General features: G+C 53.2%; 45 protein-coding genes and 1 tRNA gene (2 of these 46 running past the window's edge). 22 read left to right on the forward strand and 24 right to left on the reverse strand.

Translation table 11 applies throughout. The features are described 5' to 3' along the window. The 7 genes from guaD to RT120_RS06260 all read right to left on the reverse strand — a co-directional run. A protein-coding gene (gene guaD / locus RT120_RS06230; RefSeq protein WP_312980776.1) for a guanine deaminase crosses the window boundary here: on the reverse strand, positions 1-289 show its 5' portion. It extends 1,028 nt beyond the left edge of the window; the window shows 289 of its 1,317 coding nt (coding positions 1-289); its start codon is at positions 287-289; its stop codon lies beyond the left edge, outside the window. A gap of 17 nt (positions 290-306) precedes the next feature. Next, positions 307-1,701 carry a nucleobase:cation symporter-2 family protein gene (locus RT120_RS06235; RefSeq protein ID WP_312980779.1) on the reverse strand — a complete coding sequence of 465 codons (1,395 nt, stop codon included), beginning with the start codon at positions 1,699-1,701 and terminating at the stop codon, positions 307-309. 173 nt (positions 1,702-1,874) lie between these two features. Beyond that, complete coding sequence (locus tag RT120_RS06240) at positions 1,875-4,745, reverse strand: molybdopterin-dependent oxidoreductase Mo/Fe-S-binding subunit (protein WP_312980782.1); 2,871 nt, start codon at positions 4,743-4,745, stop codon at positions 1,875-1,877. After that, positions 4,742-5,521, reverse strand: coding sequence for a molybdopterin-dependent oxidoreductase FAD-binding subunit (ygfM, locus tag RT120_RS06245; RefSeq protein WP_312980784.1), 780 nt, complete (start codon positions 5,519-5,521; stop codon positions 4,742-4,744). The genes RT120_RS06240 and ygfM overlap by 4 nt, the downstream gene beginning before the upstream one ends. A 47-nt stretch (positions 5,522-5,568) precedes the next feature. Further along, entirely contained in the window at positions 5,569-6,897 is a 1,329-nt protein-coding gene (gene ssnA / locus RT120_RS06250) for a putative aminohydrolase SsnA (RefSeq protein WP_312980787.1), read from the reverse strand. A gap of 2 nt (positions 6,898-6,899) precedes the next feature. Continuing rightward, positions 6,900-10,001, reverse strand: a complete 3,102-nt coding sequence (gene ygfK, locus RT120_RS06255; RefSeq protein WP_312980790.1) for a putative selenate reductase subunit YgfK — start codon at positions 9,999-10,001, stop codon at positions 6,900-6,902. A gap of 301 nt (positions 10,002-10,302) precedes the next feature. Then, entirely contained in the window at positions 10,303-10,905 is a 603-nt protein-coding gene (locus RT120_RS06260; RefSeq protein ID WP_312980792.1) for an NTP transferase domain-containing protein, read from the reverse strand. Between the two features lie 25 nt (positions 10,906-10,930). Here RT120_RS06260 and yqeC point away from each other — a divergent pair, with 25 nt between their 5' ends. Both yqeC and yqeB read left to right on the forward strand, forming a co-directional pair. Further along, positions 10,931-11,704: a selenium cofactor biosynthesis protein YqeC gene (gene yqeC, locus RT120_RS06265; RefSeq protein ID WP_312980794.1), complete on the forward strand. Its 774-nt coding sequence runs from the start codon at positions 10,931-10,933 to the stop codon at positions 11,702-11,704. Between the two features lie 49 nt (positions 11,705-11,753). Further along, positions 11,754-13,379 (forward strand): selenium-dependent molybdenum cofactor biosynthesis protein YqeB, encoded by a 1,626-nt coding sequence (yqeB, locus tag RT120_RS06270; protein WP_312980796.1) that lies wholly within the window; start codon positions 11,754-11,756, stop codon positions 13,377-13,379. A gap of 56 nt (positions 13,380-13,435) precedes the next feature. Here the strand turns inward: yqeB and arcC are convergent, their stop codons facing one another. From arcC to ygeW, 5 genes are all read right to left on the reverse strand, one after another. Continuing rightward, a complete protein-coding gene (gene arcC / locus RT120_RS06275) occupies positions 13,436-14,368 on the reverse strand; it encodes a carbamate kinase (protein ID WP_312980798.1) in 933 nt (310 codons plus the stop codon). Between the two features lie 53 nt (positions 14,369-14,421). Further along, positions 14,422-15,807: a dihydropyrimidinase gene (gene hydA, locus RT120_RS06280; protein ID WP_312980800.1), complete on the reverse strand. Its 1,386-nt coding sequence runs from the start codon at positions 15,805-15,807 to the stop codon at positions 14,422-14,424. Between the two features lie 50 nt (positions 15,808-15,857). Further along, the gene (locus tag RT120_RS06285) at positions 15,858-17,075 is read right to left on the reverse strand and encodes a YgeY family selenium metabolism-linked hydrolase (protein WP_312980802.1); all 1,218 of its coding nucleotides are present in this window, start codon (positions 17,073-17,075) and stop codon (positions 15,858-15,860) included. Positions 17,076-17,147: 72 nt separating this feature from the next. Beyond that, positions 17,148-18,344 (reverse strand): diaminopropionate ammonia-lyase, encoded by a 1,197-nt coding sequence (gene dpaL, locus RT120_RS06290; RefSeq protein ID WP_312980805.1) that lies wholly within the window; start codon positions 18,342-18,344, stop codon positions 17,148-17,150. A gap of 67 nt (positions 18,345-18,411) precedes the next feature. Then, the gene (gene ygeW, locus RT120_RS06295) at positions 18,412-19,599 is read right to left on the reverse strand and encodes a knotted carbamoyltransferase YgeW (protein ID WP_312980807.1); all 1,188 of its coding nucleotides are present in this window, start codon (positions 19,597-19,599) and stop codon (positions 18,412-18,414) included. Between the two features lie 497 nt (positions 19,600-20,096). On the opposite strand from ygeW, the gene RT120_RS06300 reads away from it, so the two are divergent. Beyond that, on the forward strand, positions 20,097-21,875 hold the full coding sequence (locus RT120_RS06300) for a sigma-54-dependent Fis family transcriptional regulator (RefSeq protein ID WP_312980809.1): 1,779 nt from the start codon (positions 20,097-20,099) through the stop codon (positions 21,873-21,875). A gap of 30 nt (positions 21,876-21,905) precedes the next feature. On the opposite strand, the gene xdhC is transcribed toward RT120_RS06300, so the two are convergent. The 3 genes from xdhC to xdhA are packed head-to-tail and all read right to left on the reverse strand — an operon-like array spanning position 21,906 to position 25,571. After that, a complete protein-coding gene (gene xdhC / locus RT120_RS06305) occupies positions 21,906-22,388 on the reverse strand; it encodes a xanthine dehydrogenase iron sulfur-binding subunit XdhC (protein WP_312980812.1) in 483 nt (160 codons plus the stop codon). Beyond that, entirely contained in the window at positions 22,385-23,263 is an 879-nt protein-coding gene (gene xdhB / locus RT120_RS06310; protein ID WP_312980814.1) for a xanthine dehydrogenase FAD-binding subunit XdhB, read from the reverse strand. The genes xdhC and xdhB overlap by 4 nt, the downstream gene beginning before the upstream one ends. A 10-nt stretch (positions 23,264-23,273) precedes the next feature. Further along, positions 23,274-25,571 carry a xanthine dehydrogenase molybdenum-binding subunit XdhA gene (gene xdhA / locus RT120_RS06315; RefSeq protein ID WP_312980816.1) on the reverse strand — a complete coding sequence of 766 codons (2,298 nt, stop codon included), beginning with the start codon at positions 25,569-25,571 and terminating at the stop codon, positions 23,274-23,276. 281 nt (positions 25,572-25,852) lie between these two features. Here xdhA and actS point away from each other — a divergent pair, with 281 nt between their 5' ends. The 9 genes from actS to RT120_RS06360 all read left to right on the forward strand — a co-directional run bounded on the left by actS (position 25,853) and on the right by RT120_RS06360 (position 35,441). Beyond that, a complete protein-coding gene (gene actS / locus RT120_RS06320; protein ID WP_409515028.1) occupies positions 25,853-26,599 on the forward strand; it encodes an amidase activator ActS in 747 nt (248 codons plus the stop codon). Between the two features lie 79 nt (positions 26,600-26,678). Next, a tRNA-Gly gene (locus tag RT120_RS06325) sits at positions 26,679-26,752 on the forward strand. Between the two features lie 600 nt (positions 26,753-27,352). Then, a complete protein-coding gene (locus tag RT120_RS06330) occupies positions 27,353-28,288 on the forward strand; it encodes a TRAP transporter substrate-binding protein (RefSeq protein WP_312980821.1) in 936 nt (311 codons plus the stop codon). An 88-nt stretch (positions 28,289-28,376) separates the two neighbouring features. Beyond that, complete coding sequence (locus RT120_RS06335) at positions 28,377-30,236, forward strand: TRAP transporter large permease subunit (RefSeq protein WP_312980824.1); 1,860 nt, start codon at positions 28,377-28,379, stop codon at positions 30,234-30,236. Positions 30,237-30,303: 67 nt separating this feature from the next. After that, on the forward strand, positions 30,304-31,365 hold the full coding sequence (locus RT120_RS06340; RefSeq protein WP_312980827.1) for a LacI family DNA-binding transcriptional regulator: 1,062 nt from the start codon (positions 30,304-30,306) through the stop codon (positions 31,363-31,365). Positions 31,366-31,520: 155 nt separating this feature from the next. Then, complete coding sequence (locus tag RT120_RS06345; protein ID WP_312980830.1) at positions 31,521-32,285, forward strand: SDR family NAD(P)-dependent oxidoreductase; 765 nt, start codon at positions 31,521-31,523, stop codon at positions 32,283-32,285. Between the two features lie 66 nt (positions 32,286-32,351). Further along, entirely contained in the window at positions 32,352-32,783 is a 432-nt protein-coding gene (locus tag RT120_RS06350; protein ID WP_312980833.1) for an RbsD/FucU family protein, read from the forward strand. Between the two features lie 506 nt (positions 32,784-33,289). Beyond that, entirely contained in the window at positions 33,290-34,342 is a 1,053-nt protein-coding gene (locus RT120_RS06355; protein ID WP_312980835.1) for a hypothetical protein, read from the forward strand. Positions 34,343-34,646: 304 nt separating this feature from the next. Continuing rightward, positions 34,647-35,441, forward strand: coding sequence for a helix-turn-helix transcriptional regulator (locus RT120_RS06360; RefSeq protein WP_312980836.1), 795 nt, complete (start codon positions 34,647-34,649; stop codon positions 35,439-35,441). Here the strand turns inward: RT120_RS06360 and leuA are convergent. The 3 genes from leuA to RT120_RS06375 form a co-directional block, all read right to left on the reverse strand. After that, positions 35,393-37,069, reverse strand: coding sequence for a 2-isopropylmalate synthase (leuA, locus tag RT120_RS06365; protein ID WP_312980838.1), 1,677 nt, complete (start codon positions 37,067-37,069; stop codon positions 35,393-35,395). The two genes, RT120_RS06360 and leuA, sit on opposite strands and share 49 nt — an antisense overlap. Positions 37,070-37,360: 291 nt before the next feature. Beyond that, positions 37,361-37,909: a cysteine hydrolase family protein gene (locus tag RT120_RS06370; RefSeq protein ID WP_312980841.1), complete on the reverse strand. Its 549-nt coding sequence runs from the start codon at positions 37,907-37,909 to the stop codon at positions 37,361-37,363. 105 nt (positions 37,910-38,014) lie between these two features. After that, positions 38,015-38,995, reverse strand: coding sequence for a GlxA family transcriptional regulator (locus tag RT120_RS06375; protein ID WP_312980843.1), 981 nt, complete (start codon positions 38,993-38,995; stop codon positions 38,015-38,017). Between the two features lie 413 nt (positions 38,996-39,408). Between RT120_RS06375 and RT120_RS06380 the strand changes: the two genes are divergently transcribed. From RT120_RS06380 to RT120_RS06395, 4 genes are all read left to right on the forward strand, one after another. Then, complete coding sequence (locus RT120_RS06380) at positions 39,409-40,488, forward strand: 4Fe-4S binding protein (protein ID WP_312980846.1); 1,080 nt, start codon at positions 39,409-39,411, stop codon at positions 40,486-40,488. Between the two features lie 80 nt (positions 40,489-40,568). Then, complete coding sequence (locus RT120_RS06385; RefSeq protein WP_312980848.1) at positions 40,569-40,904, forward strand: hypothetical protein; 336 nt, start codon at positions 40,569-40,571, stop codon at positions 40,902-40,904. 730 nt (positions 40,905-41,634) lie between these two features. Further along, entirely contained in the window at positions 41,635-44,424 is a 2,790-nt protein-coding gene (locus RT120_RS06390; RefSeq protein WP_312980851.1) for an autotransporter outer membrane beta-barrel domain-containing protein, read from the forward strand. Positions 44,425-44,534: 110 nt separating this feature from the next. Further along, positions 44,535-45,161 (forward strand): helix-turn-helix domain-containing protein, encoded by a 627-nt coding sequence (locus RT120_RS06395; RefSeq protein ID WP_312980854.1) that lies wholly within the window; start codon positions 44,535-44,537, stop codon positions 45,159-45,161. Between the two features lie 498 nt (positions 45,162-45,659). On the opposite strand, the gene pdxY is transcribed toward RT120_RS06395, so the two are convergent. The 3 genes from pdxY to RT120_RS06410 form a co-directional block, all read right to left on the reverse strand. Further along, a complete protein-coding gene (pdxY, locus tag RT120_RS06400) occupies positions 45,660-46,517 on the reverse strand; it encodes a pyridoxal kinase PdxY (RefSeq protein ID WP_312980856.1) in 858 nt (285 codons plus the stop codon). Between the two features lie 11 nt (positions 46,518-46,528). After that, positions 46,529-47,791: an aromatic amino acid transporter gene (locus RT120_RS06405; RefSeq protein ID WP_312980858.1), complete on the reverse strand. Its 1,263-nt coding sequence runs from the start codon at positions 47,789-47,791 to the stop codon at positions 46,529-46,531. Between the two features lie 111 nt (positions 47,792-47,902). Continuing rightward, positions 47,903-49,273 (reverse strand): tyrosine phenol-lyase, encoded by a 1,371-nt coding sequence (locus RT120_RS06410; protein WP_125295309.1) that lies wholly within the window; start codon positions 49,271-49,273, stop codon positions 47,903-47,905. 808 nt (positions 49,274-50,081) lie between these two features. Between RT120_RS06410 and RT120_RS06415 the strand changes: the two genes are divergently transcribed. The 3 genes from RT120_RS06415 (at position 50,082) to kduD (ending at position 53,475) form a co-directional block, all read left to right on the forward strand. Further along, positions 50,082-50,789, forward strand: coding sequence for a phage antirepressor KilAC domain-containing protein (locus tag RT120_RS06415; protein WP_312980861.1), 708 nt, complete (start codon positions 50,082-50,084; stop codon positions 50,787-50,789). Between the two features lie 230 nt (positions 50,790-51,019). Continuing rightward, positions 51,020-52,201, forward strand: a complete 1,182-nt coding sequence (locus RT120_RS06420) for an acetyl-CoA C-acetyltransferase (protein ID WP_312980864.1) — start codon at positions 51,020-51,022, stop codon at positions 52,199-52,201. Positions 52,202-52,713: 512 nt separating this feature from the next. Continuing rightward, positions 52,714-53,475: a 2-dehydro-3-deoxy-D-gluconate 5-dehydrogenase KduD gene (gene kduD / locus RT120_RS06425; protein ID WP_312980867.1), complete on the forward strand. Its 762-nt coding sequence runs from the start codon at positions 52,714-52,716 to the stop codon at positions 53,473-53,475. A gap of 102 nt (positions 53,476-53,577) precedes the next feature. On the opposite strand, the gene RT120_RS06430 is transcribed toward kduD, so the two are convergent. Next, positions 53,578-53,901 carry a cupin domain-containing protein gene (locus RT120_RS06430; protein ID WP_312980869.1) on the reverse strand — a complete coding sequence of 108 codons (324 nt, stop codon included), beginning with the start codon at positions 53,899-53,901 and terminating at the stop codon, positions 53,578-53,580. 160 nt (positions 53,902-54,061) lie between these two features. Between RT120_RS06430 and RT120_RS06435 the strand changes: the two genes are divergently transcribed. Further along, positions 54,062-54,760 (forward strand): aspartate/glutamate racemase, encoded by a 699-nt coding sequence (locus tag RT120_RS06435; protein WP_312980872.1) that lies wholly within the window; start codon positions 54,062-54,064, stop codon positions 54,758-54,760. Here RT120_RS06435 and RT120_RS06440 read toward each other — a convergent pair. Continuing rightward, entirely contained in the window at positions 54,747-55,673 is a 927-nt protein-coding gene (locus RT120_RS06440) for a LysR family transcriptional regulator (protein WP_312980874.1), read from the reverse strand. The genes RT120_RS06435 and RT120_RS06440 overlap by 14 nt on opposite strands. A gap of 125 nt (positions 55,674-55,798) precedes the next feature. Here RT120_RS06440 and lysA point away from each other — a divergent pair, with 125 nt between their 5' ends. Continuing rightward, positions 55,799-57,061, forward strand: coding sequence for a diaminopimelate decarboxylase (lysA, locus tag RT120_RS06445; RefSeq protein WP_312980876.1), 1,263 nt, complete (start codon positions 55,799-55,801; stop codon positions 57,059-57,061). 29 nt (positions 57,062-57,090) lie between these two features. Beyond that, positions 57,091-57,540, forward strand: coding sequence for a GNAT family N-acetyltransferase (locus RT120_RS06450; protein ID WP_312980879.1), 450 nt, complete (start codon positions 57,091-57,093; stop codon positions 57,538-57,540). On the opposite strand, the gene galR is transcribed toward RT120_RS06450, so the two are convergent. Next, positions 57,537-57,671, reverse strand: the 3' portion of a protein-coding gene (galR, locus tag RT120_RS06455) for an HTH-type transcriptional regulator GalR (RefSeq protein WP_312980881.1). 873 nt of this gene lie beyond the right edge of the window; 135 of the gene's 1,008 nt are visible here — the last part of the coding sequence; its start codon lies off the right edge, out of view; its stop codon occupies positions 57,537-57,539. The genes RT120_RS06450 and galR overlap by 4 nt on opposite strands.

Below are 57,671 nucleotides of genomic sequence, written 5' to 3' on the forward strand. Positions count from 1 at the left end.
GTTGCTCACCATAGGCACCGACCATTTCACTTTGCGGATAGTGAATATGGGTATCGACAAACCCCGGCACCACGATTTTGCCTCTGTAATCGCGCACGCGAATTGAGGAAGGAACTTGCGATTTTCCCTCTTCCCATTGCCCAAACCACGCCACTTTACCGTCGCGGATCAACAGCAGCCCGTCTTCCACAAAACGCAACGCGGACTCGATTTCCTCTGGATGCTCAACGGTGCGGGTAATATCGAGAAAGCTCCCGCGCACGGCTTTTAGCGTCTGTTCGCCTGACATGATCGACTCCTTAATGGTTAGTCCAGTTCTTCAACCGCATGGGGCACCGGCTCTTCTTGCTTCTGCCCGAGCGGAATCAACAAATTCAGCAGGATGGCGGTCAGGCCGCCTGCGCAAATGGGGTTTTCAACCAGCACGTAGATCGAGGCTGGCAGCACCTGGAAGATCGCCGGATCGTAGGAAACGCCCAGGCCCAGCCCTAACGAGGTGGCGACAATCAGGGTTTCCCGGCGTTTCAGGCCGTTGGTGATGATGATGCGGATCCCGGCGATGGCGATCATCGAGAACATTAGCGTCATTGCACCGCCGAGCACCGGTGCGGGGATGGTAGTAAAGAAGCGCCCGATGCTCGGGAACAGACCGAGGACAACTAACATTACGGCGATAAACCGCCCCACATAGCGGGAAGCCACGCCGGTCATCTGGATCACGCCGTTATTCTGGGCAAAGGTGGTGAGCGGCAACGAGCCAACGGCGGAGGCGATCACCGACACCAGCCCATCGGCCAGCACGCCGCCCCTCAGGCGCGACTGGTACTCTTCGCCTTTGATAGGGCGGTTCGAGACCATCGCGGTGGCGGTGATATCCCCGACGGCTTCCAGCACGCTCAGCAGATAAATGGTGCCGACCACCAGGAAGTGGTGAAAGTTGAATTCAAAACCGTATTTGAACGGGATCGGGACGGTGACCAGCGGCAGATTGCGCATACTGCTGAAGTCCACCATGCCCAGGCAGAACGACACGATGTAGCCGACAATCAGGCCAATCGCGATGCCGCCCATGCGTAAAAGCGGGCTGCGGCAGCAGTTAAAGCCGATGACCACCAGCAGTACCAACAGGCCGACGCCGATGTTTTCATAGTTACCGAAGGTGCCGCTGCTTTTCGCGGCAAATCCGCCGCCAAAATCGATTATGCCGACTTTGATCAGGCTCAGGCCGATCATCAGCACCACCACGCCGCTGACGGTAGGGGTGATCACCCGTCGCAGGTAGGGCAGAATAAAGGAGGAGCCGACCACTAAAAACGCGCCGACGAACGACACGCCCAGCAGCGCCGACATGATCAGTTCTTCATGCAGGCCGTCGCTTTTCATGCTGCTGCCCAGCGCAATCATCACCGTAACGAACGAGAAATTGACCGACTGAATAGACAGTAAACCTGAGCCGATATGCCCGTAGCGATTCACCTGGAGCCAGGTGCCGACGCCGGAGGCGATCATCGCCATGGAAACCAGGTAAGAGGTGGTTTCGGTTGAGAGTTGCAGCGCAGCGCCGACAATCAGCGCGGGGGTCACCATCGGCACAAAGATCGCCAGCAGGTGGGTTATGGCACCAATCAGGGTTTGGTGGAACGGTGGATTATCTTCTAACTCATAAATAAGATCCGAACCCTTGTTTGATATATCAGACATCCCTTCACCTCGATAAGTAAATTTGATCATCTGATTCAATTAATAAAAATCTGCCCTAAACCACCCGAATTTCAGGTACAGCAAGCCCTGAGCCGGTACACGCTCTTTATGCAGACGCTTATGTTGTGAGGCATTGAATCGTTGGAAACAGGCCGCCGAAGCGGCCTGCACAATTACAATTTTCCTAATGCGCTGAGGATCTTCTCTGGGGTGAAGTGCCATTCTCGCAGCCAGACCTGGCAGGCGTCATGAATGGCGGTAGCGATAGCGGGGGCAGCCCCGTTTACGCCAATCTCAGAGATGGACTTCGCGCCGAACGGCCCGACTTTGTCATCGCTTGGCACCAGCACTGCGCGGAAGTCGCGCGGGATGTCGCCAATTTTGGGCGCGCCGTAGCTGCGTAAATCACGGGTGATCGGATGGCCTTCGGCGTCGTAAATGATCTCTTCCATCAGGCTGTGACCGATGGCGCGCATCGTTGCGCCATAGATCTGCCCCAGGGCGAGATCCGGGTTAACCGGCGTACCGCAGTCGAGCAGGGCAAAGAATTTATCCAGCCGGATCTCCCCGGTGCGGGTGTTCACCGCCACTTCGGCAAAGTTGGCCCCGTACGGGAAAGCGAATTCCGGCGTGATGTAGCAGGCCGTTGCCACCAGCGTGCCGAACCCGGTGCCGGTTTCCGCTTTATGGGCGATCTGCCCGTAAGTCACTTCGCCTTTCTTACCGCGTACGATGCCAGGCGCAACAATGGTGACGTCGCTTTCCGGTTCGCCGAGCATTTGCGCACCGTGGAACTGGATTTTCTTCAGCAGGTTTTCGGCGGCCATACGCGCCGCGTTGCCGGAGAAGCAGGTGCCGGACGAGGCGTAAGCGCCTTTATCGAACAGCGCGTGGTCGGTGTCGCCGGAAATGACATGCACATCTTCCAGCGGGCAGCGCAGGACTTCCGCAGACAGTTTGCTGACCACCGTATCCAGCCCGGTGCCGATATCCGCGCCGCCGGAATGGACAATAAAGGTGCCGTCAGATTCCAGTTTGATCATGCAGTTGGCCTGATCGATATCCGGGATGCCGGATTTCTGCATGATGATCGCCACACCGCGACCGATCTTCCAGTCGCCTTCGCTGGGTTTCGGCGAATCCCACTGGATCATCTCCCTGCCCTGGCGCAGGATCTCTTCCAGCGCGCAGCTGGCGGCGGAGGGCACTGAGGTCGGCGCTTTACCTTCGCCAATCGCGCCGAGGATCTTCAGCTCCTGGCCTTCGTGAACGCGGTTGCGCTCGATAATCTCCAACTGGTCGATCTGCAACTGCTCCGCCAGCTCCGCCAGCGCCATAGTGATGGCGAAGTTGCCTTTCGGCGCGCCGTAGCCCTGATAGGCCCCGGTTGGACAGATGTTGCTGTAATAGGTCGTCACCTGGAAATCGACGTTATCGCACGGGTAGAGCGGCAGCGAGAGCGCCGGGCCGTTACAGGGCACCGTCAGCGAGTGGTTGCCGAACGGCCCGGTGTTGGCGCGGAAATCCATATTGATGGCCGTTAAGCGCCCGTCTTTTTTGGCCCCCAGCTTCACGGTGACTTTCGCCACGTGGCGCGAGGTATTGGCGATAAACTCTTCTTCACGGGTGTAACGAAACCAGACCGGGCGGCCCGTCACGCAGGTGGCCCAGGCGCACACTTCTTCCAGCAAAATGTCCTGCTTCGACCCGAAACCGCCGCCCACGCGCTCTTTAATCACGTGGACTTTGTTTTGCTTCAGGCCGACGATGCGCGCCACCTGGCGACGCACGTGCCACGGCACCTGGGTGGAGGCATGGATCACCAGCCGATCACCGTCCATGCGGGTAAAGCAAATGTGGGTTTCGGTCGGGCACTGCTGGGCCTGGGTTGACGAATAGGTGCGTTCGATAATCACGTCTGCTTCGGCAAAGCCGCGCTCAACGTCGCCGATGTGGCCATGAATGCTGGCGGCGATATTCTTCGCCGGACGCGAGCCAATCGGGAAGTTGATAATCATATGCTCATCGCGCTGGACGGCTTTTTTATTGTCTTCTTCCAGCGTATCCGGCGCGCCCGCGACATACACCACCGGCTCGTCGTGAACCACCGGCGCGTCTTCCGCCATGGCTTCATCAATCGACATCACCGGTTTAAGCACCTGGTATTGCACGTCGATCAGTTCCAGCGCCTGCAACGCAATCTCTTCGCTTTCGGCGACAACCGCCGCCACGCGGTCGCCCACGTGACGCAGTTTTTTACTGAACATGCGGCGGTCGAGCGGTGAGGGTTCCGGCGCGCTTTGCCCACCGGGGGTGTAGTAAATATCCGGGCAGTTGCGCCAGGTGATCACGTGTACCACGCCGGGCAGCGCTTCGGCTTTACTGACGTCAAGGTGGGTTATCAGCGCGTGCGCGTGGGGGCTGCGCAGCATTTTGATGGTGCAGGCATCCGACGTAATGCGATCTTCCACGTAACAGGGCTTGGCCTGAACCATTTTAGCGGCATCGGTTTTCGGGTGGATCTTACCGACCACGGCCAGATCGTCACGGAAGGTGGGTGCCACGGTGCAGGCGGCGTTGGGATCGGCTTTGCGCGCCACCGCCAGATCGATCACCTGGTAATATTGTTGCCAGCCGGCGTCGCGGCTGAACAGGCCAGATAGCGCATCGTCAATCTCATCGCGGGTCGGTATGGCGATGCGATCCAGTAATTCGGTAATAATCAGCGCAGCGGCAGGGTCGTTATAGCCTGACTGAACGACGCCGACGTCCACCATCGCCTGTTGCACCAGGCTGAGTTGATTCCATTTCCCTAACGATTCCGCCGTGGTGATTTTGGCGTTTTCCAACTGGGCGGCAATCAGCAGTGAGGCGTTAATCAGGCGGCCATTAAACAGGATCACGTCCGAACCGGCAAAGCCGAAGCCGTCGTCGCTGTTACGTACCGAGTGCATTCCCAGCCCAAACAGCAGTTTCTGGACGTTCGCGCCGGGATGGGCTTCAAGCTGATGCGCGCTGCCGTTGAGCGTAAATTGAATGATCATTGGATTTCCTCTCCCTTCTGCTGGCAGTCCGCGTACAGGTCAGCCACGACGACACCGGCGATATAACGCTTGTAAGCCACGCTGCCGCGCACATCGTCACGCGGGAAAATCGCCGCGCCGACGGCGGCTTCAAGCTGCTCGCCGTCCAGCCGCTGAGCCTCCACGTCCCGTAGCCGCATTGGGCGATCCGCGACGCCGTCCAGCGCGATGCGCACATTGTTGTCTTCATCGATAGCCACGGCGGCGGTGAGTACCGTGAGTCCCGCCTGGGAACGGCTAATTTTGCGAGTTGAACAGGCACGGTAAGGGTCTTTAATAATGATTTCGGTAATCAGATGGCCGACAGGCTGCGCGAGATAACTTTCCAGCGCCACGGTTTCGCCGTCGCCAAACACCAGTACCGCATCCAGCGCCAGCAGAACCGGAACTAACACCGACTCCTGTTCAATGGCGGCGATTTCTCCGCCTAAGGTGGACTGGTTGCGCAGGTGGCGGGAGTAAACAAAGCCCAGTGCCTCATACAGCGCCGGGGGCAGATGATGGCTGTCACGCAGGGTTTGCAGCGTGGTCATTGCGCCGATGCGCAGGCAGTCGTTATCCCAGTCGATCCAGTCGAGGGACAATCTCTGAAGCGAGATCGCCACGGTTTTTTCAGTGCGGCCCGGCGCGGAATTTAGCTTGCTGCCGCCGGCAAACCAGACGGCATCATTCTGATAACGCTGCTTAAGTTCCAGCGCCTGCTCGACGGAGCCTGGTGTAAGAAATTGCTCAATCATAATTCACCCTCATTTTTCGCCTCCCGCTAGCCGGGAGGCGCCAGGTTTTAATTCAGTGCATCCATGCGTTGCCACATCCGGGCGGCGACTTTTCGTGCTTGCGCATAGACAGGTTCACAATCAAAGGTGAACTGGCGGTCTTCGTAGACCATCACGCCATTCACCATCACGCTGTGCACGCTCGACGAACCGAGACCGAACGCGATATGCCCGGCGACGTTTTCCGCCAGCAGCGGCGTTGGCGAGGCGTAATCGCAAATGGTCAGATCCGCTTTGTACCCGGCTTCCAGGCGGCCAAATTTGGCGTGGAAGTTGCGGCTCAGTAGCGCGTTGCCGTTGGTAAGGGCGCGGGCGAAGCTGTCCGGCCACAGCGGGCCGCCGGCGTCACGGTGTTTGAAGAAGGCGAATTTCATCTCTTCAAACATGTCGGAACCAATGCCATCGGTACCGAGCGCCAGGTTACGAATACGGGTGAGCTGATGGTTGTAGCCCACGTGGTTGTTCATATTGGAACGGGCGTTATGCACCAGGAAACCGTCTTTGTCGTTCAGCAACGTGATATCGTCGGCGGAAAGGTACAGCCCGTGGGCGATCAGCGTTTTGCTGTCGATAAGGTCGTATTCCGCCAGTCGCGCCAGCAGGTCTTTGCCGTAGTGGTGATGGCTGTGGGAGACGTCATAGCTGTCTTCCGCCGCATGAATATGCAACCCGCGCCCGGTGACTTTGACGGCTTCGCTGAGCATCGCTAATCCGGCATCGGGTACGGTGAAGGGCGCATGCGCGCCGATATGGGCTTCCACCAGGTATGGCTGCTGGCCTTTCTCTTTCGCCGCATCAATATGCTTCGCGAAGCGAATATTCTCTTCGACGCCCGCCTGGAGCTCTTTTAACCCACCGTTGCGGTCGGTGGTTTCGAAGCAGGTCATCCCGCGCAAGCCCACTTTGATAAACGCGTTACGCAGCGTGTCCAGCGAACCCGCAATGTAAGCCGGCGAAGCGTGATGATCGATAACCGCGGTACAGCCGCTTTTGATGGCTTCAAGCGAGCAAATCAGACCGCTGTAATAGAGCGATTCCTCATCCAGCGCCCGATCCAGCCGCCACCAGAGGTTTTTCAGCGTGGAGATAAAATCCGGGCAGGGATCGATCTTCGCCTGAATACCGCGCGACAGCCCCGAGTAAAAATGGTTATGCGAGCAGACGATGCCGGGCATCACCACCCGGCCATGCATCTCTTTGTATGACGCATCCGGGTAGCGTTGGGTCAACGCTGGCCCGACCGCGAGGATTTCATCGCCGTCGATGGCGATATCAATGTTTTCCATCACCATCGCCGGATGCAACTGCACGGCGGTAACATTTTTTAAAATAAGCATGATTACGCCTCCACCCGGCCTAACAGATAGTGATGGTGCTGGTGTACATAGCTGATGATGCGGCACATGTCATCCAACCCGGCGGGCACATCCCGGAACTGACCATCGCTGCCGATGGTTAATTCCCAGGTTTGTTCGCCCTGGCGGATATGTACCCGGCTGTCATCCACCAGGAAGCCCGGATTGGCGCTGTTGCGGAAATCTTCCGGCAGGCTGAATACCGTGACCTTGTCCTGGTAAGGCTTGCCCTGCCACGGACAAAACTGGGCGCAGTTGCCACATTCGTTGCAGTAAGCGTCGAGATGCAGCGTCTGGTAGCGGTTCTGGAAGCCAGGCACGGCAATGGAGACGTTGGCGCGGTTGGGGCAGACATCGACGCACTTGCTACAGATGTAGTTACATTCCAGGCAGCGCTCAGCTTCCTGGGCGACAAAGGCGTCGCGATCGTCTTTATCCACCTGCGCCACGGAGATCGCGCCTTTACGACGGTAAACCTCCGCCGGGTTGACGTTATTCCAGTGCTTATCGCTCTGATGGGAGCGGATATTTTCCCGCGTCAGGATCACATCGCTGGCGCGACGGGCGTTGCCGATGGCGGAAACAATCGAGGACGGGCCACGCTGTACGTCGCCAATCAGGAACACGTCCGGGCGGCTGGTTTCGCCGAAGTGGTTGACTACCGGCCAGCCGTTGTCATCCAGCGGGACGCCCATGGCGCGCAGGGCGTCGCTATCCTGCTGCTCGCCAATGGCGGTGATCAGGCTATCTACCTGCATGGTGCGGACGTCATCGGTTTCTACCGGGCGGCGGCGGCCTTTGGCATCGGGTTCGCCCAGCGCCATCACGCGCACCGTCAGTGTGCCGTCGGCGTCAAACTGTTCCGGGTTGCTGAGGAACTGGAACTGTACGCCGTCATGCAGCGCTTCTTCGTACTCTTCACGCCAGGCGGGCATTTCCTGTAATGAACGGCGGTACACCACGGTGACTTTTTCAACGCCCGGTACGCGCAGCGCGGTGCGTGCGCAGTCCATCGCGGTGTTGCCTGCGCCGACCACCACCACATGCTTGCCGAGTTCCAGATTTGTGCCGAGGTTGTATTCGCGCAGGAACGGCAGTGATTTCCAGACGTTGCGGTTATCACCGCGCAGTTTGACGCCGCTGTTTTTCTCGGTGCCGGTGCCAATCAGCACATAATGGAAGCCCTGCTGTTGCAGTTTGTCTACCGTCAACTGTGGGTCGCAGCCGTATTCGATTTTCACGCCGTGGGCGGTGACAAAATCGATATCATGCTGGATCAGTTCGCCCGGAATACGGAACTGCGGAATGATATTTCTCACCACGCCGCCGGCGTTTTTCTCACGTTCGAACAGCGTCACCGGGTGGCCAGCGCGCGCCAGGAAATAACCCGCCGCCAGACCCGCCGGGCCTGCGCCAATCACCGCCACCGGATGGCGTGAACCGGAGCCCGCCGGTTTATGCCAGCGTTGTTTGTAGGTTTCCCAGCCTTTCTCCAGGGCGATTTTTTTCAGCTCGCGGATGTTGAGCGCGCTGTCATAGTCGAGACGGGTACAGTTGTACTGGCACTGGTGATCGCAGATGTGCCCGGTAATGGCGGGCAGGGCGTTGCGCTGATAAATAAGCTCCAGCGCGTCGGCGTAGCGCTGCTCGCCCATCAGACGGATGTACTCAGGAATATCCTGCTTGATTGCGCAGGCCGTGACGCACGGTGCAACATAACAGTCGGTGAGCGGCAGCCCTTCGGCCACTTCGATGCGCTCTTCCGGCTTCCAGTGTTTTTGGGTGTACTCCATGCTGACGGCACGTTTGGCGAGTTCATCAAGACGCGCCACGTCGACCTGCTGCATATGCCAGGCGTCGGATTTTTCTAGTTCACGCATGCATTCGCTCAGGCGCAGGTAGCCGCCTGGCTTCAGCAAATCGGTCGCCATGGTAATCGGGCGAATACCGGTGTCGAAAATATCGCGGATGGTAAGTTGGCTGGCACCGCCGGAGTAGGAAATCGGCAACGTGCCGTTAAAGGCCCGGGAGAGCACCGCCGCCACGTTAATCGACAGCGGGAACAACGCGCGCCCGGACATATACATCTCTTCGCCCGGTAATGCGCCTTTATGGTTGATGGTGCCGAGGGTGTTGGTGAGTTTCACCCCAAAGCCCAGGTGTTTCTCTTTCGCCAGCGTCATCAGGCGTTGCAGCATCGCCAGCGCCTGATCGAGCTTCAGGTCGTGGTCAAACGACTCTTCTTTCAGGCCGATATAGTCGAAACCGCAGGTATCGAGAATTTCGCGAACGCGCGGGTAGCCCAGCAGCGTCGGGTTAAGTTTCACAAAGGTATTGAGCCCTTTTTCTTCCAGCATATAGCGGCAGATGGCTTCAATTTCATTGGGCGGGCAGCCGTGCATAGTGGAAAGCGTGACGCCATGAACCAGGCTTGACGGGATCCGCGCATCCACCGTGGCGAGCTGTTCGCGTTTTGCTTCCGGCAGGCGGGCAATAAATGCCGGGTTAGCCAGCCAGCGCTTGAGGATCTGGCGATACTCGGCGAATTTCGGGTGATCCGCCGCGTTCATCATGTTGTCGATAAATTGCTGCATCGGCGGCTGTTTAATGCCGTCGAGGTTGTAGCCGACGCTCATATTGAAGATAAAGGATTTGGCGTCGTCCGGGCCGCGCGCGGTGAACATCTCATCCAGCAGGTGCAGAATAAACCAGGCTTTCAGGTACTCATCCCAGGCTTTCAGCAGGGTGAATTCGGTGGACCACTCGGTATTGAAGCATTCGTCTTCCGCGTCGATACAGGGTTTTTCCAGCTCCAGCCGATCGAGAATTTGCACCGTTTTCAGTTCGATAAAACGACCACCCGTCAGCCAGGAGGTAATGATGTTCTGTGCGAGTTGGGTATGCGGTCCGGCGGCTGGGCCAACGGGCGTGGCGCAGGTTTCGCCAAATACGGAAATCGGCTGGTGTTGCCCGGTCTGATAAAACTGTTGTTCAGGAATACCAAAAATAGTGTGGTGCTGGTGGTATTCATCAAACAGGCGCGTCAAAAGTTCCTCAAACGGGACGGGACGCATGATATCCCCCATAACCCTCTCCTTAACGTAACATTTTTAATCGGAATTACCGGCAGTGATATAACGTCCGGTGGATTACGTTAAAGGAGCAACAATCGCACCAGCTATTTATCCAGGGCCCAGCTAATAAACAGATTTGTGAGAAGCCTCGAAAGTTGGCCTGGGTTTGTGAAATATCTCACAGCTTACAAATGAGAATTAAAATCACTCTGTTTATATGCGCCGGACGGTGTGTCATCGGGATAATGCTTTTTCTCAAAACAACCGCGTTGTTATCATAATGATAAGGTGTAAGGATAATGAACAATAATTATCATTGGCGACGGTCCTTGCCGCTTAATTTATCTTGCCCCCGGCGTTGTAGTGCCAAGAAATCTTCAGGCGTATCAACATCGAAAATTATTTCCGGGTGGTTCATTTCACAACAGCGATATTCTCCGGCCATCAACGCTTCGCGCATGGAGCGAACATTGGCTAATCGAGCAGCCTGCATCAGACGCGTACGAGGCAGCAAAATCGGATGGCCTGGCTTACCGCGATAGTGCGGCATCAGCGCGTAGTCTCCGCGTAAGTGCCAGAGATTATTAAAGATAGCGTGTTTTAAACAGGGGAGGTCGCCGTGGGTGAGATAACAGTATTCTGTGTCCACATGGGCCGCGCCTGCCTGAACGGAAGAGAGCAGTCCCGATAAATAATCAGGGTTATAAACAATTAACAGTTGCGGATCATGGATATATCGTTGCGCAAGTTCTTCATGGCGAAATCCCGTGACCAGAATAATGCGTGAACAGAATTGAAGCGCGTTTTTGATACTTGCATCAAGCATTGTGCTATCCCGCCAGGGTAGTATCATTTTCCATTGCCCCATTCGGGATGAAAGACCCGCAGCGGTAATTATGCAGTCAATGTGTTCCACTTTATTTTTTTCATCCCGGAGCCTGATGACAATAGCGCAAAATATACCGGATCCTGACGCCCTGTTATGTGATGTGAACGCGTTTGCCAAACCGGTAATAATAAGTCTGGTGGGCGCTGGCGGTAAAACCAGCACGCTGTTTTGGTTAGCCAGATTATTTTGTCGTATCGGCAGGCGCGTGTTAATTACCACCACCACCCAGATGTATATGCCCGATCCCGCCTGTCCGGTAACGCTTTGCCGCGATCCCACGCAACTTCCTGCCCACCTTTTCCAGTCGTCGCTGATGGCCTGTTTCGCTGGCTGGAACGCTGCCCATAACAAAGTGCGTGGATTTTCGCCGGAAATCATAGACCGCCTGATTGCGCAACAGGATCTGGATGTCATTTTGATAGAAGCTGACGGCGCTCGCGGTTTTGCATTAAAAGCGCCCGCTGAGCATGAACCTTGCATACCTCAATCCAGTCGCTGCGTGATAGGGGTTACCGGCGGGGGCCTGTTCGATAAGCCGGTTGGACCGGATAACGTTCACCGTTGGGCGCAGTTTGCCGCGATTACCGGGCTTGGCGCCGGAGAGCGGCTGGATTTGACCGCCATGCGGCGGCTGATCCAACACCCGCTGGGGCTGTTTAAAGGCACGCCGCCGGGCTGTCGCCGGGTCTGGTTTATCAATCGTGGTTCTCAATATGAGAATCATCAGCAAACCCTGAGAGACATGCTGGAGGCCGACGAGGTGGACGCTATTTGGCAGGGGGCGGTGCAGGAAACCCCGCCTATTACGCGCAGAGTGGTGAGATAGCAGCCCAGGTTTACTGGGGCGCCGAATGGATATTTCTATTGAGGTAACAATGAATATTTTCACTGAAGCTGCAAAACTCGAAGAGACGAATTGCCCGTTCGCCATGGCGCAAATTATCGATAGCCGTGGCTCCACGCCGCGCCATTCGGCGCAAATGATTATTCATCAGGATGGCTCCATCGTCGGCACCGTTGGCGGCGGCATGGTTGAGCGCCGGGTGATCGACGAAGCGCTGGAGGCGATGCGTGAACGTAAACCCCGGCTGTTCCACGGCCGCATGGCGCGTAACGGCGACGATGCGGTTGGGTCTGACTGTGGCGGCGCGATGTCGGTGTATATCAGCGTTCACGGGCTACGGCCCCGGCTGGTGTTAATTGGCGCAGGCCATGTTAACCGGGCGATTGCCCTGGCGGCACAGCCGCTCGGATTCGAAATTTCAGTGGCGGATATTTACCCGGAAAGCCTTAACCCAGATTTCTTCCCACCTGCAACCCAGTTGCTGCACGCCGCGTCGTTTTCCGCCGCCGTGGATGCCCTTGATATCAAACCCGATAACTTTGTGCTGATCGCCACCAATAACCAGGACCGTGAAGCGCTGGATAAACTGATTGGCCGCCCGGTTACCTGGCTTGGGCTGCTGGCCAGTCGCCGTAAAGCTCAGGTATTTATTCGCCAGATGCGTGAAAGCGGGCTCACCGAAGAACAGCTTTCCCGGTTCCATGCCCCGGTGGGATATAACATCGGCGCGGAAACCCCGCAGGAAATCGCCATTAGCGTGTTAGCGGAAATATTGCAGATTAAAAACCACGCGGCGGGCGGGTTGATGAGCCAGGCGGCGCATCCCTCTCACCATCAGCGGATTGTGATCCGCGGTGCAGGGGATATTGCCACCGGCGTGGCGCTGCGTCTGTTCCATGCCGGGTTTAAAGTGATCATGCTGGAGGTCGATAAACCCACGGTGATTCGCCGTACTGTGGCGTTCGCCCAGGCGGTTTTTGACGGCGAAATGGTGGTGGAAGGGGTAAGGGCGAAACGTACCACCTCTGCCAGAGAGGCGCTTGCCCTGGCGGACAGCGGCGTAGTGCCGGTGCTGATCGACCCAAATTGCACCACGCTGAACGTGCTGGAGCCGGGCTGCGTGGTGGATGCCATCCTCGCCAAAGAAAATACCGGCACCCACTGCGGTATGGCACCGATTACCCTGGCGCTGGGGCCGGGCTTTACCGCCGGAAAAGATTGCCATGCGGTGATCGAAACCAATCGCGGACACTGGCTGGGGCAGGTTATCTACCAGGGGACAGCGCAGGAAAATACCGGCATTCCAGGCAATATTATGGGCCATACCTCTCGCCGGGTGATCCGTGCGCCGGTAGCCGGGATTATGCACGCCCGGGTAGCGTTGGGCGACATCGTCAACGAGGGCGATGTGATTGCCCATATCGGCGACACGCCTATCGAAGCGCCGCTAACGGGAATGGTGCGCGGCTTACTGAATGACGGGCTGGCAGTCAGCGGCGGATTTAAAATCGGTGATATCGATCCGCGCGGCGCGGCGGCAGACTATACCAGCGTCTCCGATAAGGCCCGCGCCATTGGCGGCGGGGTACTGGAAGCGGTGATGACGTTGATGCACCAGGGCGTGAAATCCACGCAGGAAGTGCTGACGGTGGCGTAAGGCATTAAAAAAACCAAGGGCGCTGCGGCGCCCTTGGTCGTTTCTTGCGTAAACAGCTACTGGCTGATAATGGTGCCGGTTTTGCCTTCAATCCCTTCTTTGGCTTTACTCAGCACGGTGATCAGCGCTTCGCGGCCCGGACGGGAGCGGGCGAACGCGGCGGCGGCTTCCACCTTCGGCAGCATTGAGCCTTTGGCGAAATGCCCTTCGTCGATAAAGCGCTGGGCGTCGTTCAGCGACAGGCGATCCAGCCACTGTTCGTTGGGCTTGCCAAAGTTGATCGCTACTTTTTCTACTGCGGTGAGGATAATCAGCATATCGGCATCGATCATCTCCGCCAGCCGGGCGCTGGCCCAGTCTTTGTCGATCACCGCGCTGGCACCGCGCAGATGCAGGCCTTCACGGATCACCGGAATACCGCCGCCGCCTGCGGTGATCACCACGTGGCCCGCTTCCATCATCACTTTAACGGTCTCTTTTTCGATGATATCCACCGGCTTCGGCGACGCCACGACGCGACGATAGCCGCGCCCGGCATCTTCTTTCATGGTGTAGCCCTGCCGGGTCAAATGCGCCGCTTCCTGTTCGCTGAAGAATGAACCGATAGGTTTGGTGGGGTTGAGAAACGCCGGATCGTTGGCGTCCACTTCGACCTGGGTGATTAGCGTGGCCACCGGTATCTGCATCTGGCGGGAAAGTAGCTCTTCACGCAGCGCGTTTTGCAGATCGTAGCCGATGTAGCCCTGGCTCAGCGCCACGCAGACCGACATTGGCAGCATCGGGGTATGCGCCTCAGTTTTGGCGGCGGCTTCAAATGCCAGGTTGATCATGCCTACCTGAGGGCCGTTGCCGTGCGTCACCACCACCTGATGGCCCTGGGCGATTAAATCGACTATCGCCTGGGAGGTGGTTTTTACCGCTGCCATCTGTCCGGCCAGATCGTCGCCAAGGGCATTCCCGCCCAGGGCGAGAACAATTTTCTTACTCATCCTTTCCTCACTTCGTAGGGGTTCGGGGTCATCCGTTTACGCCACTTTGCCGGTCAGGGAACCGGGTGTTTAAACGGTTTACGTCGCAGGTAGCGCCCTTGTCCGGGGCTACCGGTAAATTTGCCGTCGCGGAAAACGGTATTGCCGCGCGACAGAGTCTGGCGAATTTCGCCCTGGCACACCATGCCTTCCCAGGGGGAGTAATCGGCGTTGTCGTGCAGGTTTTCATGGCGAATGGGGGTGGTACGGCGCGGGTCGATAATGACGATATCGCCGTCTGCGCCGGGGGCGATCTGGCCTTTATGCGGCCACAGGCCGAACAGTTTGGCCGGCGTGGCGCTGGTTAAGGCGACAAAACGTTCGGGAGAAATGCGCCCGCTCATCACACCGTGGGAAAACAGCAGCAGCAGGCGGTTTTCCACGCCGGGCAGGCCGTTCGGGCAGCGGCTGAAATCGCCGCCGGACAGACGCTGGCGTTGCTCCAGTGAGAAGGTGCAATGGTCGGTCGCCACCACGTCCACTGCGCCGTCGGCGATGCCGCACCACAGCTTGTCCTGCTCGCGCACGTTGCGCAGCGGCGGGCTGAGAATAAACTTCAGCGCGTCTTCCGCCTGGTAGCTGCGCTCGTCCAGCAGCAGATATTGCGGGCAGGTTTCCACCCACACTGGCTGATGCTGCGCCCGCGCCAGCCGTAAATAATCCAATCCCAGACCGTTTGACAGATGCACGATGTACAGCGGGGCATCGCCCGATAGATGCGCCAGGTTGATCATCCGGGCGATGGCTTCGGCTTCGCATTCCAGCGGGCGGCTGAGCGGGTGGTACATCGGCGCGGTTTTACCAGAGGCGATAAATTCGGCCCGCTTGCGGGCGATAGCCGCATCGTTTTCCGGGTGAACCGTGGTTAGCGCGCCGGCGTCGTTCAGGCGGCGCAAAGCCTGCAACACTTCGTCGTCATTGAGTTTGAACTGATAGGTGAGATAGAGCTTAAAGCTGCTGATCCCTTCCTCTACCATCATGGGGATTTCGTCGAGAATGGCGTGGTTGATATGCTGGATCACGCCGTGGAAGCTATAGTCGATCACCGCTTTATGGGCGGCGTAACCGTGGTATACCTCCAGTTGGTGGCGCAGTTTGCAGCCTGCCGGGCCAAATCCCATATGGTCGATAATGGTTGTTGTACCGCCACACGCGGCGGCGCGGGTACCGGTAAAAAAATCATCACAGCTACGGGCGATGCCGACATCAATATTAAAATGGGTATGCACGTCGATGCCGCCGGGCATCACGTAACAGCCTTCGGCGTCGAGGGTTTCACAGGGCAGTTCGGGGTGAATGGCGGGGGCCACCTGACGGATATGACCGCTCTCGATCAGCACGTCCTGGCGGGCCTGGCCGTCGGCGTTGACGACGGTGCCGTTTTTAATCAGTACACGCATAGTTACTCCAGAACCCCTCCGGCTATGAAGCCGGAGGGATAGCACGAGGGTTATTGTTTTTCTGTGGCAAGCCAGGCCAGCGGGATCGCGGCATACATGGCGGCGCAGGTGACCAGGTGTGCTTTCCAGGTTTTCTCGTTCGGCGCGTGGGCTTCCGGTTCTTTACCCGGACCAAAGCCGACCACCGGAATGCCGTGACGGCCCATGATCGAAACGCCGTTAGTGGAGAAGGTCCACTTATCAACGACCGGCTGCTGGTGGAACAGGCCTTCATAGGCCGCTGCCAGCGCGCGAACCGTGAAGTGGTCTTCTTCCACTTTCCAGGTCGGGAAATAACACTCGGTGGGGTAAACCAGGCCGGTCCACGACGGACGGTCATAGTTGTACATCGAGACCACCGCGTTAGCCTCCTGTACCGCCGGCAGGGCGCGGATTTCATCCAGCGCGCCTTCCCAGGTTTCACCCCAGGTGAGACGACGGTCAATGGAGACCGCGCAGCTATCCGCCACGGCGCAGCGGCTTGGCGAGGTAAAGAAGATTTCTGATACGGTCAGCGTGCCTTTGCCGAGGAAGTCGTCATGGCCTAAGCGCTGGGACAGCCCCTGCAATTCGTTGAGGATCGGGCCCATTTTGAAGATGGCGTTGTCGCCGCGCTCCGGGGCGGAGCCGTGACAGCTAACGCCCTGCACGTCGACGCGAATTTCCATACGCCCGCGCTGGCCGCGATAAATCTGGCAGTCGGTAGGTTCGGTGCTGACCACAAATTCAGGGCGAATGCCGGACTGCTCGATGATGTACTGCCAGCACAGGCCATCGCAGTCTTCTTCCTGCACAGTGCCAGTGACCAGCAGTGTGTATTCGTCTTCAAGGCCCAGGTCTTTGATGATCTTACCGGCGTAAACCATTGACGCCATGCCGCCTTCCTGGTCAGACGCGCCGCGCCCACCGATCAGTTCATCGGTTTCCATGCCGGTATACGGGTCGAAGTTCCAGTTTTTGATGTTGCCGATGCCGACGGTATCGATGTGCGCATCCATAGCCACCAGGCGCGGGCCGTGGCCAACGTAGCCGAGAATGTTGCCCATCGGGTCGATTTCTACTTTATCGAAACCGACTTTTTCCATTTCCTGCTTGATGCGGTGAATAACGCGCTTTTCGTCGCAGCTCTCGCTGGGAATGGCGATCATGTCGCGTAGAAAACGGGTCATATCGTCTTTGTAGTGATTCGCTTTTTCCAGAATAAGCGCGAACGGAATATGCTTAGCCATCTCAGATTCTCCAGTCTTTATGCCCCCCGTTCGACGGGGAGCGTCAATTCGTCAGTGTGAAAGTGCGCGGTGTTAACCCGGAATGCCGTGTTTGCCTTCCCAGACCACTTCGCGGTAATGCTTCACGTCGGTATCGCCTTCAGTGCTGATCGCCAGCACCACAGAATCTTTATCCAGTCCCAGCTTTTTCATGAAGGCGTCGCGCTGTGGATGGTGATGCACGGCAGCAAGCACCCCAAGGCCCACCGCGCCGGATTCGCCGGAAATCACGCGATGATCGTTGCCGAGCGGGTTGCCCAGCACACGCATACCCAGCGCGGCAACGGCGTCCTGGCAGGAAATGAACTGGGTGGCGCAGTTGCGTAAAATTTCCCAGCCCAGCGGGTTTGGCTCGCCACAGGCCAGACCGGCCATGATGGTGGCCATATCGCCGCCGACGTTGACGATTTCGCCTTTCACGCCGGAGCGGTAAACGCAGTCGGCCAGTTCCGGTTCAACCACCACCGAGTGCAGATTGCGCGGCCCGTAGACATCCACCAGGTAGCCCAGCACGCCGCCCGCCATGGCACCGACCCCCGCCTGTAACAGGACGTGGGTGGGTTTCACGCCCATCGCGTTCATCTGTTCGACGGCTTCGTCCGCCAGGGTGGCGTAACCCTGCATGATCCACGTTGGGATGGTGGTGTAGCCTTCCCATGCGGTGTCCTGCACCACTTCCCAGCCGTTTTGCTGGGCGTTTTTCATGGTCAGGCGCACGGTGTCGTCATAGTTCATGTCGGTGACGATGCACTCCGCGCCCAATTTAAGGATCGCGTCCACCCGCTCCTGAGCGGAGCCCTTCGGCATATACACCACGGCGTTCTGGCCGAGCTGCTTCGCCGCCCACGCCACGCCGCGACCGTGGTTGCCATCGGTGGTGGTGGCAAAGGTCATTTTTTCGCTGATGGTGGTTTTGATGGTCTCGAACGAGAAATCAGCAATGTTGATGTGATACTTCTCGCACAGCAGTTGGGCGATGGCGTAAGCGCCGCCCAGCATTTTGAAAGCGTTGAGCCCGAAACGCTGGGACTCATCTTTGACCAGGATTTTTTTGACGCCGAACAGACCGGCTAATTCATCCAGTGCATACAGCGGTGTCGGCTGATATCCCGCGATCTTCTGATGAAACTGGCGGGCCTGCTGCGCCTGTTTTTGCGAGAACAGCGGCGAGGTTTCACCATTAAAAAATCGGTTGTCGGCGATATCCATTTTCAATGAGAAAACTGACATATCCCATCCTTATCCTTCATAACATCATGGGGAGTGAAGAGGCCGGCCCGCAGGCCGGCTGAGTGAATTACTTGATGCGTTTTTGCGCTTCCTGCAACAGCTGATCCAGCAGAACACCGGGTTTGGCATATTTACGCGCAAGGATCATGGCGGCGATGATGTACGGCTTCCAGCTGGCTTCTTTGTAAGTGGCGATGCGGTATTTTTCGAATACGCCTTCGGTGACTTCGCCTTCTTTACAGGACACACCGCTGATGTCCGCCGGCAGGCAGTGCATATACAGCGCCTCGCCTTGCTTAGTGAGCTTCATCATCTCTTCGGTGCAGTGCCAGTCTTTGTGGTTGGCGTTCTGCGCCAGGCAGGCTTGTTCCAGCGCTTTCAGGCCGTCATGATCGTTGGCGCGCAGCAGGTCGGTACGCTGTTCCATGACTTTGTACGGTGCCCAGGACTTCGGATACACGATGTCGGCGTCTTTGAACGCTTCTTCCATGCTGGTGACCTGGCGGAAGCTGCCGCCGGAGGATTTGGCGTTATTTTTCGCCACTTCGATCACGTCAGGGATCAGGTCATAGCCTTCCGGATGCGCCAGCGTCACGTCCATACCAAAACGGGTCATCAGGCCGATGATGCCCTGCGGCACGGACAGCGGTTTGCCGTAGCTGGGAGAGTAGGCCCAGGTCATGGCGATTTTCTTGCCCTTGAGGTTTTCCAGTGAACCAAAATGCTCGCGCAGCCAGGCCAGATCGGCCATCGACTGGGTTGGGTGGTCAATATCGCATTGCAGGTTGATCAGCGCCGGGCGCTGGGGCAGCACACCCTGTTTGTGACCATCATCCAGCGCAGCGCCCACTTCACGCATATAGGCGTTGCCGGCACCCAGATACATGTCGTCGCGGATACCAATGGCATCGGCGCAGAAAGAGATCATGTTGGCGGTTTCACGTACGGTTTCGCCGTGGGCAATTTGCGATTTGCCTTCGTCGAGATCCTGTTGCGCCAGGCCGAGTAAATTCAGCGCGGAAGCGTAGGAGAAGCGGGTGCGCGTGGAGTTATCGCGGAATACGGAGATACCAAGACCGCTGTTGAAAACCTTCGTCGCAATATTTTCCGCACGCAGCGTTTTCAGCGCGGCCGCGACGTCCAGCACTTGTTTCAGTTCATCTGTGGTTTGCTCCCACGTCAACAGAAAGTCTTTCTCGTGGAGGTGAGAGTTCAGCGCATTGATATCCTTTATCAACTCATTAACAGTTTTCATTTTTAGATCCTGGTAGTGGAATGACAGGCAAGGTGGCATTTTGCTGTGTCTGGCATCAAATTAGCCGGGCATCGAGAAACGCGATTCACAGCGATATCTCTGTCTTAACAATAACTGTGCCAGAATCATTGCCGGTCCGTTTAATAAGCCGTAATGGCCCGGATTATGAGAAATGAATCACAAATTAACGCCGTTTATTAACCGTTATTTAATACGTAATCGTTTGGCTTTATTTATGCAGTGTTGCCGATGAGGGAATAAGAAAGCCGTTATTCATGGAATAAGAGGGGCGCGCCGTCAAATTGATAAATTAGACGCTGTTATTCTCATATTGATATAGAAATGTGATGTTTCTTCCATATTTCCACCTGAGAATGATAAAGGAAAAGTGTTTTTATCAATGTTAATGGCAGACAGGTTAGTATCATAGGGTTCAGATTATTCTGTAAGCGACTTTATAAATATCAACCAATTACGTGATATTCGAAGGTTAAGCTATGATACCCGCCAATACGCAATCCGTTTTGATGCAGATTCAACCGACAATTCAACGGTTTGCCAGAATGCTCGCCAGCGTGTTGCAGCTTGAGGTCGAGATTGTTGATGAAACCCTGTGCCGGGTGGCTGGTACGGGATCTTATGGCAAATTTCTTGGTCAGAAACTCAATACTAATTCACGCTTATTGCGCTATGTCCTGGAAACCAAAAAAGAAAAGGTCGTGACCCATTCCCGTTACGATCCCTTATGCGATGGATGTACCAGTAAAGATAATTGTAAGGAGAAAGCGTTTCTCGGTACGCCGGTTATTTTTCAGGATTCCTGCGTCGGCGTGATTAGCCTTATCGCCGTAACCCATGAGCAGCAGGAACATATTAATGATAACCTGCATGAGTTCTCTGATTATGTTCGACATATTTCGACAATCTTTGTTTCCAAATTACTGGAAGATCAAAACGGCAGCGGCAGTATTCGCAAAATATTCTCCACCATGATCGAAAATATGGATCAGGGCGTGCTGGTGGTCGGTGAAGATAATCGCGTGCAGTTTGCCAATCTTACGGCATTGAAAATATTGGGCATCACCCAGGGAAATATGATCGGCCAGACCGTTAGTTTCCGCCCGCTGACCTTTGAAAGCAATTTCACCCAGGGGCATATGCAGCACATTGTGACGTTCGATGACAAAAGCGAACTGATCATCGGGCAGCTTCACCATGTGCAGGACCACCAGCTTTTTCTGATGGCGTTTCATCAGTCGCATACGTCATCCGGCGTGGCGATTGCCCAGGATGAACCGCATATTGAGCATCTGGTGGGGGAATGCCGCCCGATGCGCCAGCTAAAACGCCTGATTAGCCGTATCGCCCCCAGCCCGTCGAGCATTCTGATTGTTGGCGAAAGCGGAACCGGCAAGGAAGTGGTGGCGAGGGCGATCCATCAACTCAGCGATCGTAAAAACAAACCTTTTATCGCGATTAACTGCGCGGCCATCCCGGAACAACTGCTGGAAAGCGAACTGTTCGGCTATGTAAAGGGGGCGTTTACCGGCGCATCCGCCAACGGCAAAACCGGGCTTATTCAGGCAGCAAACCACGGCACGCTGTTTCTCGATGAAATCGGCGATATGCCGCTCACTCTCCAGGCCAAACTGCTGCGCGCCATTGAAGCGCGGGAGATCCAGCCCATCGGTGCCAGCCATCCGGTGCAGGTAGATATCCGCATTCTTTCTGCAACCAACCAGAACCTTGAGCAATTCATTGCAGACGGGAAATTCCGCGAGGATTTGTACTATCGCCTGAATGTGATCCCGGTGAGTTTGCCGCCGCTGCGCGAGCGCCAGGATGACATGGAACTGTTAATCCACTATTTCCTTCATCTTCATACCCGGCGCATCGGGCTGGTTTATCCGGGCGTGGCCCCGGAGGTGATGTTGATGCTTAAGCGCTATCGCTGGCCGGGTAATTTGCGTGAGCTGAGTAATCTTATCGAATACCTGGTGAACGTGGTGCCGTCGGGCGAGGTGATAGACGCCTCACTGCTGCCGCCCAATCTGACTAACGGCGTCAAACTGGCAGATACCGATATGGATGCCGTGTTTGCGATGGCACCACGGGTGGATGAGGCGGGCGTGACGGCGCTGGAAGAGATGGAAAAACAGATGATCCGCGAGGCTCTGTCGCGCCATAGCAATAAAAAACAGGCGGCAGATGAACTGGGGATCGGCATTGCCACGCTGTACCGCAAAATCAAAAAGTATGAGTTGCAGGTGGGCTAAAAAGCGGGCACCGCGCGTGCCCGCTCTGTTTTATTCCTGTGAGCGATCGCAGGCTTGTACGGTGTCGACAATCATTTGATACCCGGTGCAGCGGCAAAGATTCCCTGCCAGACCCTGGCGGATTTCCAGTACCGTAAAGGGTTTAGCGTGCGGTTTTGCCAGTAACGCGGTGGTCGCCATAATCAACCCTGGCGTACAGAAGCCGCACTGCACCGCGCCGGAACGGGTATAAGCATGTTGAACGGCAGAAAGCTGCCCGCTGGTAGATTCACCTTCCACGGTGCGAATCGCTTTTCCCTGCACCCATGCTGCAAGATACAGACAACTGTCGATAGCGATGCCATCTACCAGCACGGTACAGGCACCGCACTCACCCACGCTGCAACCCTGCTTTACGCTCAGTAAACCCTGCGCGCGCAACAATTCCGCCAGCGGCATCGCCGGCGAGGCGGTAAAACGAAAAGGCGCGCCGTTAATTGAACAGTCCACGGTTATCCAGGCTTCATTTCTCATAGCAGTTTCCCTCCCGCGTTTTCTACGGCTTCGGTAACGACTTTTCGGGTCATGGTTTGAATCAGATGTAAGCGGAACTCTTTGGCCGCGCGCCATGATGAACGTGGGGAAACGTCCTGCAACACGGCCTCGCTGATAGCGGCCAGGGTTTGCTGCGTTAATGGCGCGCCCTGCGCCGCCTGTTCAGCATGTTGACAGCGAATCGGCGTGGGCGCGGCAACGCCAAATGCCAGCCGCAATTCAACAAACTTACCGTCTTTAATCAGGCAGCGCGCAGCGCTGCCGATGGTGGCGATATCCATCGCATCACGCATCGCATATTTAAAGTGCGCACTGCCCACGCCAGTCGTCGGTTGCGCAGGGAAATGAAATGCGACCAGCATGTCGCCCGCTTCCAGCGCGACGCTGCCCGGGCCGGTATGGAAGCCGTTGATAGAGGTAAACCGGGTGCCGGAAGCGGACACGATCTCCAGCGTGGCATCGTAAATCAACGACGGCGTGGCGGAATCGGCACTGGTTGCGCCGTTGCAGATATTACCGCCGTAGGTGGCAACGTTACGGATTTGCGGCCCGGCAATCGACGCGGCGGCAGCGCTTAATGCCGGAAGATGCTGCCTGACCAGCGAGTTTTCAATCAGTTCGGTGAAGGTGGTACCGGAACCGATGCGCAATCCGCCCTTGTCATCCATTTCAATACCGCGCAGCTCCGGCAGGCCGTGAATATCCACCACATGACGATAGCGGGCATTATGATGATGCAATTGGATCAGCACGTCGGTGCCGCCCGCCAGCAGCCGCGCTTGCGGGTGCTGCGCCAGCAGTGCCGCCGCGTCGGCAACGCCGGTTGCGCGATGATAGCTTTCAAAATCAAACATAGCGTTATCCTTAAATCAGACCCGCCTCGCGGAATTCACTGAACAGACGTTTTGGCGTCAGCGGCAGGGTATTGATTGCCACGCCTGTCGCCATCCGTACCGCATTGCGTATGGCTGCGGCGACCGGAATAATCGGCGGTTCTCCCAGCGATTTATGCCCATAGGCCGACTGCGGTTCGTGGGTATCCACAAACGCGCATTCCAGATGGGGGAGATCCAGCATGGTGGGCATTTTGTAATCCAACAAATTAGGGTTACGCACCACACCGGTTTTTTCATCGATGATCATCTCTTCGAAAATCGACCAGCCGATGCCCATTCCCATTCCGCCGTGAACCTGGCCTTCTGCCAGCACCGGGTTCAGGATGTGCCCGGAGTCATGCATATTCAGGATGCGGTTAATGGTGATTTTGCACAGATCCACATCCACGGTGAGATCGACGAAGGTGCAGCCGAAGGCGGGCGGGTTGGTGGTGGTTTTCACAGAGGCTTCTGCAGAGAGCTGTCCGCCGCGCTCAGGATGGTAAAACGCATCCATGGCGATGTCGGCAACCGACAGCAGCGGCGCGTTCGGGCGTTCGGTCAGCACCACATCGCCGCGATGTAGCGTCAGATTCATCACGGACTGGTGAAGCATCAGCGCGGCGTGTTGCAGGATTTTTTCACGCAGTTGCAGCGCCGCCTGGCGCAGAGCGGGGGCCGCCACGTAGCTTTGCCGCGAGGCAAACGCGCCGGGGTCGAACGGCGTGACGTCGGTATCCTGGGTGGAAATCACCCGCACCGAACTCACCAGCACACCAACGGTTTCTGCCACCATCTGAGAAAACACGGTGTCAGCACCCTGACCGATTTCCGTCGCGCCGCTTTGCACGTTGATGGTGCCATCCTGGTTAAGCAGCAGGCGCGCACCGGAAATCTCCACGCCTACCGGCCAGGTATTCGAGGTATAGCTGAAACAGGCCACGCCGACGCCGCGGCGTAAATTCCCTTGTTGGCCCTGGCAGGCTTCTTTGCGTTTATCCCATTCGAAAATTTCACGGCCTTTTATCAGGCACTCCGGTAGTCCGGCGCTGTGGATGACTTTTTGGTTGACCGGGTTGGTATCTCCTTCACGCGCCGCATTGCGCAAACGGATCTCCACCGGGTCGATGCCCAGTTCGGCGGCGGCGTCGTCCAGCATCGCTTCCAGGGCAAAAACCACCTGCGGCGCGCCGTAGCCGCGCATCGCACCCGCAGCGGGAAGGTTGGTGTAGCAGGTGGTCGCGCGATAGCCAAAGGCGATACGTGGGTAGAGATAGGGGATTTTATTACCGCCCGCCGCGGCAATCGAGTGGCCGTGAGACGCGTACGCGCCGGTATTCGACAGCACATCCAGAATATAGCCTTTGAGGATGCCGTCGCGGGAAACCCCCAGTTGCCCGTCAATGGTAAAGGCGTGGCGGGTGCGGGTCGCGGTGAAGCACTCTTCACGGCTGAGCATCACTTTCACCGGGATACCGCCCAGTTTCAGGGTCAAAAACGCCGCCATCGGCTCTTCGAGAACGTCCTGTTTATTGCCAAAGCCGCCGCCCACGTATGGTTTGATAACCCGAATGCGCGACCAGGCGATATCCAGCGCCTGGGCGACAATCCGGCGAACAATGTGTGGGATCTGCGTACTGGAGACGATGGTGATGCGCGCGTCCTCTTCCATCCAGGCGAAGCTGGTCACGCCTTCCATATGGCAATGTTGAATTACCGGCGTCTGATAGTGGCCGCGTATTTGATGGTCCGATCCGGCGATAACCCCGAGCGGGTCGCCTGCCATGATTTCACTCTGTTTCAGCGTATTGCCCGATTCATGTATCGCGACGGCATCGGGGGCGAGCGCCGCTTCCGGCGTGGTGATAACCGGGAGGGCTTCCCAGTCTACCTTCACTAACAGGGCCGCCTTTTCTGCGGTGAGTTCGTCACGGGCGACCACAATGGCCACGGCATCACCATGGTGGCGGACATGGCGCGTTAAAAGCAGACGGTCGGCGATATCACGCTTAGCCGGATCTAAGGTCCATGCGTGCCCCGCCGTTGCGAAGGGGATATCCGGCACATCCTCCCAGGTGAATACGGCGAGTACGCCGTTTAGCGCTTTGGCTTCTGTGCAGTCAATCTTAGTGGCATAACCATGGGCGATGGGGCTTCGAACGTATCTGGCGTAACACATTCCCGCCATCACATAATCGTCAGTGTACCGTGCGCGGCCCGTTGCTTTGGCAACGGCATCCACACGCATACAGGGCTCGCCAGTTGCGGCAGCTTCCCGTTGTTCCATTTTTATCTCTCCTGATGTGACAGACGCTGTTCTTCAGTCAATAGAACGATCAGGCAAAATTTACGCCAGAAGAGAAAATGCCTGTTGGACAAGAAGTAAACTGTGATGACCTTAAAAAATGTCCGGGAATAAATGAAAAGCGCGAGCTGTGATAAGTTGTCTCGTTATCATAATGACCAGAAAACTCTCATTCTGATACGCCGCGAGCGATGCGCGGGAATTGGGCATCTGGCGTTGGGCTGCTATGATAAACCGTCATTTGTCTTTTAAGAGGATCTGTTTTGAGTGCGGGATGCCTGTCAGGAAAACCCTTTAGAATGGCCATTTGTCTGGCGATAGCGCTGCTGATCGCGGGCTGTTCAGGCAACAAATCATCGGACCCAGGGAGCTATTCCGGCACCGTTTATACGGTGAAGCGGGGCGATACGCTGTATCGGATCTCGCGCATGACAGGAACCAGCGTTAAAGAGCTGGCCCGGCTGAATAACATTTCTGCGCCCTATACCATTGAGGTGGGGCAACGCCTGAAGGTGAACGGTTCAACTAAGACCGCGTCGTCTTCACGTAAATCATCGGGCAAAACCGCAGCGGTAACGCCGTCTTCCGCGGTGCCGCAATCTTCGTGGCCGCCCGTGGGGCAACGCTGCTGGCGCTGGCCGACCAGCGGTAAAGTGATCCTGCCGTATTCCACGGCGGATGGCGGCAATAAAGGTATTGATATCGCCGGTTCGCGTGGGCAGCCCGTTGTGGCATCCGGCGCGGGAACCGTGGTTTACGTGGGTAATCAGCTACGCGGTTACGGCAACCTGGTGATGATTAAGCACGGCGAAGATTACATCACCGCGTATGCCCATAATGAAACGTTGCTGGTTAATAATGGCCAGAAGGTGAAAGCGGGGGAGAAAATCGCCACTATGGGCAGCAGCGGCGCGGACGGGGTGCAGCTTCATTTCCAGATTCGCTATCGCGCGACGGCTATTGATCCGCAACGCTACCTGCCACCGCCGGGAAAAGCGCCTTCGTGCTAACTGCTTAAAAGAGCATCATTTAATCTGCAAGGTATTGCCTGATGACTGCGAAGGTCTATAATGCCTTGCACACCTTAAAGCGGGTGTAGTTCAATGGTAGAACGAGAGCTTCCCAAGCTCTATACGAGGGTTCGATTCCCTTCACCCGCTCCAGATCTCAAGTCTCCTGAACGCCATCGAATTCAATTTTCTGCTGATTCACCACCCGTTGTCGCATTTTATTACTCTAATGAACTTCATAGAACTCACCCTGGCTCACCTTAATATGGGAATGTGGATGGGGGAAAACAAAATAAAAATAAAGTAGAAGCATTTTTATAAATCTATAAAAAACAGGTTTCGATAGTTCCTGTTATTTCCCTTTCGTTGAATCTATATAACTCATACACCCTCTGCATTACCTTTCCCGCCCGAATGCTTTGTAACGTCGTTCAGGCATTTCTCCTTCAGTTTTGCTGTTTTTTGCATCCATTTTCTATTACCGGTCACAGAATTCGCTTCTGATCGGCCTCCCGTGTTGCCAATTTTTTTTTCCCGCTATAGGTTTGACTGTAACGGTTTAGTGTAACGTTACAGAAAGAGGGGGCTGAGCTAAGTTTTGCGCAGAAAAACGTGAGTTTAATTTTAAAAAAATATTATAAATCAACAAATTAATAGGAATATTTTATGAATTTTCAACGATCCGATTTACGCAAAATCCTCATTGGTACACTCGTCACTTCAACGCTGCTTATTGCGGGTAATATCACCAGCGTGGCGCAGGCGGCGGTCAATCTGCGGGTTTATTCGTCGCTAACGGCAGATGACAATTCCGCACATTACATTTGGTTTAAGCGTTTACAGGCTAATATCGAACAGAACCCACATTTAAAAGATGAAATCAAACTCAACTATTTTCCGAACGCAATGTTGGGTAAAGAAGCGGATGCCGCACAACAGGTGCGCATTGGCGCCATCAATATGATGATTTCCGGCACGTCTATTTGGTCAACAATGGTGCCTGAAATCGGCGTTCTGGATTTAGGGTATCTTTTTAAGGACTGGAATCAGGTTGGTCTGGCGCTGGATGGTAATGCAGGCAAAACATTGTCTGACCTGATGCTGAAAAAAGCGAATGTGGTCGTCATTGGCTATCCCTACAATCTGGGGGCGCGCAATGTCTACACCAAAAAAGTCGTCGAAAAACCGGAAGATCTAAAAAGCCTGAAGATTCGGGTTTTACCTGTGCCCAATTTTATCGCCACTATTAATCACATGGGGGCCGTCGCTATTCCAATGCCTGGAGGTGAAGTCTATTCCAGTCTGCAAATGGGCGTGATTGATGGGTTGGAGCATGATTCCACCACCGTGCTGGCGAACAAATTCTATGAAATTGCCAAAAACGCCAGCCTCACCCGGCACAGTTATAACCCCATCATGATCGCTATGAATAAAAATAGCTTCCAGCAAATCCCGGAGAAATTACGCCCTGAGTTTCTGGCCGCCGCGAAAGAAGCAACCGACTATGAGCGCCAGCAAGCTTCAGTTATTGAAGCACAGGCCATCAAAAAACTTGAATCGCTCGGGATGGTCTTCCACGACATCGATCGCGATACGCTACGTAATGACGTTAAACCGGTATGGGAAGCGTTCCTGGCTAAATATCCGCAGATGAAAAGCGTGGTTGATGACGTGACTGCGTCAAAATGAGTTCCGGATTAGCCCACCCTTGTCAGCGGCAGTAAAGCACGTGAATGGCGGGGAAGTGATAACGAGGTTTAAAATGGCAGAAAGATCCATGTTGATAAAACAACAATCCGGGTTACTTGTTTATCTTTCCCGGCTGAATAAAGGGCTAACAACGCTGACCGCCTGGGCAGGCGGCCTCGTTTTGCTGGTAAACGTACTGGTTGTTTCCGCCTCGGTCATCTGGCGTTACGCGCTTCACTCCCCCATTGAATGGGCTGAAGAGGCGGCACGCGCCATGATGATTGCACTGGTTTTCTTTGGTGTCGCCACTTCCACCGGACGAGGTGGGCATATTGGCGTGGATTTGTTCCTGCGCTTTATTCCGGTGACTATCCGCCCCTATGTTGTCCATGCCAGCCGCTGGGTTCTGTTCCTGGTGGCCGTTGGTTTAACGCTGTCCAGCTACAGTCTATTGCAGGTCTCGCGCTTTCAGACGACGGAAACGGGGCTGCCGCTGATCATTTCCGTTACGCCGGTCCTTATCGGCTCGGTCGTGATGATGCTGGGGGCGCTGGAGCATGCGCTTAATGAGCGGATGAAAGTGGTGCTATTAAGCGGCGCAGGTATTGCGCTGTTATTTCTGCTGGGCTGGCTCAAACTTTCGTTAATGGCTGACCCAGCCACCGCCGCGGCCGGGTTAATGTTGATCTGCTTCCTGCTGGGAATCATTGCTGGCGTACCGATTGCCTTCACACTCGGTATGTCCGCAATGGTGTTTTTCATTTGTGATCCTTCATTACCATTCGTGTTTTTTTCACAGCAGGTGGTTGCTGGCGTAGACCACTTTGTCCTGCTGGCAATCCCGTTTTTCCTGCTGGCCGGGGCGGCTATGGAACACAACGGTATGTCCACGCGGCTGGTTGAACTTGTGGTGAGAGGCATGGGACGCTTTCGCGGCGGCCTGAATATGACCACCGTACTCTCTATGGCATTCTTCTCAGGCATTTCTGGTTCAAAGCTGGCGGATATTGCGGCGGTCGGCGGTGTGTTGATGCCTGCCGTGCGCCGGGCCAAAGAGGACAGTAACGAGGCTGCGGCTGTTTTCGCCGCGTCGGCGGTGGTATCAGAAACTATCCCACCCTGTGTTAATCTGATTGTGCTGGGATTTGTGGCCAATTTATCCATTGGCGCTCTGTTTATCGCCGGGCTGGTGCCAGCCGCCTGTCTGCTGGTGTTGATGCTCATCGCGGCTAATCGTTTCGGCGGCAAAATCAACATCAAAGATGCTTATCCGCAAATGCGCCCACGGCTACAGCTCTGGTTAGGCGCACTGGTGGGCCTGGCGATGATTTTTATGATTGGCCGTGGCGTAATAATGGGTATCGCGACATCCACGGAAATTTCTGCTTTCGCTGTGGTTTATGCAATTGTTGTAGGACGGCTGGCGTTTCGTGAACTGACATTGCGAACAACGGTGAAAATGTTTATCGACATCGCCGCCATGTCGGGTGTGCTGTTATTCATTGTTGCCTGCGCGACCAGCCTTTCTTATGTGCTGACTATTCAAATGATCCCTCAGCAAATCGCTGAACTGCTGGTCAGTATCGGCCAGTCACAAGGAAGCTGGATATTCCTGTTACTGACCATCGTCATTCTGGTGGTATTTGGTGCAGTACTGGAAGGTGCGCCAGCGTTGATTATCTTTGCCCCGATTTTGGTGCCGATTGCCGTACAGCTGGGCTTCAACCCTTTACATTTCGGTATAGTGATGATTCTGGCGATGGGATTTGGTTTGTTTTCACCGCCGATTGGGCTGGGACTGTATACCACGTGTGCCATCTGTGGCGTTGAAATGAAAAATGTTATTCGCCCCATGGTAAAATATCTGTTGGTTTCGATGGCCGGGATCATTCTGATTGCGCTGTTCCCTTTCTTGTCGACATGGTTACCCGGTTTGGCAGGTTATTAATTCCATAAAGTACGCAGAACAGGGACGGTTGATACTCTGCCTGTGGCTAATAATTGACGAGGAGCATATGGCTAATATACGTGATGTCGCTCACCACGCGGAGGTTTCAGTCAGCAGCGTTTCAAATGTGCTGAACAATCGCACCGACCAGATGCGTCCGGAGACGCTCGCGCGTATTCGCCAGTCTATGATTGCGCTTAACTACCAGCCTAACCGCATTGCGCAACAGCTTAAAACGGGTCAGACCAGAATGATCGGCCTGTTAGTGCCCTCTATTGTTAATCCGAGCTTTGCTGTGTTGACGAGGGAAGTCGATCGGGCGGCGAAAGCCAACCAGTATCGGGTGTTATTGGGTAACACTTATCGTCAGGAAGATGAAGAGCGTGCTTTTCTGGAAGATATGTTAGCGCATGGCGTAAAAGGGGTTATCGTGGTCGCCACCGCGATGGATCGTCCCCATTTTGCTGAAGCTGTCCGTCAGGGGATGGTCATGGTGAATTACGACAGCCTGATGTCCTGCGATACATCGGATAGCAAACCATCTTATGACAGTGTCTCAATGGATAACGTCGAGGCGGGCCGCCTGGCGACGGAACATTTAATACAGCGTGGGTGCCGGCAGTTGGCATTTGTTACTGAAAGCTCGTTGACGAACAGTCGCTCTCAAAAAATTGAGGGTTTCTTTATCGCCGCGAAAGCACACGGGCTTGAGAAAAGTGCACGCGTCATTGAGGGCACCGCAGAGTTTGCCTACGGTGATGCCGAAATGACGGAACTGGGTCGAGCGCTGGCGGCGAAAATCCTGCAAGCATCGCCGATGCCTGATGGCGTCGTCGCTATTAATGATGCACTGGGGATTGGCTTAATGGCAGGATTACGCGATGCCCGGATACGTATACCTGAAGATATTTCGGTTATAGGTATCGATAATATTCCGCTGGCTGATTTAGTTCAGCCACCATTAAGTTCGGTTATTCCACCGCTGACGGAGATGGTCAATAAGATGATGGAGCGTTTGTTAATGCGTATTGAAAATCCGGAGTTGGCATCAGGAGAGTTTTTGTTTACACCAACATTAATTAGCCGCCACTCTGTAATCGGTGACAATAACAGTCACAATCTTAAATAAATTAACAGGGCAGGAAATATCCTGCCATTGCTTTGAAAAGTAAAATATTTGCCAACAGGCAGGGATATCTATTGCATAGATTCATATCAGGTGAAAATCGAAATGAATCAAAAAATGAGTTTCTTATTAAAGCACGAACTATTCAGGAGTAATATATGGGTGATCTTACCGGCAAGCGTGTATTTATTACTGCGGCAGGACAGGGCATTGGCTATGCCACTGCAAAAGCACTGATAGAAGCGGGTTGCGATATTTATTTGCATTATTTTAGTGATGACTCGGGTGTCAAGAATCTGACCTTATTGGCGGGCTCTTTGGGGCAAAAAGCCGCGTATGGGCAGGCCGATCTCACCAAAGGCGAAGAAGCTGCAGCCTGTACGGGCGCCGCAGCGGCATTCCTGGGAGGAATTGATATTCTGGTCAATAACGCCGGTGGGCTGGTAGGCAGAAAATGGCTGGGTGAAATCGAACAGCCGTTCTGGCAGAAGGTGATTGACGTCAATATGACAACCACCTTTAACGTCACACAAAGTGCGCTGCCTTATCTAAAACAAGCCAGCGAGGGTGCCAGCATCATCAATCTTGCTTCGTTGGCGGGTCGGTCAGGTGGGCATTCTGGCTCACTGGTTTATTCCACCACCAAAGGTGCAATCCTGACCTGGACGCGCTCCCTGGCCGCTGAACTTGGACAGTTTGGCATACGTGTCAATGCCATCGCACCAGGGCTGATTCTCGGAACGAAATTCCATAATACACATACTACACAAGCCTCCGCCGAGGAGACGGTACGCGCAATCCCGCTAGGCCGGGCAGGAAATGCAGAAGATGTCGCACGTGTAATCAAATTTCTGGCATCTGAATACGATGGCTTTATTTCTGGTGCCACGATAGATATTAATGGTGGCATTTACCGTATGTAATGTTAAATGGATTTGTCCTTATTTTTTTTGTGAAAATAAGGGCGCCCTATTTTTTATGGAGTCGAAATGATTAAGTCCGCCATTCTTCATCCGCATTTATTAAGCGCGCTGGCAAAATGCGGTCATAAAACGCAAATTTTAATTGCTGACAGCAACTATTCATTTGTCACCAATTCATCACCGGGGGCCATAATTGTTTATCTGAATTTCGCGCCGGGCATGATAGAAAGCACGTTTATACTGGAAAAACTACTCAGCTATATTAACGTGGAAGAGGCCGTGCTCATGTCGTCACCCGATGATTTTAATAATACCATCGAGCAGGAGTATCAGAATATTTTACCTCCGGGCACGGTATTCTCCTGGTCTGAAAGGGAGGATTTTTATGCGCAAGCGAAATCATCGGATACCTTGCTCGTTATTGCCACCGGTGAAACGCGGCGTTATGCCAATATTCTGCTTACGGTGGGCGTAGTGCGTGCAGGCTCAGGATTATAAGGCTCTTTTCGTTTTCGAAATAGGGTTGATTATAAAATCGAATAATGAACATTCAAAATACTGGAACTGTCCAACGAATTTGAACGAAAACTGAGGTAACGTTGTCTGGACCCTGGTGAGGCGGGGAACTGATATTACCGCTGCGTCCGAAAAAACAAGCGAAAGCGGCAAAGGTTTGGGTTATCACTTTTGCCGTTCTGTTTATGCCTGTTATGAGACGGCGCGGCAGGAAATTATCCCTGGCGTCCGGGTCCGTTGTCAGCGTAAATGCCACAATACCTGAAGAGTTTAACTTATTCATTTTTTAACATAGCTATTTTCTTGAAAGTCATCACTAAAAAGATATAAATCAAGCAATCACTCCGCTATTTTCTCTGATCTCAACAGGAATTACGCGCTAAATAGCGCTTATCATTTCATTTATACTATTATTAAACAGAGACTTTTAATACTTAACGAATCGCGAATAAATTCCCTCACCGTTCCTGAAAAAGCGGAGTGTTCCTATGGTCGATAAACATACACGCCTCGGTAATGAAAATGTGCCAGATGGCGACTATCGGGTCGATATTCAGGGTGTTCCGTTAAAAAGGATTTCATGGAGCGCAGTTTTTGCCGGAGTGATCGTTTCTATAGTCCTTTATTTATTACTCACTATTCTTGGAACCGCTGTGGGTACCAGTACCATTGATCCTTTACGTGAAGAAAATCCGGTTGAAGGCATCGGCATGGGGGCTGCGATTTGGAGTGGAATAAGTATGTTACTGGCCATAGCCGCAGGGGGTTATGTAAGCGGCAGGTTGGCGCAGCGTGAAGGCGCATTGCACGGGCTTTTAATGTTTGGTGTTAACACACTGTTTTTTACCTGGCTCCTGATAACCATTGCCAGTAACGCGGTGACAGGCACCCTGAATATCCTTGGCTCGGGGTTACAGGCTGTCGGCAGTGGCGCTAAAGCGTTGGCTCCGCCCGTTACAGAAATGGTGAAAAATAAACTTGCTGAAAATAATATCGATCTCAGCACTATTCAGAATGAGCTTGAAACTACCTTACGACAAACAGGTAAACCTGAACTGCAACCTGAAACTTTGCAGAATCAGGCGCAGAGCGAAGCCGGGCGAATTCAGAACCAAACGTCTGGCGCGGCTAACCAGACGCCAGCACAGCCCCCTGAGCCAGGGGCAAGTGCTAATGATGATCTTGCGAGCTTCTTTAAAGGCTTAACCGACAGAAACGAAGCCACTTTCCAGGCTGCTGACAGGGAAGCGCTGAAAAATATTATTCAGGCCCGCACAGGTAAAAGTGACGCTGAGGCGGAGCAAATTGTTAATCAGACTCAGCAGAATTATCAGGCTGCGCGTGCCAAATACGAAGAGCTGAAACAGCAGGCAGAGCAGAAAAGCCGTGAGGTAGCAGAGAAAGCAGCCGCAGCGACAGCAAAAGCCGCCTGGTTTGCCTTCTTTATGATGATTGTGGAAGCGATTCTTGCGGGTGTCATGGGAATGATGGGGCGACGTACGCAACCCCGAATGCTTACCCGTGAGCAACGGCGAGGGTAATAAGACATATCGATGTCCACGCCAGGCGCACACGGGCGTGGACAATGCCTTTTCATACAGGGTAATACGTTCTGATACAGGATCTTCAACGAAAACCAACCCTGTTTTTTATCCAGGCAGAAGAGGGAAGGGGCGCATTCTCGTCATCAAACATCGATCAGTTGGGATAATGTATTTCACTCATAAAATGGCGATCTTTGTGGGCTTGAGCGCCTGAAGCAGTTGGTGATGCGGGAAGCTCGCCAGGGCTCCTGTTATGCGCCGAACCTGTGCTATCTTTCTCTTTTTAAATAAATTACAACCTATGTCAACCCATCAGCAATTCAGCTTTGCCACGCGCCCGCTGGTGCCTTTCGCGCATGATTATACCCATGGTGAAACGGAGCCGTGGCACAGCCACACCTGCGCGCAACTCCTGCATACCCTGAGCGGGGTGGTGCGAGTGGAAACCGCGCAGGGGTTCTGGATTGTGCCGCCGGGCAGGGGCGTCTGGCTACCAGCCGGAACGCAGCATCGTTTGCTGATTACTGGCAATGTGGCGGCACGGACACTTTTTATCGATCCCTTTGCCCGCGCGGATTTGCCATCGATCTGCCAGGTGGTGCAAATCTCCACGTTGCTGCGCGAGTTGATCATCGCCTCGTTTCAACTGCCGGAAAACTATGCGGCGGGCAGTCGGCCGGAGCGCATTTATGAGCTGATCCTTGATGAAATCCGGGGGATTAGCGTGCTGCCATTCAATCTTCCGGAACCCCAGTCTCCCGCGCTCCTGGCGCTGTGCCGGCAGATCCAGGCGGATCCCGGGACAAAATGGACGACGCTGCGGGCGGCCAGACAGCTCAATATCAGCGATCGCACTCTGCTGCGACATTTTCGTCAGCAGACCGGGCTTGCGTTCAGCGAATGGTTGCGCAGGGCGCGGCTAATGGAGGCGCTGAACCGCCTGGCACAGGGCCAGTCTGTGCTCAGGGTGGCGCTGGATCTCGGCTATGAGAGTCACAGCGCCTTTAGCGCCATGTTTCGCCGCACGCTCGGCGTGGCACCGAGCGACTACTTCCAGCCCGACTCGCTCTCCGGTAATGCGTTCAGAAGCGCCTGAAGCGACGCCCGGGAAACATCGTTGTCAATGCCGGTTCCCCAGCGGCTTACACCCTGTTTAGCGCTGCAGCGGATATACGCTGCCGACCGGCTTTCGCTGCACCTGCCGAGCGTATGCTCATGATAATCCTCAATAGCGAAAGCCAGATTAAAGCAGGATTTTATCGCACTGGCGGCGGCAGAGAGCAGACCGTTGCCTTTCCCCTCGAGGGTCATGATGCCTTCGGCGGTCTGAATGCGGGCCCACAATGCCAGCCCGCCGTCCGCCTGGCTCTCCGTCCGGTAATCCAGCAGTTGCCGCCGGGCAAGCTGATGCGGGCCGTACAGTTCGCGGTAAAGTTGCCACAGCGCACTCAGCGTCATCTCGTTCCCTTCACGATCAGTGTGGGTCTGGACGTGGCGGCTGAAGTCTTGTTGCAGTGCGCGGGGCAGCTTCAGGCCATGATTTTGCTCAAGCATCCATGCCGCGCCGCTTTTACCGGACTGACTGTTCACGCGGATCACCGCCTCGTAGCTACAGCCGATGTCGTTCGGATCGACCGGAAGATAGGGCATTTCCCACCGTGGCGAAGTTGATTGTTCGCGTGCGGCAAAGCCTTTTTTGATGGCGTCCTGGTGCGAGCCGGAAAACGCGGTAAACGCCAGCTTACCGGCATAAGGATGACGCGGATGCACCGGCAACTGATTGCATTGCTCAACCAACTCAACCACCTGCTTCATATTGCTGAAGTTGAGCTGCGGCGCGATACCCTGGCTATAGAGATTCATTGCCAGTGTCACAAGACAGACGTTCCCGGTGCGCTCCCCGTTGCCGAACAGGCACCCTTCAACCCGCTCGGCTCCGGCAAGCAGGGCCAGCTCGGCACTGGCGACGCCGCTGCCGCGATCGTTATGGGGATGTACGCTGATGCAAACCTCGCTCCGGCGGGAAAAGTGTCGGCAGAAGTACTCGATCTGATCGGCATACACATTGGGCGTGTTGACCTCAACCGTGGCGGGGAGGTTGATAATTAAGGGCCGTTCGGCTGAGGGCTCCCAGACATCAGCCACCGCCTCACAGATTTGCAGGGCAAACTCCGGCTCGGTGAAGCAAAAAGTTTCCGGGGAGTATTCATAACTCCAGCGCGTCTGCGGATTCGCCTCGCACAAGACCCGTATCTGGCGAGTGGCTGTGACGGCAAGCTGAACAATTTCTTCTTTGCTCTGGCGAAACACCAGGCGGCGAAACAGCGGTGCAGTAGCGTTGTAAAGATGTACCGTGGCGCGTTTTACTCCTTCCAGCGAGGCAAAAGTACGATCAATCAGATCGCTACGCGCCTGGGTGAGAACCTGAATGGTGACGTCATCCGGGATCCGCTGCTCCTCAATGAGCTGGCGAACAAATTGAAAGTCCGTTTCTGAGGCGGCGGGGAATGCGACCTCAATCTCTTTGAACCCGCATTTCAGCAGCTGTTGCCAGAAGCGCAGCTTACGGGAAATATCCATCGGTTCGGCCAGCGCCTGGTTGCCATCGCGCAGGTCGGTAGAGAGCCAGCGTGGCGCATGGGACAGTGTCTTATCCGGCCACTGGCGGTCAGGTAAGGCAATCGGGACACAGGCAGCGTACTTTTGTGAGGGGTTGAGTAACATACGGATCCTCCAGGTGTTGTTGTGCTTTTATCCTGGCGAATGATGGATGAGGGGACTGGCGTAAAACTGACAACCTGTGGCGAGGATCCGACACATACGTCCCCCAGTGCAGCGGCAGTGGCTGATTCTGCGCCAGAAGCATCTTATTGCCATGCATGAGTAGCGTTATGTCAACATCACATTGCTGATGCCGGGACTGAAGAGCGGGCCGGTCGTCTTCGTATGCAAAGCCAACAAACTGGCGGCAGCCGATGAAAAAGCGTCCCCGGGAAGGGACGCTGGTGGAGCCGGTTATGCAGAAAGATAGTCTGCCGTTGACTGGACTTTCCCGTAGCCAAATTCAAACGCAGCCATCATGGCAGCATGAACCTGTGCTGCCGGTACGGTGACGTCACCAAATGTCAGGTCAAGCGTGGCGCAGGCATCATGCAGAACGGTGACCAGATAGCCCATATCCGCTGCCGCTCTCACGCAGGCATCCACACACATGTGGCTCATCGCCCCCACGATAATGACTTCTTCGACACCCTTTGCATCCAGTTGCGCTTTCAGGTCGGTTTCGCGAAACGAGTTGATGAAGTTCTTCACAATTACCGCTTCGCCCCCCGCCGGGGTGACAGTATCCTGAATTTCCACGCCGTCAGAGCCGGCAACAAAAACCGGAGCTTCGTTATTCGCAAACTCATGGCGAATATGAAAAACGGGGATGTCTTTTGAGCGCGCGTCAGCGATGGCAAGCGCTGCATTATGGGCAGCAGCCTTTATGCCGGTAAGAGGTAATTTACCGGTAGGCAGATATTCGTTTTGCAGATCGATTACGATCAAACCGCGTTGTTTCATCATGTCATTCCTGTTGGTTTGCTCAATGAAACATAATTTTGACAGGGAATATCTGGAGGCTGAAGTGGCGTAAACGACATTATAAGTGTCAATTCCGCCACTTTGTCAGGCGTTTTCCGTTGCGTGGCTTGCGCTGAAGCGACGGCGGTACTCGCCAGGTGTCAGGCCCACAATGCGGGTGAAAATTTTACGCAGCGCACCCGGATCGCTGTAACCCACTTCCCAGGCAATGCGATCAAATGAGGCATGACTAAACTGCAAAAGCTCCTGCGCCCGTCCTACCCGAAGATGCTGACAATATGCCGTAGGGGTCATGCCGGTGGCTTTTTGAAAGCGGCGCAGGAACGTGCGTTCTTCCAGGCCCGAGTGTGCTGCCAGAGCCGAAAGCGTGAAATCTTTGGCCTGTGTTGCCTGAAGCCAGTGCTGCACTTTCAGGACGAATGCATCGCCGTGCGTAAGACGCGGTGAAAATACGCTGTAATAGCGCTGTTCACGGCCTGGTGGGTCGACAAGCAACATTCGCGCAGTATCGATCATGACAGTCGGACCCAACAGACGATGAACTAACCGCAGACCGAGATCGGTCCAGGACATCAGTCCCCCGGCGGTGATGATATCTCCGTCATCAATAATCAGTTGATTTACATCGACCTGTATTTCAGGGAAACGCTGGCGTAGTAAATCAGCGTAGGCCCAGTGTGTGGTCATTTTACGGCCATTCATTAAACCCGTTGAGGCCAGCACGAACGCCCCGGCGCACACTGAACCCAGCACGACTCCCTGAGCGCGTAGCCCGGTTAACCATTGCGTCAGTTGTGGCGTTGCATCTACCTCTGCAGGTTCTCTGAGCGAGGGTGGAACAATCAATGCTGATAAAGGCGCCGGGCTGGCATCCGGTACGGTATCAAAAATGCGTATCGGGTCTTCCAGGAGAGAGCCTTGCTGCCAGTGCGACACTCTTATCAATCTATCTTTATTGCTCTGATATTTCTGAGAAAATGTATTCGCAACACAGAATAAATCGTTCAGTCCAAGCACTGCGGCTTGTTGAACACCTGGGTAAATAACAATACCTATTTCCAGCATAGCTGCAGACCCTTATGTCGATATTGCCCCGAAGAATATTGTTTTTTGACGCTTGTCACCCTAACGCTGACAAGTCATGCACGATGGGGAATCGGCTTAAAGAAACGGGGATGGAGATTACGATTGATGGTAACGGTAAACAATACGGCAGCCCTGCACTGATACAAGGGAAAAGCTGTTAATGCAGGTTACGACGGCTTTTTACGTCCTTAAGAACTGCGGCCCCATTTACAGGTAAAACCTGACCCCGGTTTTTAAAAGGGCCTTTTTTTTCGGACTTTATTATTTACCTATAGCTTCAATGCCATGCAAGTTGCCCTTTTATCAGGCAATGACATACATCAACGCTTACGCAGAGCGATAACCTTAGGATAATGGTATATTAAATACCACTTTAGGAAAATCAGCAGGCGATGAGTGATAAAAGAAGGACTCGCTGGCAACGGCGTCCGGGAACGACGGGCGGCAAACTTCCATGGAATGACTGGCGCAATGCCTCAAGCTGGCGAAAAGCGACGCAATTTTTGCTGCTGCTTATCAATAGTTATATTGGTGTGACTTTCTACTATTGGGTGCGTTATTACGAGTCCGGTGGAACGACCCTGTATCTGCCCCGCCCTGGCGGGATTGAAGGCTGGTTGCCCATTGCTGGCCTGATGAACCTTCGCTACACCCTGGAAACCGGCTTTCTTCCTCCGATACACGCCGGTGCCATGTTGTTGCTGTTGGCCTTTATGCTGATCAGCCTGCTGCTGAAAAAAACCTTTTGTTCCTGGTTGTGTCCAGTCGGCACGGCATCTGAACTTATCGCGGATCTCGGAAAAAAACTCTGCGGTCGCAATTTTTTTCTCCCCCGTTTCATGGATATACCCTTACGTGGTCTCAAATATCTGTTACTGCTTTTCTTTCTTTATATTTCATTATCAATGCCCGCACAGGGGATACAGTATTTTCTGATGTCTGCGTACGGCATCATTATAGATGTAAAAATGCTCGATTTTTTTCGCCATACCGGCACTGTTACAGTGATGAGCGTCGCGCTGCTGGTCATAATCAGTCTGTTTATTCGCAATGCCTGGTGTCGTTACTTGTGCCCTTACGGTGCGCTGCTGGGTCTGCTGTCCTTGCTCTCACCTTTCAAAATACGGCGCAATGCACAGAGCTGTATTGATTGTGGGAAATGCGCAAAACAGTGTCCATCTCGTATTCCAGTAGACAAGCTTATTCAGGTCAGAAGCGTGGAATGCACGGGTTGTATGACCTGCGTGGAATCATGCCCCGTCGCCTCGACGTTAAGCTTTTCCTTGCACACTCCTTCAGGCGAGACAGGCAAAAGTCGCGGTGTGCTTTCAGGCGTGATAGTGACGTTTATGGTGCTCGGAATACTCTTCGCCAGTGTGGCTTTCGCGATGATAACAGGAGTATGGGAAAGCCCGGTGCCGGAGCAAATCTACTTTCGCCTGATTCCTGAAGCAAGAATGATTGGGCATTAGATTTATGCGGATAAGACGACATTAAATAGCGAACTGTTAATCATCGGTTTATTGGAGAGAATTGAAGCGGCAGGATGGCAATGCCCGCAGTCATGCTCTGTAGCGCCAACCGCTTCGTTGTGGCAGCTGGTAAGCCATCCCGGCAGACTTTCAGCAGGGTGGTGAATGAACGATATTCCGCCATCTTTACCGCTGCTGGCTCTGGCAAAGGCATGGTGAACCGTCAGGACATGATCTATCCAGATTTCCTGAACCCGTTACACGCCGCAGAATTAGCACACCAGCGGAGCGTGCCCGATGTCAGCTCATCGGTCATGCCTCCAGCCGGTAATGTTTACAGTTCAGCGTTAACGGTTTTAACCTGGCAAAAAAAACGTATCCATTTATTTATCTTAACTATAGAAGCCTGTTTATAACATTTTTTATGAATCTTATTAGTCTCCGTTATTAATAATTTCATCCTCTATCTTTATTTGGATTGTTTGACCGAAAAGAGATAATTCAGGGCATGGATGATATAGTCAATCAATACATTGATGATGCTTCTATTATTATCAGGAATCGAGTGTTTATGATGAAATTTATCATCTGAAATAATCCAAAAACGTCTGTATTAATTCTTATAACATGCAATGCTGCTTCGAATTTAACGACTCATTTTTGATCGAGCACGAGGGGTTCTTCGTGATAATCCTTAGCGGTGTGTTTCATGCTTCATCAGTTTGTATTAACGTTTTTCTGGTAAGTTTATGTCGATGTGGTAATCTTTTGTTTTTGTTTTCGTTATGATTTTTAAGCGGTTTTATTTTTATTGTGGTGGTTTTTCATGGCGTAACTGAATTAATTTGGAGCCATTTAAAAAAAGTGTGGTCAAAAACGGCTTTTTGGCATGAATTAATAATATTAGGTCGGCTCTCTTATTATATTCTCCAAATTAATACTTGAGATTTAATCTTATTCATTATTTAAAGTGTGGAATCATACTTTCACCAAACTTTATTTGAACCTTTCATCCTTCGGCGTGCATAATTTTCTCTGCTGGTGATTTTATAAACTTAACATGTGTGTTATGTGTCGTTTTTAGTTTTTTAGTAAACCGCATAATTGATGGACCAACATAAATATGTCCCTGAGGAGGGATGGTAAATGCGCTGCTGGAATAAGAAACTTGTTGTATCTCAATTAGCAATAGCTTGTACGATGGCAATCGCTTCTCAGGCATCTGCTACCATTGATATTTCTGGTACGAATTATGACACCTTTTATTATAATGGTGGAGTAATGTATCAGGGCTACGTGGGCTATGATTACGGCTCCAACTACTATAATGGAAATATCTACCCCGTTGTTAATGGCGCTACCGTTAACGGCGTGATTTCAACTTACTATCTGGATGATGGTGTTGCGGGCAATACCAACCCGAATTCGCTCACGATCAAAGACAGCTACATCAACGGCATGGTGACGTCTGAATGTATGACCACAGAATGTGCTGATGGCCGTGCTGATGGTTACGCATACAATCGTCTGGCTTTAACCGTCGATAACTCCACAATCGACGATAACTTTGAGCATTACACCTATTACAATGCAGGAACGGCTGAAACAGCTTCCTATGATGTCTACAACTTAGGGACTGCGATCACGCTGGATCAGGAAGTTGACCTGGTGATCCAGAACAACTCTAAAGTGGCTGGAATCATGTTGGGCCAGGGCTATCAGTGGGAGGATAACCTTGATGTGACGGCAGTTGACGGCTGGAATAATAGTGAAGTTTTTAATGACACCGTCGTTGTAAAAGACTCCGTGGTGACCTCAGGCTCAATGAGCGATGAAGGCACAACGGGCTTCTATGGCCGCACCGGTAAAGCCAGCGACTACAGCAATACGGCAACGGCAGATGATATCGCTCTTGCGGTTATCGCTTCCGACTCCGACAACGCCATGCAGACCACCGCAACGTTCGATCACTCCACGTTAACGGGCGATGTCCTGTTCTCCAGTTCCTTTGATAACAACTTCGGCGGCTACAACACGCTGGACGCTGATGGCAACGTCGTCCATGTGGATGCTTACGATCGCAACGGTGACGGCACGTTAGATTCTAACGGTTGGGATAACACCGATCGTCTGGATCTGACCCTGACTAACGGCAGCAAATGGGTCGGCGCAGCGTTCTCCGATGTTGAAGCGACCTCTGAGCTGTATGATTATCAGCCGAACAGCATTTGGCCTACTTCCGTTTATGGTATCGGTACTGATGGTACTGCTTTTGACGAAGAAAACCATGTGGTTGGCAATGCGGTATATCAGAGCGGCATCTTTAACGTCACGTTGGACAACGGCTCCGAATGGGATACCCGTAAGGTTTCCAATATCGACGATCTGGTGGTCAATAACGCCTCGAAAGTCAATGTTGAAAATTCAAGCCTGTTGGCTGATAGCATCACTCTTACCAATGGTTCGTCACTGAACATTGGCGATTCTAACAACGCGTCTGATGACTATACCGGTTATGAAGTTGCCACTAACAGCTTGCATATCGATAGTTACAGCCAGGCATCCCTGCTTGAAGAAACCGCCAGCCTGTATGCCAATACCATCACCGTTGATAATCATGGTCAGTTGAATCTGGGTCTGGGCCAGATTGATACCAACAACATGGTTCTGACTAACGCCGGTGTACTGAATATTGCCAGCCGTGATTACGTCCTTAATTCAGACTTGAACAACGGCCGTTATATCACCAACGATATTCATGACGCTAACTACGATTATGGCGTGATTGCGTTGAATTCCGACGGTCATCTGGCTGTGAATGGTGATGTTGCGGGCAATTATGAAGTTCGCATCGATAACGCAACGGGTGTGGGTTCAGAAGATCAATACAAAGATAAAGAAATTATCCGTGTATATGATAACAACGCAAATACCACAGCAAGCTTCACTGCGGCTAACAAAGCGGATCTGGGTGCATACACCTATGAAGCTAAACAAGATGGCGATGTCGTCACTCTGCATCAGAAAGAGCTAACCGATTACGCTAACATGGCGCTTAGCGTTCCTTCGGCAAACAGTAACATCTGGAACCTTGAGCAGGATGTATTGTCAACTCGCCTCGCGAATGGCCGTCATACTGCAGGCGACCAGGGTGGCGCATGGGTTACTTACTTCGGCGGCAACTTTAACGGCAGCAATAACGTACTGAACTATGATCAGGATGTTAATGGTATCATGGTTGGTGTTGATAAGCAGATCGATGGCAATACGGCTAAATGGACCGTCGGTGCGGCTGCAGGCTTCGGTAAAGGTAGCCTGGACGATCGTTCTGGCAATGTTGATCAGGATACTCAATCCGCACGTTTCTATACGTCAGCGCGCTTCCCGAACAACATCTTTGTTGATACCACTTTAAGCTACAGCCATTACAGTAATGACCTGACTTCAGTCATGAGCAACGGTAATTCTGTTTCCGGCGATATCTCATCTGATGCATGGGGCTTCGGCTTAAAAGCGGGTTACGACTGGCAGTTCAACGAGAACGGTTATTTGACGCCGTATGCAAGCATCACTGGCCTGTTCCAGGATGGCGACGACTACCAGCTTAGCAATAAGATGGATGTTGATAGCCAGTCTTATGACAGCCTGCGTTATGAACTGGGTGCAGATATTGGTTACACCTTTAACTACGGTAACGATCAGTCCTTCATGCCGTACGGTAAACTGGCTTACGTTTATGACGATGCGGGTAACAGCGTTAACGTTAACGGCGATAACATCGACAATGGTGTAGAAGGTTCCGCGGTTCGTGTTGGCTTGGGTGGTCAGTTCAACTTTACCAAAAACTTCAGTACTTACGCAGATGCTAACTATCTGGGCGGCGGCGACGTTGACCAAGATTGGGCGGCAAATGTTGGTGTGAAATACACCTGGTAATCACCGCCATGTCATAATTGATATTGTGGTGATCCAATGCCCATCCTTACCTGGATGGGCATTTGTTTAACCAGAGTGAATGGATTCTCGACAGTGAATGGACGACTCACATGTTAGATTTGGTAAAACCGTTAAATCATCTGGAGATTCTTCGTAGCCATTTTAGTCTTTCCGCTATGGGCTTCAGTATCGCCGCGGATGAAGAACTCAGTTTTTCTAATGAGCAAGGCGAGCAACAGTGTTGGTTTTTTAAAGAGGGTTTTCTGGATATCTGGAGAGAGAACAATGATATTCATGTTGAACTTCTCGCGGCTCCTGTATTGCTCAGTTTAACCGGCGATCCCATCCCCAGCCCGTTAAATTATAAGTTAGTGACTAAAACGAACTGCACAGGATTTTGCTTACCCGTCAGTCGGGCGATGGATATTATTGAAAAGCAGGGGCTCTGGAAGTCATTTTGTCATTGGCAAACCTATCAAATGCGCTGGTTCGAATGGCGCGATGCACAATTCATAGGCACCTCAACCTATGCACAAATTCGTTCCACGCTATTAACTATGGCCTCATGGGATATAGCGTTGCGTTCTCAGATCGGCGTTATTAATTACATTCAAACTCATACGCATATTTCACGTTCAGTGATTGCTGAAATGCTCTCCGCGCTACGAAAAGGGAACTACATTGAAATGCAAAAAGGCAAATTAATCGCGGTTCATAAACTGCCTCTAAACTATTAAAACGCCTGTTTGCAGTGGACTGAAGTGGCTTGCGATCCGGTATAACTCTATTAATAATGTTTTTAAAATACGGATTTGCCATTCATTAATGTGATGAATAATTACTGAGCGAAAGCAAAATTATTTACAGACAGGTTTACACTTAGAATGACAAGGAAGACGTGAGGATATTGGCGCTTCGTAATTGGAAGGGTACAATATGTGACCTGTATCACACTGAGGTTAGCGAAAATGTCTTTCTGCAAAAAACTTCTCAACAAAATCGATGCTTTTGCCGCATTAATCCCGCCGCGTTATTTTCGGGCGTAAGCGACGGCATTAGCAAAATGCACCCCGCCCGTAGAGCCGGGGTGCATTTTTCCCTCTTATTTTTTTCTTTTCCGCAATCCTGTCAGCTGCAAAACAATCAACAAGATACGTAGCAACGCAAATCTGTGCACAAGCGGAAACTGGATTTTCAGAAGTGTCATAAACATCCATCACCTCTGATTAATACGGTTACAGTTTCTTTGCGGCATAACGGATCACCGGATTCATGATGAAATATCGTGATTCAATCAACTCAAGCTCATAACTTTCTCGTTGCCAGGTATGACGCATCACGGCATCAACAATATTGGCGCTGTACTCCAGCGCGGTAATATCATCAAATCCGTTCAACAAACTTGCAAGTAACACGCTACAGGTGAGATCGCCCACGCCAACCGGCTGTTGGGGGAAAAGATACAGCGGCCGTGCAATATGCAATACCTGACGCCCGGTGACCAAAAGCATCTCGAAAGCAGCGGTATCCTTCGCGCATTTTCCCAAATGTTTTACTAATACCTTGCTGACGCCTTGCGCTACCAGCTGTTGTGCCGCATACACCACTTCATCGAAAGTATTTAACGTTTTTCCGGTCAATATCTCCAGCTCATGTAAATTGGGGCCCATCACGTCAGCAAGTGCAATGGCTTCATTTTTGAAAAACGTATCGACGCCGCTAGCGACCACGCAACCTTTCGCAGGGTGGCCCATAACCGGATCGCAAAAATAGAGCGCTTTCGGGTTATAACGACGAATCTGATTAACGGCCAGCGCGACCTCTTCACACTGCCTACTGTCGCCGAGATAACCCGACAACACGGCATCGCACTCAGGCAATTTGTCGTTTTGCTCAAGTCCTGCTATCACATGCGTCAGCTGACCCGGCGGCAGCGTCATTCCCTGCCAGCGCCCATATTGGGTGTGATTAGAAAACTGCACGGTATGGAAAGGCCAGACATCAATACCCATGAGTTGCATTGGCAACACAGCGGCTTTGTTGCCCGCGTAGCCGTACACCACGCTGGATTGAATCGATAACACGTTTTTCATAACAACCTCAATTACTTAAACGCCGGCAACCAGCCGAGAACGTCGAGCACTACCGTCAGATAGACAATGACACCGCACACAATCACCAGATTCAGCATCGTGTTATTACAGGGTGCGGTATAGATAGCCGAGCTATAACGGCGCCGTGCACTTTTCACCAGGAATGGCGGTAGGATGACGCTCCAGATGGTGAATGCTAACCCGGCGTAACCAATGGCATAGACGAAGCCGTTAGGGAAAAAGAAGCAGACAAACGCCGGAGGAAGATACGTTACCAGGGTCGTTTTAAAACGGCCCAACGGATCGTTAGGGAAGTGGAACAAGTCGGCAATATAATCGAAAAGCCCGAGCGTCGCGGCGAGTAATGAGCTCGCAACGGCGAAGTTGCCAAAGAACGTCAGGATAAGGTCCATATAGCGGCTGGTGAAAATCCCGCCGATGGCCTCAACGAAAACATCAATATTGCCACCCCTGGCGATAATCGGTGAGAACGAGGCACGGCTAATATTCCCCATCGTAACCGCCAACCAGAAGATATACAGCAGTACTGCAAACAGGGTTCCGATCACGATTGAACGCGTAATATTAGATACGCCGCCCTTGCCATACAGTTTTACCAGGCTTGGCACGTTGCCATGAAAGCCGAACGAAATAATGCAAAACGGTAACGTCATCAGGACGTAGGGAAGATAGCGGGTATCCGGTAAGGCAACGGAGGCGCTATCTAACAGTTTGGCAATTTCTATATGGCTCACCAGCCCAGAAAAAGTAGCGAAGAAGGCAATAAACTTACCGAGAATAAGGACCGTCGTAATACGGCCAACCAGCAATGAACTGTACCAGGCGATAAGCCCTACAAACAGCGTAACAAGAATAACAGAAAATTTTGCAGGGAAATGTACGCCGCTGTATTTCAGTAATGTCTGACTAAGCACCGCCGACGAACCCGAAATATAGGCATAGGTCAGGATATATAAAACAAAGCCAAACGCGATACCAACAACGATATTCCATTTTTTGCCCAGCAATTCCTGGGTAAAGGTATTAAAACTGGCCCCGGGTTCAAAATGCAGGTTGACTTCAACTAACATCAAACCGGTTAATAACATCATTAGCGCAATGGCGATAAGAATAACGGTTGCGCCGGTAAACCATACGCCGGCCATGGCAATCGGAAGAGAAAACATACCGCCGCCAATGACGGTGGCTATCACGAGCACTGCACCACTGGTTAATCCAGGGGTACCATTTTGAGCGGGGTTATGAATACCCATAATAATGTTCCTGTAAAAAAATTATTGTTATTTACAGCATTTATACTCAATTTTTAACGGCCTCGATCAGAAACAAAAAGGCCCTGCAACGAGGCAGGGCCAAATACTGAATTAGATGTAATCAAAGCGAGCCGTAAAGAAACGCAGTTGCTTCGGTTCGTATTCAAACTTCAGCCCGCGAATATCTTCTTTATGCTTGTACAGCTTGATAATGCCGTCCGCTACCACATCCATATGCGCGTAGGTATAAACGCGGCGAGGAATAGTCAAACGTACTGTTTCCAGTTTCGGTCTGTGGTGCTCGCCAGTTTCTTTATTACGGCCTGCGGAAATAATGCCGCGCTCCATACTGCGCACCCCGGTTTCCATATAGATACTGGCCGCCAGGCTCTGTGCCGGGAATTCATCCTGACTCAGATGTGGGCAGAAACGACGCGCATCCAGGAACACCGCATGACCACCAATCGGCTCAACAATCGGTACGCCGGCGCTTTTCAATTTTTCACCGAGGTAGCGAACCTGCTTAATACGATGCTCAATATACTCATACTGCATCGCTTCGCGCAGGCCAATCGCCATCGCTTCCATATCACGGCCTGCCAGACCGCCGTAAGAAGGCATCCCTTCATAAACAACGACCAGTTCGCGAGCGGAAGAGAACATTTCATCATCATTCATGCACAGGAAACCGCCGATGTTAACCAGACAGTCTTTTTTGCCTGACATAGTGCAGCCGTCGGCATAGCTAAACATTTCATGAACGATATCTTTAATGCTGGTGTTCTCGTAGCCTTTTTCCTGCTCCTTAATGAAATAGGCGTTTTCAACGCAGCGGGTCGCATCATAGAAAACTTTAATCCCGTGCGCGGCAGTCAGTTCGCGTACGGCACGCATATTTTCCATGGATACCGGCTGGCCACCTGCCAGGTTAACGGTTACTGCCAGGCAAATATACGCGATATTTTCTGCGCCTTTTTCATCGATCAGTTTTTGCAATTTTTTCAGATCAATATTGCCTTTAAAGGCCACTTCGATTGTTGCGTCGTGCGCTTCATCACGAACGATATCGATGAACGTTGCGCCATTTTTTTCCTGATGGTAACGGGTAGTGGTGAAATACATATTCCCGGCAACATACTGGCCCGGTTTAATAGCCAGTTGTGATAATAAGTTTTCTGCGCCACGGCCCTGGTGAGTAGGAACAATATGTTTGAAGCCAAAAAGTTCGCGAACCGTTCTTTCCAGATGATGGAAGTTTTCGCTGCCCGCGTAAGCTTCATCGCCGATCATCATTCCGGCCCATTGCTTATCGCTCATGGCGTTAGTTCCGCTATCGGTCAGCAGGTCGATATACACATCTTTTGAATTTAATAAGAAAGTATTGTAGCCCGCTTCCTGCATTTTCTTAATACGCTCATCGCGTGGGATCATAGAAACGGTTTCAACGCTTTTAATACGGAACGGTTCTGCTGGAAAGTTCATTTAAATATCTCCGTTTTATAGGGTGGTATTCGTTGGTTTAAAGCATATCGTCCCGCCTGAACTCCGAGGCGGAATAATGTCGGGGTTTTGCACCCTGTTTAAATAATCGTAAAATGTTAAGGCGAAGCGATTATGCGTTAAACACTGAGCAGTTGAAATAGCCGGGCAACAGTTTGACTGGGCATGTTTTTAGCGTGTCTGTAAATCCCGTGACCTGCGTCACTGTATTTTAAAAGAGCCATATAAAATCAATAGATTACTCTTTTAAGATTTAGCTTAAATATCCTGCTAATAACGAAAATATGTAAAGTATTGGTATTTTCACTTTCCTGTTTTTTTCTTTTGCTTTCATGTGAACTTATTCAGGCGGGAAAATTGCGAACGGAGTCATTATTTTCAGACAATATAGTGCTAGGCATGAAAATAGCGTGTAAATTTTTATTTACAGGACTCATGGGCCTGTATTAATACCTGTTTTGACTATTTCATTGCGAAAATAAAACTGAACCAGCCGGGGCGTTGGCCATATCTGGTTCCCCCTGCATGCTCTTTTACCCGGGCGACGAGACATCACTCTGACGGGACATCCTGAACATATAGCCTGAGGGTAATCTTGCGGCGCAGATGCCTCGTGGAGTAGGACCTGTTCACAACACACCTGTATGGGCAAACAGGCAAAAATGCGCAAATTACCTGATTTCCTTAAGGTAAATTGTTCATAAAAAATACTGGATATTTAAACAGTGCATTGTATACTATTTCTACTACCCGCCAGGGTGTTGCTGTTTGTGAGTAAGTGGTGAGGCCTATGATGAATCCTTCTTTAAACCGAAATTCTTTGGATCAATCAGTCACAATGAGCAGCCGTGAAATTGCTACGTTGACGGGCATAACTCACGGCGAAGTGAAACGTATTATTAAAAGTCTGGAAACGGCTCAGCGCCTGTCGCAACCCCTCGTGGTCAATCAGTTTGAGCGGGAAGGGGAGAGCTACCAGGAGTACTTATTGAACAAGCGTGACTCGCTGCTGGCCGTTGCGCGCGTTTCTCCTGGTTTTACAGCGAATGTGCTGGACTGGTGGCAGGAGCGTGAACAACGCGCGGAAATCCCTGACTTCACCAACCCGGCTGCTGCTGCGCGTGCGTGGGCAGAACAGTATGAGCAGCGCCAGGCGGCAGAGCAGCAGTTGGCGATCACCTTGCCAAAGGCGGAGTTATTTGACCATCTGATCCAGGTTGAAGATTCGCTGGGGTTTCGGCAGGTGTGTAAGATGCTGAAAGTGAAAGAACCTGAGTTCCGTCAGTTCCTGCTGGAGCGCAACATTATGTTTCGCGCTAACGGCACGCTGACCCCGCCGCCGCACCATATGCAGGCCGGTTATTTCACACTGCGCTCTGGCGTTGGCGAAAACCAGCACACGTTTTCTCAGGCGCGCTTTACCGCCCGGGGCGTGAAGTGGGTCGCTAATCTGTGGGCAGGGCACCTCTCTTCCCAGCCGAAAAGCGTTGCAGCCTGATGATCCAATCCGCCTCACATCGCCACGTGGGGCGTTTCTCTCATAACGACAGGTCATCGCTAGTGACCTGTTCTATTTATATTTTTCTCCCTATATCCCTTCCATATACGCGTTTCAGCTAACGTCATACGTTTTTACTGTGTGACTGCGTTCACCATTTTTTAAACATTTACGAAAAAATTTGATAACAATCGCTACTCTATTTCAGTCCTGCCATTGAGAGGTTGAAAATGAAAGATGTGGTGATTGTCGGCGCTGCGCGAACGCCTATCGGGTGCTTCCAGGGCGCGCTTGCGCGTCGTACCGCCGTCGAGCTGGGCTCGGTGGTGGTTAAAGCGTTGATTGAACGTTCAGGCATCAACTCTCTTGATGTGGATGAGGTTATTCTGGGCCAGGTGTTAACGGCGGGAGCCGGGCAAAACCCGGCGCGGCAGACCGCGCTTAACAGTGGCCTGCCCTGGGGAGTTTCTGCAATCACCATTAACGATGTGTGCGGCTCGGGCCTTAAAGCACTCCATCTTGCCACTCAGGCTATCCAGTGCGGCGAGGCCGACGTGGTGATTGCTGGCGGCCAGGAAAACATGAGCCGCGCCCCGCATGTGCTGACCGACAGCCGCACTGGCGCGCAGCTGGGCAACAGCCAGTTAATCGATAGCCTGGTGCATGATGGCTTATGGGATGCATTCAATGATTATCACATCGGGGTTACCGCAGAAAACCTGGCGCGAGAGTATGGCATCAGCCGCGAATTACAGGATGCCTACGCGCTCTCTTCCCAGCACAAGGCACGCGTGGCGATTGATAGCGGGCGTTTTCGTGACGAAATCGTCCCGGTAGAAGTGGAGTTAGCGCCCGGCAATAAGGTTCTGGTGGATACCGATGAACAGCCGCGTACCGATGCCAGCGCGGAGGGGCTAGCGAGCCTCGCGCCAGCGTTCGATTTACACGGCAGCGTGACGGCGGGTAATGCCTCGACAATTAATGACGGCGCGGCGGCAGTAATGATGATGAGCGCCAGTCGCGCAGAAGAACTCAACCTTCCGGTGCTGGCGCGAATCCGCGCATTCGCCAGCATTGGCGTCGATCCGGCATTAATGGGGATTGCCCCCGTTTATGCCACGCGCCGCTGCCTGGAGCGGGCGGGCTGGCAGTTGAACGACGTTGATCTCATCGAAGCCAATGAAGCCTTTGCCGCGCAGGCGCTATCGGTAGGAAAAGTGCTTGAGTGGGACCCGCGCAAAGTTAATGTCAACGGTGGCGCGATTGCGTTGGGCCATCCAATCGGCGCATCCGGCTGCCGCATTTTGGTTTCTCTGGTGCATGAAATGGTGAAACGCAATGCCCGCAAGGGGTTGGCGACATTATGTATCGGCGGTGGTCAGGGCGTCGCGCTGGCGATTGAACGCGATTAACATCAAACGCGGCCTGTCAGGTCGCGTTTTTTCCTTTATTCAGCTTCTGAGAACCGTTCTTTTTACCCTGCCTGCCATCTCTTAACATAATCCTTATCTCAGACAGAGATATCTCTTTGCACTCACAAACCGAACCGGGTTACGGGGCGTCCTGAGCCAGCCATCCTCACGATTAAATGGAGTATTGAAAAGGCCTCAGGATGGTTTCGTGATCCTACTTCCAAATTCGCGCTTTGGTGTCTTAAAAAATGAAACATTGTTTTATTTATAATTGAAAACGTGTTTTAGAGGGGCTAGTATAATCCCACAAATGAAAACGAAACGATGTTTTGCAGTAGTACGAAATAGCGTTTTGAGGCTTTGACGGTAAAGACGAATAGCGAAAGGTGTCAACCGGCCGTAGGCAGTTCAGGTGTTATCACACTGTGACTGATCCGCGACCAATCGCGTCAGGTAAACCGTTGTGAATTATGCATCTGTCTGTGACAGGCTGGAACACTAAGGAAACCACCATGATTTTGGATTCATTCTCTCTCGAAGGTAAAGTTGCGATTGTGACTGGCTGCGATACCGGCTTAGGTCAGGGTATGGCGCTGGGTCTAGCGCAGGCAGGCTGCGACATCGTTGGCATCAACATCGTTGAACCGACTGAAACGATCGAAGGCGTTACCGCGCTGGGCCGTCGTTTTCTGAGCCTGACCGCCGATCTGCGTAAAATCGACGCAATCCCTGAACTGCTTGAGCGTGCGGTTGCGGAATTCGGCCATGTCGACATTCTGGTTAATAACGCGGGTCTGATCCGTCGCGAAGATGCGATCAACTTCAGCGAAACCGACTGGGATGACGTAATGAATCTGAACATCAAATCCGTGTTCTTTATGTCTCAGGCAGTCGCTAAACAGTTTATTGCCCAGGATAAAGGCGGCAAAATCATCAACATCGCTTCTATGCTTTCCTTCCAGGGCGGTATCCGCGTCCCGTCTTACACCGCGTCAAAAAGCGGCGTAATGGGCATCACCCGCCTGATGGCTAACGAGTGGGCGAAGCACAACATCAACGTTAACGCTATCGCACCGGGCTACATGGCGACCAACAACACCCAGCAGCTGCGCGCCGACGAACAGCGTAGCGCTGAAATCCTCGATCGTATCCCGGCGGGCCGTTGGGGTCTGCCGAGCGATCTGCAAGGGCCGATCGTATTCCTGGCATCCAGCGCATCTGATTACATCAACGGCTACACCGTTGCAGTAGACGGCGGCTGGCTGGCGCGTTAATCCGCGCTATACCGCATAGAAAAGCCCGTCAGTGGAAACATTGACGGGCTTTTTGTTATATGCGCGATAAAATAGCGCCGGGTTTCCCCGGCAGATTGTTGCTTACTTAAGAAAATCTTCACGCATCGGCGTAAAGGTATCCAGCAGTGTGCCCGCTTTGATACAGACGCAGCCGTGCATAATGTGTGGCTCTTTATACAGCGTATCGCCTGCCGTGACGCGACGCGTTTCATCACCGATAGTGAATTCGAATTCACCAGACAGTACATAGGTCAGTTGTTCGTGCGGATGATTGTGCATCGCGCCTACCGCGCCTTCCTGAAAATTCACTTCCACTGCCATCATCTTGCCGTTATGGGCCAGGATCCGGCGGGTTACGCCGCCGCCTAAATCTTGCAGTTTGGTTTCGTTATGGGGAATAAACATCTGTTTGCCTCTAATTAGTGAAACAACGTTTCAAATATTCTACATCAGGCGTTCATTTAAATATAAGTCGTGGCTGTGAACTGCGCCGTCGATCACAAATGTTTATCGCTTCCCGCCATCAAACGGTTTTGTTATACCTTGAAGATTACGGAGGTGAAAAATGAAAACCCTGGGTCTGATTGGCGGTATGAGCTGGGAATCGACGATTCCTTATTACCGTTTTATTAATGAAGGTGTAAAAGCCCGGTTAGGCGGTCTACATTCCGCAAAGCTGGTGCTGCATAGCGTTGATTTTCACGACATCGAAGCGTGCCAGTCTAATGGTGACTGGAATAAAGCCGGTGAGATGTTGGCAGATGCCGCCTGCGGCCTGCAAAAGGCAGGCGCCGATGCCATTGTGCTTTGTACTAACACCATGCATAAAGTGGCCGGGCATATTGAGGAGGCCTGTTCACTGCCGTTCCTGCATATCGCCGACGCCACCGGCCGCGCCATTACGCAAAGTGGAATGGATAAAGTCGCGTTGCTGGGCACCCGCTACACCATGGAGCAGGATTTTTATCGCGGCAGGTTAACCGAGACATTCGCCATCGCCACGCTGATCCCGGATGAAGCTGAACGCGAACGCATCAACCAAATCATTTTCCAGGAGTTGTGCCTCGGCGTGTTTAGCGAAGCGTCCCGCCACTATTATCAACAGGTCATCTCCCGGCTGGCGGAGCAGGGCGCGCAAGGTGTGATTTTTGGTTGTACCGAAATTGGCCTGCTGCTTAACCAGCAAAATTGCCCGCTGCCGCTGTTTGATACCGCTGCGCTGCATGCCGAAGATGCGGTGAACTTCATGCTTAGCGCGGAATAAGCAACGCCTCAAGCGGGGTAGTGTAAAGATCCTGGTTGCGCTGGAGGTGTTCGCAAAAAGCATCGACCAGCGCCGAGGCCGGGCGATGTACCGGGCGAATCAGGCTCACGGTAAACGGCACGTCAATGCTAAAGCGGCGCACCACTACGCCGCTTGCCGCATAATCCAGCGCGGTCAGCGGATTAACCACCGAGATCCCCGCACCGGCGCGCACCATTGCACAGACCGACGCCGCGCTGTGCGTCTCCATCACCATGCGGCGTTTCACGTCATGCTCGCTAAACAGCGCATCCAGCAACTGGCGATAACTGTCGGTGCGGGACAGGCTAATATAATTCTCACCGCTAAAATCTTGTGGAGTCAGTAACGCTTTTTGCGCGAGGGGATGGCCCTTCGGCAACACGCACACTTCATTCAGCGTTAATAATGGAATGCGCTCCGTTCCGGCAGGCGTAGTGAGGGTTTCGGTCAGGCCGAGATCGTGACGCTGGGCGGAGAGCCACTCTTCCAGCAGCGGCGATTCCTGCGGCACGATATTCAGGCTGACGTCGGGATAACGCGCCAGAAACGGCTGCACCAGCAGCGGCAAAAACGACTGGGAAAATACCGGCAGACAGACGATCGATAATTCGCCCTGGCGAAACTGCCGCAGGCTTTCCGCCGCGCTGACGATGCGATCGAGGCCGTACCACGAGCGTTGCACCTCCTCAAACAGCCGCAGCCCCTGAACCGTGGGATGCAGCCGCCCCCGGCTACGGGTAAACAGCTCCAGGCCCATCAACTTTTCGAGCCGCGCCAGTTCGCGGCTCACCGTAGGCTGCGAAGTATGCAGCAGGGCGGCGGCTTCGGTGACGTTCCCCGCAGTCATTACCGCGTGGAAAATTTCAATATGGCGCAATGTTATGGCAGGCATCGGGTATATCCTTAACTATCACAACGCGTTATCCATATCATCTTTGCATAGACTCTGTAGAAATCGATATTTTTTCTTCATTAACGGCTGTGGCGTAATAAGCGAAACGAATTCAGGAGCCCGCTATGCCACGTTCATTGCACCAACACGATACCGACCTCAACGCCGAGAATTTACTGCGCCTGCCTGCCGAATTCGGTTGCCCGGTATGGATTTACGACGCGGCAATTATTCGTCATCAAATCGCTCAACTTCAGGCATTTGACGTGGTGCGTTTCGCCCAGAAAGCCTGCTCGAACATTCATATTTTACGGTTGATGCGCGAGCAGGGCGTGAAGGTGGATTCCGTATCCCTGGGCGAAATCGAGCGTGCGCTGGCGGCGGGTTACGATCCTAAACAGCATCCGGACGACATTGTATTCACTGCCGATGTGATCGACGCCGCGACGCTTGAGCGGGTGCGTGAATTACAGATCCCCGTTAACGCCGGGTCAGTAGATATGTTGGATCAACTGGGTAGCGTGTCGCCAGGCCATCGGGTGTGGCTGCGCGTCAATCCAGGGTTTGGTCACGGTCATAGCCAGAAAACCAACACCGGCGGTGAAAACAGCAAGCATGGCATCTGGTACAGCGATCTGCCGCAGGCGCTGGACGTGATGCAGCGCCACGGCCTGAAACTGGTCGGCATTCATATGCATATCGGTTCCGGCGTGGATTACGGCCACCTTGAACAGGTGTGCGGCGCGATGGTGCGCCAGGTGGTGGAATTTGGACAGGATCTGGAGGCGATTTCCGCGGGCGGCGGGCTGTCTATCCCGTATCGCGAAGGCGAAGAAACCATTGATACTGCGCACTATTTTGGTTTATGGAATGCAGCCCGCGAGCAAATCGCCCGCCATCTGGGCCATGCGGTCAAACTGGAAATCGAGCCTGGGCGTTTCCTGGTCGCGGAAGCCGGTGTGCTGGTGGCGCAGGTAAGAAGCGTAAAAAACATGGGATCACGCCATTTTGTACTGGTGGATGCCGGATTTAATGATTTAATGCGACCGGCGATGTACGGCAGCTATCACCACATTACTGCGCTGGCCGCCGATGGCCGCGATCTCACTCATGCGCCAGGTGTAGAAACCGTGGTTGCCGGGCCGCTGTGCGAATCAGGCGATGTCTTTACCCAGCAGGAGGGCGGCAAAGTAGAAACCCGCGCGCTGCCTGCGGTCTCGACCGGTGATTATCTGGTATTCCATGATACCGGGGCGTATGGCGCGTCGATGTCATCCAACTACAACAGCCGCCCGCTGCTGCCGGAAGTCTTATTCGATAACGGCGCGGCAAAATTGATCCGCCGTCGCCAGACCATCGAAGAACTGCTGGCGCTGGAAATGCTTTAAGCCAGCCAATAATAAACAGAGGAAAGGGCGTGCAAATCGTTCCGCTTTATCAGTATCCACAGTATGCCGACCGGGTGACCGACTGGCTGTGGCAGGCGTTTGGCCCGGAACAACCGCGCGCCTTTTTCGCCGATATCATTCATCACAGCCAGACGCCAGGCGCACTGCCGTTGACTTTTATTGCCCTCGACGGCGATAAACTGCTGGGAACCGTTGGACTGTGGCGCTGCGATCTGATCAGCCGCCAGGATCTCACACCGTGGCTGGCGGCGCTGTATATCGATGAAGCGGCGCGTGGAAAAGGATTAGGCGGGATTATGCAGGAGCACGTGATGGGCGCGGCGCGTCAGGCTGGGTTTGATGCGCTGTATCTCTATTCCGCCTGCCGTGATTATTATGAACGGTTTGGCTGGGGCTACATTGGCGATGGCCTGGAGTACCCGGATAAAACCGTTCATCTGTATCATAAAGCGCTTTAACTTTCTGCCAAAGCCGCTACCGAATGACGGCGCACCAGGGTCGGGCTGAACAGGTGCGTCACTTCTGAAGGCGGGCGGTTTTGCGCTAACGCCAGCGCCAGCTCCGCCGCCTGGGTCGCCATGGTAACGAT

Origin of the sequence: Atlantibacter sp. (assembly GCF_032062175.1) — a bacterium.
In the GTDB taxonomy this organism is placed as follows: domain Bacteria; phylum Pseudomonadota; class Gammaproteobacteria; order Enterobacterales; family Enterobacteriaceae; genus Atlantibacter.

Coding starts and splice junctions, on each gene's coding strand:
- RT120_RS06235 (WP_312980779.1), bottom strand. CDS start 1,701: ATGTCTGATATATCAAACAAGGGTTCGGATCTTATTTATGAGTTAGAA.
- RT120_RS06240 (WP_312980782.1), bottom strand. CDS start 4,745: ATGATCATTCAATTTACGCTCAACGGCAGCGCGCATCAGCTTGAAGCC.
- ygfM (WP_312980784.1), bottom strand. CDS start 5,521: ATGATTGAGCAATTTCTTACACCAGGCTCCGTCGAGCAGGCGCTGGAA.
- ssnA (WP_312980787.1), bottom strand. CDS start 6,897: ATGCTTATTTTAAAAAATGTTACCGCCGTGCAGTTGCATCCGGCGATG.
- ygfK (WP_312980790.1), bottom strand. CDS start 10,001: ATGGGGGATATCATGCGTCCCGTCCCGTTTGAGGAACTTTTGACGCGC.
- yqeC (WP_312980794.1), top strand. CDS start 10,931: ATGACAATAGCGCAAAATATACCGGATCCTGACGCCCTGTTATGTGAT.
- yqeB (WP_312980796.1), top strand. CDS start 11,754: ATGAATATTTTCACTGAAGCTGCAAAACTCGAAGAGACGAATTGCCCG.
- arcC (WP_312980798.1), bottom strand. CDS start 14,368: ATGAGTAAGAAAATTGTTCTCGCCCTGGGCGGGAATGCCCTTGGCGAC.
- hydA (WP_312980800.1), bottom strand. CDS start 15,807: ATGCGTGTACTGATTAAAAACGGCACCGTCGTCAACGCCGACGGCCAG.
- RT120_RS06285 (WP_312980802.1), bottom strand. CDS start 17,075: ATGGCTAAGCATATTCCGTTCGCGCTTATTCTGGAAAAAGCGAATCAC.
- dpaL (WP_312980805.1), bottom strand. CDS start 18,344: ATGTCAGTTTTCTCATTGAAAATGGATATCGCCGACAACCGATTTTTT.
- ygeW (WP_312980807.1), bottom strand. CDS start 19,599: ATGAAAACTGTTAATGAGTTGATAAAGGATATCAATGCGCTGAACTCT.
- RT120_RS06300 (WP_312980809.1), top strand. CDS start 20,097: ATGATACCCGCCAATACGCAATCCGTTTTGATGCAGATTCAACCGACA.
- xdhC (WP_312980812.1), bottom strand. CDS start 22,388: ATGAGAAATGAAGCCTGGATAACCGTGGACTGTTCAATTAACGGCGCG.
- xdhB (WP_312980814.1), bottom strand. CDS start 23,263: ATGTTTGATTTTGAAAGCTATCATCGCGCAACCGGCGTTGCCGACGCG.
- xdhA (WP_312980816.1), bottom strand. CDS start 25,571: ATGGAACAACGGGAAGCTGCCGCAACTGGCGAGCCCTGTATGCGTGTG.
- RT120_RS06335 (WP_312980824.1), top strand. CDS start 28,377: ATGTTGATAAAACAACAATCCGGGTTACTTGTTTATCTTTCCCGGCTG.
- RT120_RS06340 (WP_312980827.1), top strand. CDS start 30,304: ATGGCTAATATACGTGATGTCGCTCACCACGCGGAGGTTTCAGTCAGC.
- RT120_RS06345 (WP_312980830.1), top strand. CDS start 31,521: ATGGGTGATCTTACCGGCAAGCGTGTATTTATTACTGCGGCAGGACAG.
- RT120_RS06350 (WP_312980833.1), top strand. CDS start 32,352: ATGATTAAGTCCGCCATTCTTCATCCGCATTTATTAAGCGCGCTGGCA.
- RT120_RS06355 (WP_312980835.1), top strand. CDS start 33,290: ATGGTCGATAAACATACACGCCTCGGTAATGAAAATGTGCCAGATGGC.
- RT120_RS06360 (WP_312980836.1), top strand. CDS start 34,647: ATGTCAACCCATCAGCAATTCAGCTTTGCCACGCGCCCGCTGGTGCCT.
- leuA (WP_312980838.1), bottom strand. CDS start 37,069: ATGTTACTCAACCCCTCACAAAAGTACGCTGCCTGTGTCCCGATTGCC.
- RT120_RS06370 (WP_312980841.1), bottom strand. CDS start 37,909: ATGAAACAACGCGGTTTGATCGTAATCGATCTGCAAAACGAATATCTG.
- RT120_RS06375 (WP_312980843.1), bottom strand. CDS start 38,995: ATGCTGGAAATAGGTATTGTTATTTACCCAGGTGTTCAACAAGCCGCA.
- RT120_RS06380 (WP_312980846.1), top strand. CDS start 39,409: ATGAGTGATAAAAGAAGGACTCGCTGGCAACGGCGTCCGGGAACGACG.
- RT120_RS06385 (WP_312980848.1), top strand. CDS start 40,569: ATGCCCGCAGTCATGCTCTGTAGCGCCAACCGCTTCGTTGTGGCAGCT.
- RT120_RS06390 (WP_312980851.1), top strand. CDS start 41,635: ATGCGCTGCTGGAATAAGAAACTTGTTGTATCTCAATTAGCAATAGCT.
- RT120_RS06395 (WP_312980854.1), top strand. CDS start 44,535: ATGTTAGATTTGGTAAAACCGTTAAATCATCTGGAGATTCTTCGTAGC.
- pdxY (WP_312980856.1), bottom strand. CDS start 46,517: ATGAAAAACGTGTTATCGATTCAATCCAGCGTGGTGTACGGCTACGCG.
- RT120_RS06405 (WP_312980858.1), bottom strand. CDS start 47,791: ATGGGTATTCATAACCCCGCTCAAAATGGTACCCCTGGATTAACCAGT.
- RT120_RS06410 (WP_125295309.1), bottom strand. CDS start 49,273: ATGAACTTTCCAGCAGAACCGTTCCGTATTAAAAGCGTTGAAACCGTT.
- RT120_RS06415 (WP_312980861.1), top strand. CDS start 50,082: ATGATGAATCCTTCTTTAAACCGAAATTCTTTGGATCAATCAGTCACA.
- RT120_RS06420 (WP_312980864.1), top strand. CDS start 51,020: ATGAAAGATGTGGTGATTGTCGGCGCTGCGCGAACGCCTATCGGGTGC.
- kduD (WP_312980867.1), top strand. CDS start 52,714: ATGATTTTGGATTCATTCTCTCTCGAAGGTAAAGTTGCGATTGTGACT.
- RT120_RS06430 (WP_312980869.1), bottom strand. CDS start 53,901: ATGTTTATTCCCCATAACGAAACCAAACTGCAAGATTTAGGCGGCGGC.
- RT120_RS06435 (WP_312980872.1), top strand. CDS start 54,062: ATGAAAACCCTGGGTCTGATTGGCGGTATGAGCTGGGAATCGACGATT.
- RT120_RS06440 (WP_312980874.1), bottom strand. CDS start 55,673: ATGCCTGCCATAACATTGCGCCATATTGAAATTTTCCACGCGGTAATG.
- lysA (WP_312980876.1), top strand. CDS start 55,799: ATGCCACGTTCATTGCACCAACACGATACCGACCTCAACGCCGAGAAT.